Here is a 57,671-nt window from a genome sequence, read left to right as displayed (position 1 = left end):
GCCTGATTGACGTGGCTCGGCACACCCGGAATGTCCGGCTGGGCACCGGCACCGTGATCGCGCCGTTCTGGCATCCGATCCGTTTGGCCGGTGAGGCCGCGATGACGGACATCATCACCGACGGACGGATGGATCTGGGCATTGCCCGCGGTGCCTACAGTTACGAATACGAACGGATGATGCCTGGCATGGATGCGTGGGAAGCCGGGCAGCGCATGCGCGAACTCATCCCTGCCGTGAAACAGCTCTGGCAGGGAGATTACGCCCATGACGGCGAATTCCACCAATTTCCCAAGACCACCTCGTCGCCCCTGCCCTTGCAACCTGGTGGGCCGCCCATCTGGGTGGCCGCACGCGACCCCAACAGCCACGAATTCGCCGTACGCTCCGGGTGCAACGTACAGGTCACGCCATTGTGGAACGGCGACGACGAAGTCATCGACCTGATGGCCAAGTTCAATGCCGCCTGCGCAAAGTTTCCTGACATGCCGCGCCCCAAGATCATGTTGCTGCGCCACACTTACGTGGCCGAAGATCAGAACGACGTGAAACAGGCCGCCATCGAGTTGAACCGGTTCTACTGCTATTTCGGCGCATGGTTCATGAACAAGCGTGACGTTACCCAGGGGCTGATTGCCCCGCTGAGTGATGCCGAAATCGCCGAGCATCCGTTCTATTCGCCCCAGAACATGGAGCGGGACCTTGTCATCGGAACAGCCGATACCGTGATCGACCGGCTTCGGAGATGCGAGGAACTGGGGTATGACGAGTATTCATTCTGGATCGACTCCAGCATGCCGTTTGAACGCAAAAAGGCCTCGTTGGAGCGTTTCATCAAGGATGTGATGCCGGCCTTTCAATAGGGGAATTCTGGATGCAACGGTTTCAGAACTATATCGGCGGCACTTTCCGCGATGGCGACACCTGGTTCGAAAGTGTCGACCCATCCACAGGTGAGGCTTGGGCGCAGATGCCCGCCGCCAGCCCGGCCGATATGGACGAGGCCGTGAAGGCTGCGGACAAAGCCTTCAATTCCCTGGCATGGGCGTCATTGACCGCAACTGCGCGGGGCAAACTGCTATACCGGTTGGCAGATCTGATCGCCAAAAACGCGCCCAGACTGGCCGAACTGGAAACCCGCGATACGGGTAAAATCATCCGCGAAACCTCGGCGCAGATTGCCTATGTCGCGGACTACTATCGTTACTACGCGGGCCTCGCGGACAAGATCGAAGGCGCCCACCTGCCCATCGACAAACCAGATATGGAAGTTTGGCTGCGGCGAGAACCCGTGGGGGTTGTCGCTGCGATCGTGCCCTGGAATTCGCAACTGTTCCTGTCGGCGGTCAAAATCGGCCCGGCCCTGGCGGCCGGTTGCACAGTGGTGCTGAAGGCCTCGGAAGAGGCCCCTGCCCCAATGCTGGAATTCGCACGGATTTTTCACAAGGCCGGATTTCCGGAAGGCGTTCTGAATGTCCTGACGGGCGGGCCCGATGTCGGCGCTGCCTTGACTCGGCACGAAAGAATTGCCCATGTCGCCTTTACCGGCGGGCCGGAAACGGCTCGGCATATCGTGCGAAACTCGGCAGAGAACCTGGCGTCGACCTCTTTGGAGTTGGGTGGAAAGTCGCCCTTCATTGTGTTCGAGGATGCGGATCTGGACAGTGCGGTCAACGCTCAGGTCTCCGGGATTTTCGCAGCGTCGGGTCAAAGCTGCGTTGCCGGGTCGCGGCTTGTGGTTCAGGCATCGATCAAGGACGCGGTCCTGGACAGTCTGCGGCAAAAGGCCGAAGCGGTCGTGATCGGCGCACCGGATGACATGGCGACCGAAGTCGGGCCCCTGTGCACGAAGCGACAGCAGAAATGGGCCGCCGAACTTGTCACCCGGTCGCAGGCCCAAGGCGCACAATTGATTACTGGCGGCCAGCCACTTGATCGCGCGGGATTCTACTTTCCACCGACCATTCTGGATTGCAGTCGGGCGCGCGATGCTGATTGCATGACGCACGAATTCTTCGGCCCCGTCCTGTCGGTCGTTTCCTTCGAAACCGAGGATGAGGCCATCGCGATCGCAAACGATACCCGGTTTGGGCTGGCCTCGGGCGTGTTCACGCAAAACCTCACGCGGGCGCATCGGATGGTTCGGTCAATCCGAGCCGGCATTGTCTGGGTCAACACCTATCGCGCGGTCAGTCCGATCGCTCCGTTTGGGGGGCATGGATTGTCGGGGCATGGGCGCGAGGGCGGACTGCAGGCTGCATTGGACTACACCAAAATCAAGTCCGTTTGGCTGCGCACCAGCGACGACCCTATTCCTGATCCTTTTGTCATGCGCTGATCCGCCGGCCGCCTCCAAATGTGGAAAATTCGGCAGGAAACTCAGAGACCACGAAACATATCGGCTTGGCAGTAGCTTGCCCACCGCTAAACACTGCACATCCCGGTTGCAGCGTAAACGAGTTGCAAAACAAAGGTTCAGATTCCACAAGCCGATGTCGAATAGTGCGTGAGATTCACCGCGCCCGAATTCACTTCGCTCTGCCCGATGAAGGGCCAGGCTGACTTTGCTCATCTGGTGATCGATTGTATTCCGGGAGGCTGGCTTGTCAGGTCGAAGTCTTTGAAGCTCTCCGTGGGGTCTTTCCGAAACGACGGCGCCTTCCGAGAGGACTGCTCCGTTTCCATCGCCCGGCGCCGGGTCAGGTTCCTGACGCAACGATGGTTGTGGATTAGAGGGTACTGGTATCCACGTGGCGGCATCCCGATCGACCTGTCTTGGCAAACAGGCGCCATGCTCGAAAATGTCTCGATCTCCGATCAGGGTGTGCCCGCCTGATCGCGGAAGGAGGTAATCTTTGGGAAACCCCGCGCCTCGATCAATCGACAAATGTCGCGGGCGCAGGGTCTGCGGTTTGGTCAAACCTGAACAGAAGCAGCCTTACTTGGTGGCGCTCACATCTCCGGGGATGCACCCACGGGCGCAGAACCTCATGTCACTGGGCGCAACGGACCAAACGTCAACGTCATTCGGCGGCTTGTTCTTGAAGTCGATATCAAGGCAACTTGCGGCCTTCGGAGTGTAGTACTTGTTTCTGGGGTCGACATTGCCGAGTTGGTCAAACCCGGAAATTAGACGCATATTCGGTCCCCATCTTTCGCCATGCAGTGTCAGATTGGAGTAATAAGCCATCAGCTTGATCGATTTACCCTGCGCGAACATCTTGTAGGTCATCTGGACCCCACCGATTGTCTTGTCGATCGGCCCCTGTTCCAACCCGGACCCAATCGAGATGACCCACCGGCGCTTGAGCGGGATGGAAATATCAACTCCGTCTTCACTGCATTCCAGCAATTTGTACGAAAAAATGTTCAGCACGGCGTTTGTTCTAATCGGGTTCGTGTGAAGCCTCAGAACGCTGTAAACCGGCTTGATGGTGGCACTTTGGATCGGAGCGCCGTTGACGACACAATTTTTCTGCAGCACCGCAAGTTCCGTCAGAACCATGTCCGAAAAGGACGACGCAAAACCGCCTTCCAGGGACTGCGCCATAAGCGCCGACATTCCGGGGGCCTCCAAAACCCGCGTGGAATCTCCGTATTCACGGAAAAGTTCAACGGGATCCAAGGAAACCAACTGACGGTCAGCTGAAAATAGCAGGTTCTCAGGGTCATTTTCATCGACGATTTGATGATACTGAAAGGTAAACAACTCGGTGCCGCCGGAGTACTGCGGTATCCCATCTTCAAATTTCACGGTTCCGTCTTCAGACAAAATCTCCTGTGCGGTTGCTGGTCCGTGGGTTGCAAGCGCCATTGCTGCGCCAAGAATTGAAACGCCTAAAGCCTTAAGTCTGAACATGATTATCCCCAGTTTTTTGATCTAAAAATCGAAACAATGCCATCAAACACTATCAAATTTTCGTATATGTTTCAATAATCGCACCTTTCGGCAGTTCGGCTGAAGTTATGTCCAGACCAAAAACTTGGCACGAAAAGTGCGTCGACCGGGTGGCTCACTTCATTGCGACTTCGGACTGCGCATTGCGCAAGGCCGCCTCGACCCGGTCGGTGAACGGGAGCTGATACCGGACACTCCAGGATTTCTCACCCGCTCGCACAAGTTCGATCACCTTCAAGCCTTCAGCAATCTCTCCAGCCATCAAGTGCGCGTCTGCGAGCAAGGTCTGAGCGTAGAGAACGATCTGAGTTGAACCTGTATCAACATAGGCGTCGATACCGGCCGAGATCTCGGCGATCCCCTCGGCAGGGTGACCTTCTGATGCCCGCGCCCAGCCGTGCAGGATGCGGCCCCAGGCATCCCAGTAGTGGAACTCCCGCTGCCCACTGATCTCGAGCGCGCGGTTGACCATATCCAGCAATGACCCTGTGTCGCCCAATATCTGATAGATGGTCGCCAGGATGTTCAGCCCGTAGCACCGGGTGAAATCGTGTGGTTCACGACTGATCCGCTCAGCCAGTTCCGCTAGCTCGGCGCGAAACGTTTCGCCGTCTCCGCTTTGCAGCGCCACGGCCCAGCACCTCATCGCCAGATCAACCAAGTATATGTCTGCCTCGTGATAATTCAGCAGATCGTCCGGGCCGGTTGCCCCGCGCAACGCAATCGCACGATCGAAAGCAGAGATTGCGACTTCGAGACGCCCAAGCATGAAGTTGCTCATGCCGATATTGTGCGCCGCGAGCGCCTCCATCGTTGGGTTTTCCGCGCGCCGTGCGACCTCCTCCAGATAGTCACACAAAGCCAACGCGCCCATCGGATCGCCCAGGGTCAACTGAGCACCGAACTGCACATGCACGGCCAGAAACGCATCCGTCACACTGGCTGAAGAACGGTCAAGCAGGTGGCGGAACCGGTCCAGATTGGCCAAAACCTCTTTCGACCCGAACGCCCTGGTACTGAGGGCCACGTTCAGCATCTTGCGCAGCGAAATCTCTTCTCGATCCCGTTCGGGGCTTGGGGCGATTTTGTCGTTCTCCGTCAAGGCTTCATCAAGATGGTGGATGGTCTCTTCGTTGGCAAATCGCTCGCCCGAGATGACTGCCGCCCGGCGCCACGCGTCCCGAGCCTGTTTGGGCATGTCCGCGCGGGCATAATGCTGCGCCAGCAATTCCGGGTTCTGACCCACCAGATCACTGAACGAAGTGTCCAGCACCTCGGCGATCCGGCTGTGGACCGCCCGCGCCCGACTGGGCAACATCAGGTCATAGGCCGCGTCACGTATCAAAGCGTGGCGGAACGCATGGGTGCCTCCCATACTGACCCCGCGGCGCACCAATATTTGCGCCTCGACCAACTCGTCCAACATGCGCAGAGTTGCCTCGTACGAATGACCGCTGACCGAACTGACCATCGCAGGCAGGATGTTGCGATCAATCGCGGCGCAGACCGGCACTATATCGCGGGCCGTGCTCAGCCGGTCAAACATGGCCCAGAAGAGTTCCTTGAGCGTCGATGGCAGTGCCTGTTGCATCTGCATTGCGGACGCGTCGGTCTGGTCAAAGAACCCACCTTGGATCATTCGTGCCATCTCTTCCGCAAACAGAGGGACGCCATCCGTCCTGTTCGCGATCCGGTCCTTCATGGTCTGTGTCACTTGTTTGGACCGCAAAAGCGCATCCAGCATCTGGTGGACGTGGTCCCGGTCAAGGCGGGAAATAGTCAGTGGGACCACTCCATCCCGGCCTTCCCACGGTGGATGGTAGGACGGGCGGAACGTGCACATGATCATGACGGGCATGGACCTGAAGCGCTCGATCAACAAAGCGATGATTTCCTCTGTCGACGGATCGATCCAATGCAGGTCTTCAAACAGCAACAGAACCGGTCGATGCCGCGCCAGCGCAGCAACGGTCTGCACCATGGCATCCTGAAACTGTTGCTTGAGCCGGTCAAAGGGCAGTTTCAGCAGGTCTTCCTCGGCCTCCACCGGCAAGGACATGGCATAGGCAAACAGAGGAAGGTAGTCTTCCGGAACCTCCGACCACTCCTGAAACAGTTGCCTGAGTTTGCGTAGCTTCCGCTGGTCGGTGTCGGTTCTGCGGAAATCGGCCATGTGGCTGATCCAGCTGAGCACCGGGAAATGGGCACTTCGCTCGTGGTTGGGCGAGCATTGGAAGCCAAGCCGCAGATATTGTTTCTCTTCGAATCCGCGGGTCGCTTCTTCGACAAGACGCGATTTTCCGATGCCGGCCTCACCGGAAACCATAACCGCCTGCCCTGCCCCGTTCAGTGTGGCCTGCCAATGCTTCTTGATCGTCGCGATCTCATCGACCCGGTTGACGAAGGGCGAGCCTTGAACCCCGGGACGCGCCTGAAACCGCAGCATCGGCTCTTCCGCACTCAGAACTTTCCAGATGCCGATCGGGTTCTCAAACCCCTTGAGGCTTTGTTTTCCCTTCCACTCGCAGCGAAAGTTGCTGCCGATCAGCAGCTTGGTGTGCTCGCTGATGGCGACCGTCCCAGGGTCCGCCAGTTCCTGGATACGGGCCGCCAAATTCGGCACCTCACCGACCACCAGACCTCCCAAAGTCGAGTGATTGTCGACCACGGCTTCCCCGGAAGAAATCCCGACCCGAACCCCGATGACCTCACCCTTGCCGTGTTTGATACGACCAATGGAGCCACAGATTTCCAGTCCGGCGGCAACGGCCCTTTCCGCATCGTTCTCTTCGACTGTCGGGTAACCGAAATAAGCAACCACTCCATCTCCGATGAATTGGGCAATGTGCCCCTGGTGTCGGGTCACGACATCAAAACAAAGGGCTTGATAGTCGTGCAGAACGGAGCGGTACTCCTCAAGATCCAGATGACTGGACAATTCAGTCGATCCAACGAGATCGATAAAGACCAAAGTCAGATACCGGCGCTCGGGGACACCTTCCAATGCCGTGGGTTGAGGCGCGTGAGGCCCAATTTGCGATGACGTGAGAGCATTCTCGGCATGTGATACGCCACCTTGATCCGAGCGAAGCGCCTCGATCGCCCGCATCATACGTTTCCGATCCCCGAGGTTCAGTCCAAGCTCGACCAGGTCATTTTCAGTGAGGGTGGCAAGAACATCCAATTCGATCGCGTTCGAGGCGAACACATCATGGTACTTCTCAAGGGAAAACCTCTCCAACCACGCCCTGATGTCAGCCATCTTCAGTCCTCGGTCGAAATTACTTCAATGTGTTCTGCCTTTTGTTCAATCGGCGTCGGTCAGAGGGACCTGGTTTCTGACGAAGCTAAAATATGTCCGACCGTATGCCGGCCCTTATAGTCAGCGCGTTGCGTATTAATTGCCAATGCAAGGCGGAACGCCCGCATTGTTGCCCCAACACGAACCTATCCCAAGTCGGAATTTGCGTCTACTGGCTGGCAAAATGCACCTTCGGGCCAAGCGGGATTCAATCAAGAACGCATCCAGCCAGAATTGGCCCAGCCGACGTTCACACTACCCAAGTTTCAGTCTGTCTCTCCGCTACTCATAGCGGTGGCGATTCGGCGTCAAAATGGTCAAACGCCGGCGTATTGGAAACAAACCGAGCGTCCGTCATAATGATCATAATTATGCCTTTTTGCATACTACAGGGGAAGTGGCGGAAAGGTACCTGTTTACAGGAAGGTTTGGCCGGTGGAAGCACAGGCCAAACCAATGGTTAAAAATGGTCAGCCCAAATGCTCAACTAGCCGTTCCAACAACCGCGCGGCTTCGTCTACGCTCAGAGTCCGGCCGCGAAGATGTATCCGCAATTCGCCCGCTGATACCTCTGCTCGCAATTCTCCGCCTTTGGGCAGCGTCTGAATAGGCAGCCGTTGAATCTGTTTCGGGCGGCCCCCACGCGGCTTTTCCTGAGTCGGTGCGGGCGCGTCTTTCAACGCAGCCTCTATCACGGCCAGTTCCGATTTCGGGTCCGTGGCCTCACCCAGGGACAAGGCCTCCCTCAGCTTGGCCTGCGCGCCATCCCGGATAGCCGCGGCAATCCTGAGACCTGCCTTTTCCGACAACGCAACCGGGTACTGCAGTAAGTCGCCCAAGGCTTCGTGAACCACGGCAAAGCTGCGGACCTTGGACCTTTTGGCCTTGGAGGCTGCGGCGAACAGAACATCGACGGCGGCTTCGGTCGACGGGAACACACCCTGCCCAACAGCGAGGACAGCGATGCGCCCACGTTCATACGGGCTGAGGTTTGATCGAAGTTCGTTCTCCTCGACCATCGAAACATACGCTCCCTGCCCTGCACCAGCCTGGCGCACGAACGCAGGAATTTCGGCGAATTTTGGGTCACCACCGGCCAAGCGGCGGAAGGCGTCCAACCGGCGATAGCCCGAAATCAGACCATAGCCATCCCCGGTTTTGGTCACCTCGATCGGCGTCCGCAGCCCGTTGGAGCGCAGAGATTCCAGCAGTTCGGTCATTGCCTCTTCGTCATCGACCATGCGGTCGCGCCGCAAGAAATCGGCATCGATCTGATCTATGGGCACCATCTCTGCGACCAGACCGGCGTCCTGGGCATCCCGCCAACGCGCAGCGTCGCCTTGGTCTTTTGCAAGGGTTGCACGGTCGGTCACTGCTGCCATGCCATTCAGCGTCGCGGCCTCGGCCGCGACCTGCGCGATTGGCGGAGTTGACGGGTTGGCCTCGAACGGACTGATCGAGGGTTTCGCGGCGAAACCAGCCTCGAGTTGTTCAAGCTCCGCCGCATCCGGCGCCGTCAGTCTTCTGCGTTTAGCCATCTGCCTGTCCTCCCATCTGGGCGTCGCGCCACCAACACCCGATCAGCACTTCTTTGAATTCCGCGTAGGTCCGGTCGAAGGTCTCTCGCCCCCGGACATAGGTGTCGCGGTTAAAGTCACGGTAGTCCGCTTCGTAGATTCCGTTCACCTGTTCTCCGGCCTGCCCTACCAAAGCGGTGTAATCCTGCCGATAGGCGTTCATGAAATCACCGAAATACGCCTGTATCACGTTGGCCATGTCCGTCTGCTGACTGGCGTCGAACCGGGTGATGATCGCGCGCACGACATCCCATTCGAACTTGAGTTCGGGCAAGCCAGCTGCCCTTTGTGCCGCGTTCTCGCCATCCTCGATACTGGCGAACGTGGTGTAGAGCATGTCGAAGAAGCGCCCGGTGGAATCAAATTCCAGGAATGAAGCTCCGAGCGGCACCAGCAAAATATCCGCTGCGGCCAGCGCATTGATCGTTAGGTACCCAAGTGCAGGAGGAGTATCGAGGAACACGATGTCGTAATCATTCAATACGGCCTCGTCCTGCAAGAAGTTGGTGAGCCCGTCCCACAGCGGCCAACTGCGAAGGCCCATCCGCCAGACCGGGATCTGAAATTCAGCCCAATAGAGGTTCAGTTGAGCACCAATGAGATCAATGTTGGGCCAATGGGTCTTCTGGATGACATCTTGAGGTTGGGTTCTCAGTGCCTCTTGCAGAGTTTCATCCAATGGGATTTCGGGTTGACCGGCAGCGGCGCGGACCCTGTTCTCTTCCTGAACCGCGCGCGCATAGTCTTTTGCGATCAAGGGGAAGACTGTCTGCCATTCATCCGCGACGCGACCACCCAGGATCGACGTCATGGATCCCTGGCTATCAAGATCAATCACCAGCACTTTATAACCGTCCAACGCGGCCGACATTGCAAGATGAGCAGCGGTGGACGTCTTGCCCACGCCACCTTTGAAATTGGCAACGGCAACAACTTTTGCCGGCAGATTTTCCGGCCGGTAGGGCAGGTATTCCTTGGTGCTTACACCTTCGGCCGCGAAATGGCGCCTCAAGGTCAGAACTTCTTCGAGGGTGAACCATTTCGATCCTGCTTCGCCTTCGCCTTGCGGGAGGTCAGGATTTGCCTTGAGGACGCGGCGCAGGTGGGCCGGAGCCACCGGGATCAGGTATTTGGTAATCTCCCAAATCGAAAACCGGCGGAGGCGCTTTTCGCCATCGGGCGCATACCCGCGGCGGGCTAGATCTTCGCGCCCTTTGGCACAGAAGGTTGCAGCTTTTGCGAATCGTGATGTCCCGATAGGATCGGGTAACTTTGATGCAGCCTTGGCCGGATCCAGGTTGAAGTACGGCGGTAGAGCAGGTTGTTTAGATTTTGTCACTGTCGATGCCTCGAATAATGTTCGCCTTTCCGGCGTATATCAGGAAATGTACCGAACATTTTCCTTCTGCGCTATCCTCGAAAGAGCAGTTTTCCACAGAAGAATGCCGAAGAGTTCGGTTTCGCGACGAAACCGGCATTTATTCTCAGAAAAGGGCACACCAAAGAGTTTATTTTCTTTAAGGGTTTTAGATTCTTTGACGACATAAAACATAAATAAATCATATATTTGTGGTCGCATCGGCACCCGGATACAGGATCAAGGGTTCCTGGCTTCGGGTTAAAAGGGACCTGTATACAGGATCAAAGGGTCCCGAATCCGGGGAGAAGGGCACCGATTCGCGGTTCGGCTCTATCGTGGACTATTTAGGGTCTAATCCGAGTGCGTTGATCGCCGCCTACGCGGGTCACGACTCCAAGTTTGAACCAACTGGCGCCCGCTTCTGTGGATAACTGGGTCGCCGATTCGGATAGGTACCTGTCTACGGGATTCACTCCATCCTGCATATGGGGACCCAAATTTGGTTGATCCACGGGTACCTTTTGTGTCACAAACTTGGGAAACGAGCAGCCGGGCAGAATCATGCCGGATACACAACTGGACACGGATCACCTTTCAGGCGCTTTGCGTCGGGAAACGGTGAAAAAGAATGTGGCCGCGATCCATATCAGCGGCAAGCTGACGCTGTTGCAGCGCAAGCTGTCCAACGTGTTGCTTCTCAATGCCTACGACTCTCTGACCACGGCGCAGACCCATACGATTGATGCCCGCACCCTGGCGATGATGGTGGGCTACAACTCGAACGACTTCGACACTTTGCGCGCCAGCCTGAGAGCGCTTGCCGAGACAGTGGCCGAATGGGACATGCTCGATGAAAAAGGGCGGCAAGAGTGGGGCGTGTCGTCGTTGCTGAGTTTCGCCAAGCTCAAGGGCGGGATCTGCGAGTACGCCTATTCCCCGGCCTTGGCGCAGAAGCTGTACGATCCGAAGATCTATGCGTTGATCAATGTGCATATCCAGCGCAATTTCAGCTCGGGGCACGGGTTGGCCTTGTATGAAAACTGTTATCGATTCGTGCGCACCGGGTCGACCGGGTGGTGGGCGCTCGAGGTGTTCCGCAAATTGATGGGTGTGGACGGCAGTGACTATTACACGAGCTTCAAACACCTGAATGCCAAGATCATCAAACCCGCAGTGGCTGAGGTGAACAAAAGCTCCGATATTCTGATCGAACCCGAGTTCCGCAAGAAGGGCCGCAGCGTCACCGACATTCGGTTCCTGATCAAGGCGAACCCGCAGAAGGCAATGTTTGAGATCGACGACAGCGATGGGGTGCGCAACCTGGCGGTCTACAAGACCTTGCGCAAACAAGGGGTGTCCGATCGGCTGGCGCGTCAGTGGATCTCTGAGCATGGTGAGGATTATGTGCAGCAGAAGCTGGACTATGTAGCCGGGCAGGGGGACGTTAAATCAACGCTGGGGTATCTTTCGGCCGCCCTGCGCGATGACTACAAGGCCCCCGCGGCAGAGACCGTGAAACCGCCTAGTCCCGAGGCGCTGGCCGCAGCCAAGCAGCGGGAGGAAGAGAAGGCACGCGAAGATCAAGCCTATGCCGCGCGCGTGGCGGAGCGCGCCGAGCGTGCTCGCAAGCTGGCCATCGTCGAAGACCTGGTTTCGCGGCGAAACCCCACTCAACGGGATGCCGACAAACGCTTGTTCATGTCGACTTTGTCGGACGAGCTAGACCGAGAGAACTTCCGGCAACATGGGTGGCGATCAGGTTTGAACGCCAACGCCATTTTTGCCTTCTGGGAGGAGTTGGAGCCCGATGCGTTCCAGACGGAAACCCCCGCCTGAGGCACAGGCGGGGCAGGGTGGCTACTGATTTTTCAGTGCATTCCGAAGCGCGTCCCCAAACGCGCTGTGCTGCGCTTTTCCGGCTGATTTTGCGCGTTGCGATTTCGAGGTGCCTGTGTTCTTAACGCGCGCGTTCTGCCCACTATGGTCGCGATCTTGCCGGGCAGAGGCACCGCCATCCTTGCGCATGCTCAGCCCGATCCGCTTGCGCGACACGTCCACTTCAACGACCCGGACGCGCACGACCTGACCGGCTTTGACCACCTCATGCGGGTCTTTCACGAACCGGTCGGCCAACTGGCTGACATGCACCAGCCCGTCCTGATGCACGCCGATATCGACAAAGGCGCCAAAGGCAGCGACGTTGGTCACGGTGCCTTCCAGCACCATGCCGGGTTTGAGGTCGGTGATCCCTTCGACACCCTCCTTGAAGCTGGCGGTCACGAAGCTGGGGCGCGGGTCGCGGCCGGGCTTTTCCAATTCGGCAAAGATGTCGCGCACCGTGGGCAGGCCGAAGCGGTCATCGGCGAACTGTTCCGTGCGCAGACCACGCAGCGCACCGTCATTTCCCATGATCTGACGGATGTCGCTGCCGCAGGCCTGCACGATGCGGCGGGCCACGTCGTAGGCCTCAGGGTGGACGGCCGAGGCGTCCAACGGCTCGTCGCCATCGCGGATGCGGAGGAAGCCCGCGCATTGCTCGAAGGCGCGGGGGCCGAGGCGCGGGACCTTCAGAAGATCCTGCCGCGACCGGAAGGCGCCATTCTGGTCGCGATGCGCCACGATGGCTTCGGCCAGACCGGGGCCCAGGCCCGAGACATGGGCCAGCAGCGGCGCCGAAGCGGTGTTCAGATCGACGCCCACGGCGTTCACCACGTCCTCGATCACGGCTTCCAGAGACTGGCTCAGCCGGTGTTGATCAACGTCGTGTTGATACTGGCCGACGCCGATGCTCTTGGGTTCGATCTTGACCAGCTCGGCCAGCGGGTCCTGCAGGCGACGGGCGATCGACACCGCCCCACGCAACGAGACATCCAGATCGGGAAACTCGCGCGCAGCCAGTTCCGAGGCGGAATAGACCGAGGCCCCGGCCTCGGACACCACGACCTTGGTGGGCGCCTGCATCCCTGTGGGCAGCAGTTTCAGCGTGTCGGCCACCAGCCGCTCGGTCTCGCGGCTAGCGGTGCCGTTGCCGATGGCGATCAGTTCGACCTTGTGGGTGGCGATCAAGTTCAGGATGGTGGCCTGTGCGCCGCGCAGATCGTTCTTGGGTTGGAACGGATACAGCGTGTCGGTCGCCACCAGCTTGCCCGTGGCGTCCACCACCGCGGCCTTGACGCCGGTGCGGATACCCGGGTCCAACCCCAGGGTGGGGCGGGGGCCCGCCGGGGCGAAAAACAGCAAGTCCTTGAGATTGCGCGCAAAAACCTGAATGGCCTCCTCCTGCGCGCGGCTGCGCAGATCGGCCATCAGATCGACCATCATCGACAGCGACAGTTTCACCCGCCAGGTCCAGCCTGCGACCTTGCGCAGCCACACATCGCCCGGCCCGTCGCTGCGCGTCTGCAGATGGGCGGCCACGATCGCCTCGGCCCGGGCGGCGCCGGTTTCCGGGTCGGGGGCGATGTCCAGCGTCACGATCCCCTCTTTCGAGGCGCGCAGCATTGCCAGCGCCCGGTGCGAAGGCACCTTGGCCCAGGGCTCGGCATGGTCGAAATAGTCGCTGAACTTGGCGCCTTCCTGTTCCTTGCCCTCGATCACCTTCGAGGTCAGCAGCGCCTCGGCCTGCATGAAGCTGCGCAGCTCGCCCAGAAGGGCGGCGTTTTCGGTCAGACGCTCAGTGATGATGTCGCGCGCGCCATTCAGCGCGTCCTTGGTGGTGGGCACGGCCTCGGTCACATAGGCCTGGGCCAGACCCTCGGGGTCGGCGCTGCGGTCGGCCAGGATCGCGTCGGCCAGCGGCTCCAGCCCGTTTTCCCGCGCGATCATCGCCTTGGTGCGACGCTTGGGTTTGTAGGGCAAGTAGATGTCTTCCAGCTGCGCCTTGGTTTCGGCGCGGGCAATGGATCTGGCCAGATCGTCGGTCAGCTTCCCTTGATCCTTGATCGAGTTCAGGATCGTCTCGCGCCGTGCCTCAAGCTCGCGCAGATAGGCCAGCCGGTCGGACAGGGTGCGCAGCTGGCTGTCATCCAGCCCGCCCGTCACCTCTTTGCGGTAGCGCGCCACGAAGGGCACGGTGGCGCCTTCGTCCAGCAGCTTGACCGCCGCGTCCACCTGTTCGGGGCGGGCATTGATTTCCGTGGCGATGGTGCGGGCGATACGGTCCAACGGGGCCTCCTTGATCTCGGGTTGGAGAACCGTCTTAGCCAGCGCCCGCGCCAAGGGAAAGGCGTTGCGTATCGTCGGCGGGCTGAAAATACGGGCATATGCGCGGTTTTGCGCAAACTGGGTCAAAATGCGCATTCAGTTGCGATTGATCCCGGGCCCCGGGTGATTTAAGGGAAGCCCTGTCAAATCAGAGTCACCCCGGAGCGGAACAGCATTCACGCTCCTCGCACGCCGCGCCGCACGCGGCACAACTCTCGGATCGCACGCCCCTGAAAGGCTTAAAAAAGGTAAGGGAACATGGCAGAAAAATCGAACTTCGACATATTGTATACCATCGTAGACGAAGCGCCGGAGCTGGCCAGTGCCTCGTTCCTGCCCATCATCCGCAAATTCGCCTCGGCCGCGGGCGTCAGCGTTGGAACCAAGGATATTTCGCTGGCCGGGCGCATCATCGCGGCCTTCCCCGAAGACCTGACCGAAGAGCAGCGTCAGCCCGACGATCTGGCCGCCTTGGGTGAGCTGGTGAAAACCCCCGAGGCCAACGTGATCAAGCTGCCCAACATCTCGGCCTCGGTGCCGCAGCTGGTCGCTGCCATCAAGGAACTGCAGGGGCAGGGCTACGACATCCCCAACTATCCCGAGGACCCCAAGACCGACGCCGAAAAAGAGATCCGCGCCCGCTATGACGCGATCAAGGGCTCGGCCGTGAACCCGGTTCTGCGCGAGGGCAACAGCGACCGCCGCGCCGCCAAGGCGGTCAAGCGCTATGCCCAGCAGCACCCGCATTCGATGGGCGAATGGTCGGCCGACAGCAAGACCAAGGTGTCGTCGATGCCGGGCAACGATTTCTATGCCAACGAGAAATCGGCCACCATCACCGCAGACCAGACCGGTGATGCGCGGATCGAATTCGTGGGCAAGGATGGCAGTGTTACCGTCCTTAAAGACAGCTGGACACTGGAGGAAGGCACCGTTGCCGATGCCACTTTCATGTCGGTCAAGGCGCTGTCGGAGTTCCTGGATGCCGCGATCGAGGACACCAAGAAAGACGGCACCATATTCTCGCTGCACATGAAGGCAACGATGATGAAGGTCAGCGACCCGATCATCTTTGGATATGCCGTCAAGTCGTGGCTGGCGCCGGTGTTCGAAAAATTCGGCGACCGCATGGCACAGCTGGGCGTCAACCCGAATTCGGGCCTGGGCGATCTGCTGAACCGCGTCAAGGACGATGCCGAGATCATGGCCGCGATCGATGCGGTCAAGGTCGATCGACCCTCGATGTACATGGTGGACAGTGACAAGGGCATCACCAACCTGCACGTGCCGTCGGACGTGATTATTGACGCTTCGATGCCCGCCGTGATCCGCGCGGGCGGCAAGGGCTGGGACGAGAGCGGCAAGAAGGGCGACACCAACTGCGTGATCCCCGACCGCTGCTATGCGCCGGTCTATGACGAGACCATCAATTTCTTCAAAGCCAACGGTGCGCTGAATCCGGCGACCGCCGGTTCGGTGGCCAATGTGGGCCTGATGGCCCAGAAGGCCGAGGAATATGGCAGCCACCCGACCACATTTGAGGCGCCCGCCGACGGCACGATCCGCGTCGTTCTGTCCAATGGCGAAACCCTGCATTCGCATGAGGTCGAAAAGGGCGACATCTGGCGCGCCTGCACGGCCAAGAAAGCCCCGATTGAAAACTGGATCCAACTGGCGATGGACCGTCAGCGTCTGACCGGCTCCGAGGCGATCTTCTGGCTGGATGCAAACCGCGCCCATGACGCCGAGCTGATCAAATACGTCAAGCCGGCGCTGGAGGCTGTGGGCGTGGCTGACAAGTTCCTGATCATGGCGCCACGTGAGGCGACCCGCAAGTCGCTGGAAACCATCACCGCCGGCAAGGACAGCATCGCCATCACCGGCAACGTGCTGCGCGACTATCTGACCGACCTGTTCCCGATCCTCGAACTGGGCACTTCGGCCAAGATGCTGTCGATCGTCAAGCTGATGAATGGCGGCGGTCTGTTCGAGACCGGTGCAGGTGGCTCGGCGCCCAAGCACGTTCAGCAGCTGGTCGAGGAAAACCACCTGCGTTGGGACTCGATGGGCGAATTCTGCGCGCTGGGGGAATCGTTGAACTTCTTGGCCGACAGCAGCGGCAACGCCAAGGCCGCCGTTCTGGGCGCTGCGGCCGAGGCCGCAACGCAGGGCATCCTGGACCACGACCGCTCGCCCAGCCGCAAGGTTGGCGAGCCGGACAACCGCGACAGCCACTATTGGTTCGCCCGCTACTGGGCCGAGGCACTGGCCGCGCAGGCGGATGATGCTGAACTGGCCGCGCATTTTGCTCCGATCGCCAAAGAGCTGGCGGAGAAGGAAGAGCAGATCCTGTCCGAACTGCTGGCCGCTCAAGGCAAGCCTGCTGATCTGGGCGGCTATTACCACGGCGATCGCACCAAAACTGCGGCGGTGATGCGCCCCAGCGCGACACTGAACGCGATCATTGGCTGATCACAAAAGGCCGGGTTAGACCAAAGCTAAGGTCGGCATCGAACAATGCGTGTTGTGTCGATGCCGATTAGGCACAGAAGTTTGTGGCAACGTTCTTGCAAGTCGAGGGCGCTGGCAATGGCAGAGACGTCATTTGGCGGATACGCCCGGCCCAAAAAGGGGCAGAAGGGAGTACTGCAGGGCACCCGCACCAAGATCTCAAGTACCTTGAGAATTGGTATTGCAGTTACTCATACTTCCGACTTTCTCTCTTTGGCGCTGTGATTGCCGCTCTCTAAATGTGCTTATGTCCAAGGCAAGACTTCAACTGTGAAGTTGAAACAAGTCCGTCGTTTGGACACACAGCGCTGTCCCCATCGACTTTTGGCTTAGGCGGATTGCGCGGATGTAAGCCGAGTGCACAGCGTCAGGTGAATTGTTCTTCGATCCATTGGCCTTAGAAGTCGCTACCGATGACTTGAATTGATCAAAGACTAAGACGATCGAAGTGAAAAACCTGGGCTACGGCGTCGATCTGTTCCTGATCATAGATGGGCCACATCTGCATTTCGCACCTCCTGTCAAATCACCGATCGGACCAGAACAAAGCCTTCAGCCGCCGACCGGTGCACCGTCGCGCCGCGCAGGGTGGCCAGTGCGCGCAAGCTGTCGACCGATCGTTCGTGCGGTGCCTGTTTGACCTGGCTTTCGAACTTGCCGAACGCCTCCAGCTTCCGCTCGATCGTGTCCGAGATGTCGACAAACACGTTTGGCACGAAGGCCGGGGTCAGATAGGGGGCGTTCCAATTTGTTTCGGAAAGGGTTTCGTAGGCCAGAATATTGGCTGGATAGTCATGTTGATGCGGGCGGCTTGCCACCAGCGTGGACAGAAAACTCAGCTGGTGATCCATATGGATGTCGCCCGGATGTGGAGCCAGGATCAGGCTGGGGGCGATGTCGCGGACCAGCTTTCCCAGCGCACCGTTCAGGTCCGAATGGGCATGTTCTGACAACTCCGCCGCATTGAAGTCCATCCAATGTGTTTCGGTGACGCCCAGCAGATCATGCGCATTGCGTGCCTCGCGCCGTGTGGTTGCGACCTGTTCATCGGTAAACTTCGGGGGTTTGCCACGAGTGACGACAACCACATGCACTTCGCGCCCAGCATCGGCCATGCGGGCCATCGTGCCGCCGGCGCCCAGAACCTCATCATCGGGATGCGGAGCGACGATCAGCGCGGGGCCGGCGTGGCCAGTGGTCAGGTCGGAAGCGATCATGGATGTGTCCTCAGTTTCGCGTGAAGGGCAGGGGGTGTGTCGGCCCCTGACCATTCAGTTATGTCCAGACAGCGCCCGTCGCCGCAGGCCACCGTAAAGCCGCCGTTGCCGATGGCCTGAATCTGGCCGGGCAGGCCGATGAAGTAGCCCTCCGGTTCGGTATACCTGACCCCTGTCAGAACCAGTTTCGCGCCATCGGGGCCATAGGTGTAGGCGCCGGGGTAGGGCGGACCCGAAGCACGGATCAGGCGGTGGATGTCCGCAGCAGGATTGGTCCAGTCAATCAGACCGTCCTCGGGGCGGCGGCGGGCGCACAGGCTGATCCCGTCGGTGCGTTGCGGTTCGGCCGGGATATCGCCGTTGGAAATCTGGTTCAACAAAGGCGGTAGCAGTCCTGAGACGGCACGCAAAGCTCGATTGTACAACTCGCGGGCGGTGACGGTTTCGGGATCGACCGCATAGATGGCCTGAGCGGCGATAGGGCCGTCATCGGCGCCTTCGCCCAACCAGAAAAGCGAGGATCCGACGTTTCGTTCCTGCAACAGGATCGTCCAGGGGATCACACCGCGACCCCGCAGGCGGGGCAGGGCCGACGGATGAAATCCGATGCAGCCAATCCGCGCCAACGCCCGGAACTCGGGGCCGCAGATCTGTGACCAACCGAGCACCAGGATCAGGTCGGGTTTGACCTTGGCAATCTGTTCGAGAGTCGCGGGATCGTTGGTTTTCTCGATATGCAGAACCGGGACACCATACTTCTCGGCCGCCGGTGACAGGTCGACGAAATCCGAATGCCGCGCGGACAGGCGTGGCGACAAGGTTACCAGAAGGGCCGGCACATGCCCGGCGCCGCACATCGACATCAAGGCTGCAAGCGTGGTCTCGACGGCGCCGACAAGTACGATATTCACGCGTTCATCTCCTGCATGTCCTGGGCCAGCGGGCCATTCGAGTCCATCCATTTCCGGGCCGCCTCGATCCGGTCGTCGCGGCGGGGTTCGTTGTGCAGGGCCGCTCCGACCGTTTCGCCCAGAATCTGCAGGTCCAGCGCCAGTGACCGATGCGCCACATACCATAGATCAAGGCTCAGCTTTTCACTGTTGCTGAGGTTGGTGTTGCCGCTGACCTGCGCCCACCCGGTCAGCCCCGGCCGAACGGAACATCGGTATTGTCCGGCGGGTCCGAAGTTTTCGATCGTTTCAGGCAGCAAGGGGCGAGGCCCAACCAGGGCCATTTTGTTTTGCAGGATCAAAACGAGTTGCGGGATCTCGTCGAGCCTCAGGCGTCTGATCATTGCCGTTGCGCGCGTCTGGCGATCCGCATCGGGGTGCAACGATCCATCTGCCGCGCGTGTCTCTTTCATGCTGCGCAGTTTGTAGAGCCGGAAATTGCGACCCTGTCGTCCGGCTCGGATTTGCGAAAACATCAATGGACGGCCGATGGACAAAAGCACCACGACGCACGCAATGACAAAGAAGGGAAGCGCGAGCAGGCCCAGAAGCAGGCAGATCAGGATTTCAAGCAACCGGTTCACAAATCAAATCCAACTCGCAACACGCGGGGTCCCGCGACACACAAAAAATCAACCAATACAAAGGGACGCGACACGCCACCCGAGCAACCGCGACTGAAATACCGACAACCCGGGTCGACAAGCGGCGATGCAGCAAGATTGGTCGAAACGGATTCTGTTTGCAAGCCGTCGATGCCTCCGCGGGATGCAGGGGCTGAGAATGCAAGGCTGACTAGACGATGACGCTGATTTGCCCTTCGTGTTGCGTAAACGATTCGAGTCAAAGTCTGAAACTGTTTCTGACTAGGAGGCTCCGGTTCTAGCACGGAACTTTTTTCTGACTGCTGTTGAGAACTTCAGTGTTGATGTTTGAACATGGTGGATTCGAGCTGTGGATTGCCATGGGGCTGCCGTTGAAGAGAGTAAACAGTTGGGCGAGCGGTTCGCATTTGCCGAACGAAGAGCGGCTGTGGAACTGTGCTTGTGGTGCAGTGATTTTGTTCAACTCTCCGAAAAAAAAACACTGCACGAGCATACCCACTTAAATAGTAATGTGAGACCCGCTTTCGCACTCCAAGCACCTAAATTGATGGCGCAGTGGCACAGGTCTCCTTTTTCGCGGACGCAAAGAGATACAACGGCCCACGATATCCGGAATTCTAGGTCGCCGCTGGCTGTGTGTCGTTTTTGTGTGAGTGCCGGCTATTTACCGGGTGTCCTTCTGCTAGGTGGCTGTTGTGTTTTGCGGGGCGATTTCGTTTGCAGCTTCGGCGACAACGGAAGAGGCTTGCAGGTTTTTCAAGCGGTCTTTTATGGTGCGTGACTCGTTTTCGTGGTTCGCCGCCATTTTGTCGATTTGTTCGATGATGCGATCGACGCCTGGGTTTCTTATGTCAAACACGTAGTCTTGCTGTTGGAAGTGCTCGGCCAGGTCTATGTATTTATTGGCCCACCCGAGAATGATTGCGGGCACGCCGCTTCTGTATGCGAACACGACCGAATGGTAGCGTGACGCCACAACGTATTTGAACCTGCTGATGATGTTTATGAGTTCCGGGCTCGAATACTCACCGGCAATCACGCCCACGTTGTCTTTGTTTCTGGTCTTTCCAAGAACTGTTTCAACAAGGTGCGTATCGGCAGTGGAGGTGGTTAGAATGTAGACTTTTTCTCCATTGTCCACCAGTTTGTCGAGCAGCTTTGCGTACAGATTGAAGACTGCTTCGGGGTCACCAATTCTGAAGATGTTCTCATTTATTATGAACCCGACAGAGCCTTTGGTTGGGTAGTTCGTCTCGTCCTCCTGGTAGGATGGGTAGATATCGCTTGCTTTTGGAAAGAATTTTTCTCGAACAACCATGTCCGTTGATAATTCAACGTTGTCCAGACCCAGGGATTTCAGGCAGCCAAACCCCTCTTTCTCGCGGGCATATATTTTCGTGGCATAGGTCAGTTCGTCTTTCATCTCTTTGAGGAAGGCCCCGTTGTCGTCATCGTCCCAATCAAAGGGGCCGAAACTCTGAGGCATCAGGACGATTTTCGTGTTGTACCGTTTGGCGTATCTTATCGTGTCCAGCAGCAACCCGCCGCCTTTCTTTGACCAGCCTGAGCCAAGGGTATACCCGCTCGCATCGAACACAGCATCCGCTTCCCGCAGCGCTTTTTCCATTTCCGGGATCTTGCCCTTCCACTTGTCGGTTTTCTTCATCATGCCGACGAAAGAGGTCAAAAGCGGTTCCAGCAGCGGAACCTTGTTCAGCCGGTATTTGAAAACCAGCCGAGTGTAGTCGTCGTAGGGTAGCAACTTGAAAGTGTATTCTTCGGAGGGGTCGTATTTGTTGGAAAAGCCGACCACCTCGCAATCCTTGTAAATCGACTTCAACCCATAATAAAGCGTGAGAAACATCGCCTGAGAGCCTTTGTTTCTCATCTGAATACCAGTTATTACAAACTTCTTCATATCAATCAGCGGATGACAGCATGTATCCGCCTTTCTCCTTTCTTTTTATTTGGCAAAAAATGCCGATTTTTCCCGATCCCGGTTGGTATGTTTCGAAAATCTGCACCCATTTGAGCGAAAGCGATGATTGTTTGAACCATTCAGGCCACTGCCGCGGTTCAGGTGCCGCGGAAACGGAAAAGCTCCTCAATCGATCATGATGTTCCCGCGCGCTGGTTTGGTCTCCTCTCAGTCAATGTGTGCTTTATGTGGGTACGCGTTCCGCTTCAGTCTCCGAGCGACATCAGGCTGTCATTCCCCCCGGCTCGTCCATCGACCCATACCAATGGCTGAGTGACTGACCGCTAATCTGCTCCAAGGCCTCGATAGACGGGCCGTAATAGTCGTTAAGCCGTTTTCTTAGATCGTCCGTGAGCGGCGGGTACTGGGTTTCGCTTGCAATCCACCCGCGTGCCGTTTCAAAGGTTGCGGTCCCTCTTAGGGGGCGGACTATCGGCTTCATCCACCCAAGGCGCTTTTTCCAATGCGCTGGCACATTGGGAGCGGATTTGTCCTTTGTCTTGCTCCATCCTTCCGGCGCCAAGGGGTGCGGTGGCAAATCAAGATGGGTGCGAACCTGCGACATCTGCCCCTCTGGATCGTCCAACACGCCTTCGAAGAACAGGATGAGAAGCTTCTCGCGTCCGAACAGGTCGATGTAGGTTTGCAGATGTGACGCAAAATGACCGGAGATCAGCAATTTGTTGCCGCCGCCCTGCGAAGGGTCGAGATAGGACTCGATGTCTGGTCCGACCTCACCGCGCTGGAACAACATACAGTAGTTGGAGTAGGCCCGCTCGACGGGGTTGCGCAATTGCGCAATCAGCTTCACATGAGGCATGCGGTCGTGAATATGGGCTGCTGCATCGGGCGCATACAGGTAGGAATTGGACTTTTCGCCAACGGTCTGGCCCACCCCCGCATCTTTGAACTGAGAAAGGTACCATTCGTCACCTCGGCTGTAATTCCGAGAGAAGTAGTGAAGTTCCGGGTCTGGCATGTAGACTTCCGGATCAGATTGCAGCTGTTTTTGAAGCCAGGTGCTCGCCGACTTCCCTGCACCTATGATGATGAAATTTATGTCTTTGAAATGCATTGGCTAAGGGCGTCTCCGGTTGATGCGCTTGAAAATGGACAGTAAACGCCGATTGTAGCGCATAATTGGGATACGGATTTGCGAGTTGTAAGAACTGCTAATCCGCAATCATGGCGGCTATATTCATGAGTCAAGTATAGCGCCGGAATTGAGGCAAACTTAAGCCGCTGGGCAAACAGTGTCGAAGCCTCCAGCGCACTGTTCGTGATGTGGAAACGTGGTCTTTTGGACGTACTGCGGGACCGTGTTCTCGCGCGGCACGCCCCAGAGCAAGAAAGGCCTCGGTCACGATACAGAAAATGATTGTCCTTGCGGATGGCTTGGAGTGTTCCTCGATGGAATTGGCGGTCACGTCGACGATTGCGCGCTTCAATGGTGAATTCCATTTGCATTGCATCCATCACCGGCCCAGGACCCTCCCGCTTGATTGAACCAAATTCAGTGCTTTCCAGAGGCCTCGAGAATTGGGAGGGCGGCTTGAACGAGCGCTCTGATCTCATTTTCAGACCAGGTCGGGTCGACCAGGAAGGCCAGGCTCGTTTCGCCGAGATCGCGGGCGACAGGCAGCCGAGCTTTCGGTCTGATCGACTCGGGAAACACGGCCTCAAGGTAGATCTCCGGGCAGCTTCCAGAAAAAACCGGGAAACCTGCCGCCTGGATCTCAGTCATGATCCGATCGCGGCTCCAGCCTTCAGCCAGTTTTTCTGGTCGAACGTAGGTATAGAAGCGGTACCAGGCATGGGTTAGATTTGGGGCTGGCATCGGCGTACGAAGGACCGGGCAGTCTGAGAATGCTTGCGCGAGAATATGCGCGTTGCGTGCCCGGACCGACTGCCACTCAGGCAGACGACGAAGCTGAATCCGGCCAAGCGCGGCAGATATTCCGGTCATCCGCAGGTTGGTGCCGAGATGCGTGTGCAGCCAGCGGAACCCCGGTGGATGATCCGTGGCGAAGACTCTGTCATAGTCTTTTCCATGGTCCTTGTAGCTCCAGGCGTATTTCCAAAGCTCGGTATTGTTGGTTACGAGGAGACCGCCCTCTCCACCCGTGGTAAGGATCTTGTCCTGGCAAAACGAGAAGGAGCCAAAATCGCCGTATGTGCCTACGGGGTGGCCGTTGATCAAAGCGCCGTGGGCTTGGGCGCAATCTTCGATGACCCACAACTTGTGCTCTGCAGCCAGTTCCATGATTCCAGGCATGTCGCATGGCCATCCGCCCAAATGGACGGGAATGATGCCTTTTGTCCTCGGGGTTATGCAGGCCCGAATTGTTTCGGGGGTGAGGTTTCCGCTGTCAGGGTCGATATCAGCAAAGACGGGTATCGCGCCAAACAGCAGAACGCAGGACGCCGAAGCTACAAAGCTGCGTGGCGTTACGATGACCTCATCGCCAGGGGCCAGTTTGAGCGCGGCAAGAGCCGTGTTGATTGAGACGCTGCCATTCGCGAATGCTACGGCGTGCTTCACATTCAAAGCTTCGGCGTATTCATCTTCGAAAGATCTTACATCTGCCCCGGTCCATGCATTGACCTTTCCGGATCGGAGCAGTTCTGCGACGGCTTCAATTTGAATTTCATCGAAATGCGGCCAGCTTTGTGAGGATGGGGTAGACAATGTGCACTCCGTCAAATGGCGTGGCGATGAGAGCGAAAGCCTCACGGGCGGTTTTGCGAACTGCGGCGCCCCATACCCGTCACCCGTGCGTCAGGGATTATGGACTGAATGCTGCGTGAACTAAAAGAGGGTCTGGCGCGTCCGGTTGGCTTGATTATGCGGCGGATTTTCGATGAAGCAAGCGCTGTGTGTCGATTCATCCGTGCCGCGCGATGGATTTTATCAACGGGCGCGGGCCGGCGAAGGGTTTGTCGCCTTTGCGGATTGGAAAAGGCTGCGAGGTTTTGGCCAGCCACTCACATTTTCGCCTTCGACAACCGGCAAAAGGCGGGGTGTCGAACGCCCATGCGTTCATGAGCCGTGCAGAGGTCCATGAAAAGCTGGAGGATTGACGTTGGCCCGGCAACGAGAAGCGACGCCGTGGCGCAATCGGAAACACCATGTCGATTGCTGTGCATTGTCCTGATGGCGTCACCAGCTTCTCACCGGGACAGGGTAGCAAAAAACCAACTTCCAGTGGTCCAGGTTTGGGCGCCGCACACAACCTGAAGCCTCTCTTCGTGAACGAGTGGCCCGTCGGGCGGCGGTCTGCCAACTCACTCTTTCTGAAATGCACGGCGGTATGCTAGATGTCCTGCAGATGTTTCTGCAGTCAAGGTGGGCGGTCATTTTTTGCTGAGATCTATTTCTTGGCCGGAAAACACTTCATCATCCGCTCTTACATACACGAGTATCCACGCGATCAGGGTATCCAGATTTCGAAGAGGTGTTTTTTGAACGTATCCCCCCAGAGCGACATATCGAAGTCGGAACCCACTTCGCGTGTGGGTCTGCAGGATCTGTGGCATCTTTTTAAACACAATTTTGTCCTGATCTTTTGCTTTGTTGCGGTAGGCATGGCGCTCACTGCAGCCGTCGTTTTTTCCATCAGTGAGCGTTACGTGGCGACCTCGGTCATCGTGTTGGAGACAGGCAATACCGCCTTTGACACGGTCAGCTCCCGCCTGCGCGTCATCGATCCAAGTGTGGCCCAAACCGAGGTCGAGGTGCTGCGGTCGCGCCAGTTCGCCGAATCAATTGCGGAACGCATGGAGCTTTTTGACGATCCTGACTTTGCACCCAGCTTGGGGGATAATGATTTCTTTTTGTCGCGACTGTTTCGCTTTCTTCAACCCGGGGGAAGCGGCAGCACCATCAATGCCGCAACCTCTGGTGAGGCGGTGGTAACGACCGAGGCAAGCGACCCGGCAGAACCGCTCGACGAAAGTGATCTGGAAGCCCTGAGTGAGGCAGACCGCATTGCGCAGTACGAAGCCCTGCAGCGCGAAGCCGTTATCGACAAGCTCCTTGGTATCTATTCGATCAATTACCCAGGCCATGGCTTGGCGATTCGAATAGAGTCCACATACGAAGACCCTGTATTTGCTGCGCGGGTCAGCAATGTTGTCGCAAGGACTTATATCGAGGAAGGGCTCCGCCGACAGCGGTTGGGTATCGACAGCGCTATCAACTTTCTGCGCAAGCGGTCTGTGACTGCCATCGAAAACCTTACAACACGGCAAGCTGAACTTGCGGCTTTGATTCGGTTGAATGCGCTCGATGACAGCAACCGCACCGAAGCGATGCTGGCTGAACTCGAAAGCCTGCGCGCAATCGCCGATCTAGAAGAACAGGGCGAGGGTTCGGATCTTGCGCGGCAGATACAGCAGCGGACTGATGCGCTTCGCCAACGCACCCGGGCTGAATTGGAGCGCGCGCAATTAGAACTCGCATTGCAGATCGATCAGCAGCGCTATCAATCGATCTTCGAGCGCTTGAACGATTATGAGGCGCAACGAGACTCGCTCACGCCCACGGCACGCCAGATCACCGTGGCGCAGCCTCCTCGAAAGCCCTCCGAGCCGCAACGTGTCGCAACACTGGCCGTCGCGTTTGTGGTCTTAAGCTTCTTTGCCTTTATTTATGTTCTGTTCCGCGAACAGATGAACGCGCAAATCTGGACGGTGGGCAGCGCCGAGGAGGCAAGTGGTTTGCCCGTCTTGGCGCAGATACCCCGGTTGCCGCGTTCGGGGGCTGGCGCGCGTGGTCACTTGATCGAGCACCTTTCTGCGGCTCCCTACTCGGCGTTCGGGCAGGCAGCGCGGTCACTTGCTACGTCAGCACTGGCCAGGACGGATACGGATAAAGGCGCTGCCCTGATGGTTCTCAGCGCCCTGCCCAACGAGGGCAAGTCCACCGTTTCCGTTGCCCTTAGCGCCTGTGCTGCCCACGACGGTCTGCGGGTAATTCTGATTGATCTGGATGTCCAGCAACAGAGCGCCAGCGCACTGCTTGGTGTGCCGAATTCCGATCTTGCCCTGCAGGATGCTTTCGACAGTTTCGAAACGTTCAGGAGAGGCATAAGCACCTGCAGTCAATACCCTCAGCTTGACGTGATCAACTTTGGACCAACCTCGCATTTCGGTCTCAAGTTGCGGGCTGATCGAAGCGAGGAAACCCGAATTGAGAACTACCTGCGCAAAACCTATGATCTCATAGTGATCGACACACCGTCGTATCTGGCTACAGAGAACGCCAATCGATTTGCAGAGTTTGCCGATGTTGCCGTTGTTGTTGCTCGTGCGGGGCAAACAAGAGAGCGGGCACTGCGTGCAGCAACTCATGCCATGCGCAGTAAAATGATTCCGCTGGTTGGTGTCGCACTCAACGCCGTAGGCAAGCGATGAGCGATGGGATCACGCCGCGGCTCGGCACCCACGTCACAGTCGCAAACAGTATAAGGGTGAGCGTCGCGATGTACCTAAGACTCCTAACCTGCCTCTTGGCAGTCGGGTTTGCCGGAATTGCCTCTTCCGAACCGATTGCCTTCCCCGGTGCCATTGGCTTTGGTGCCGGGGCAATCGGTTGGCGTGGGGGTGAAATTATTGCCGTTACCACGCTTGAGGATAGAGGAGAGGGCAGTTTACGTGCGTGCGTAGAGCTTGATGTACCTCGCGTTTGTGTCTTTCAAGTCAGTGGCACAATCGAGCTCGACAGTGAACTTAGGGTGGGGTCGAATGTTTATGTTGCCGGGCAGACAGCGCCCGGGGATGGAATTCAGCTGAAGTTGCGCGACAGCATCCGATCACCGCTCGTGATCAAGGGCGCGCATGACGTAGTCATCCGTTTTCTCAAAGTGCGCCCGGGTCCGAGCATTGAGGATAGCCCGGCGGTTGATGGGATCACCATCGAGAACGCAGAGCGGATCTACATTGATCATGTCTCGGTAATGTTTGCGACGGATGAGAACATTAATGTTCATGTGAGCAGCAGCACTGCGGCTGACATCACCATTGCAAACAGCATCTTCGCTTATGGGCTGGAAAAAGCGACCCATCCCAAGGGGGCGCACTCGAAAGGCGCATTGATCTGCTCACACGAAGGTTCGGATAATGCCTGTGGGCGGATTACGTTGACGCGGAACCTATTTGCCCACAATCGGGATCGAAATCCTGATCTCAAGGCGACGGATATTGGTCCGATCGAGGTTATCAACAACGTCTTCTACAATGCTGGGAGCCAGTTCGGCGAGTTTTACAACAACCTCGGAACTACACGCGTGAACTATGTCGGCAACGTTGTTCTGGCAGGCCCGAGTACGCGCAAGGATCGACGCTTTGCTGTTGAGGCGTTCCTGATGGACCCCCAAAACCTGATTGAGATCTTTGCCAAGGACAATATCGCAATGGATTGCAAAACCGCGATACCGTTTGAGGTTCTAGATCCAGTTGCCAAGGATCATCAGGTTGCCACACCAGCCGACCCAATCGCTTCACCTGTCTTCTCCGTAAGTGAAACCATGACCTATGTTCTGGACAGAGCAGGAGATCAGATACCCGGCACGCGCGAAGCCGATGATCTCGACGCGCGGGTGCTCAATCATGTGCGCAATTGTGACGGGCGAATTGTAGACGATCCATTGGCCGACTTGGGCGGATGGCCGGAGATTTCAGCCGACCGGGAGCCTGCAGGCAGCGATGGCAGTGGCCTGGCTGATGCGCGGGACGGGCTCCGCCCTTCGTTTGATCTTTATGATCCTCAAGATGCCTGGGCAAAGCTTCCGGGAGCCGAAACATCCAATCTCGAACACTACCTCGCCAAGCTCGCTGGCGACGCCTAGCTGCAGCAAATGGCTCGATCATAATTTCGCCGTAGTTTTGTGGCCGAATCGGGCGTCCGGCATACCGTCCCCAATCCGTCGTTTTTTCATGGATTCTCCACGGTGGCTCAACAGTTCGGCTATGGCTGCTGTCCGCATTTGCCTAATTTTTAAGCAAGTGTGGGGGCGAAGTGAAAACTGGGTACCGGAAAAGTAGAAGCGCCACATAACATGCGGCCTTAAGTTGTGCTTTTGGAAGGTTAAGGGATTTGGTGTGCTCACGCGCATGAAATCGATTTGAGAAAAATCTACTTAACGTTAAGCTACCTACAAGTTTTTTAGTATGCGCCAAAACTGGCTCCATTTTGGCGTTCTGTTGTTTGTTGTTTTGGGGGTAATTTGTTGTGAAGTTCATTATTGGGCATAGAAATACACCTGCCTCTCAATTCCGCACTTTTGGTTCAGGGGTCCGGGAATTCCTTTTGAGTGTCGCCGGTGAGTTGAAGTCTCACAAGCGTCTGTTTTTCAGCGATATTTTTCTGGTCGCCGCTGCGCTTTCCGCGTCCTACATTCTGCGTAGCGGGCTCCCACTTGATGCGACCCACAGCGAAAGCATCACGGGTCTCGTGCTGACAGGTGTTCTGACGGCAGCCGTCATTTTTCCCCTTTTGGGAATGTATCGGCGCCATCCGGAGACAACGTCTATCCGTGACGCAGTGATCGTGACAACGGCAACGACATTGGTGCTGTTGGCAATAGGCATCCTCCGGTCGCTTGGGTTGGCAGCAGTGAACGTCCCGCCCGAAGTTATGGTCATTGCTCTATTTGTGGCGCTTCCGTTTCTGTGCGGGACGCGCTTGGTCCGGAGGATCAACCAAAACCTGTTGGGAACGCTTCTTGGCGGAGGCAATCATTTGCAGGCGGCAACAGCGGAGCCTGTATTGCTTGTTGGGACCGGGACCGCCTGCGATCTGTTTTTGCGGGCCGTACGTAATATGCCCAATCCGCCTTACCAGCCGATCGGCATCGTTGACGGTGTCGAGAACACAAGAGGTTTGGTTTTTCACGATGTCCCGATCGTTGGTTCGGTTCTGGACGTCGAAGCGGTCAAAGACTGGTTCGCGACGCGCGCGCTGCCCCGCCACATCGTGCTGACAGAAGCCCCCGCACAGTTCAACGAGGACGAAGTGAGGAAGCTTGTGTCATGGGCCGAAAGCCAGGGCATCGGTGTACGTCGCTTGCCGGGGATCTGCGACTTGCACGGGCTCAACGAATCTCGCCCGCTGAGTATTGAAGAAGTCCAGCCGAACGATCTGCTTCAGCGCCCGGCCCACGTCGTTGATCGCAAGCGCCTGGCCCGGCTGGTCACTGGCCGCCGGATCGTCGTGACCGGCGCCGGCGGCAGTATCGGCGGAGAACTTGTGCGTCAGATTGCAGCCAACCATCCCGAGAGCTTGTTGCTCATCGATAACTGCGAGTTCAATCTATATTCGATTGGCCAGGATCTAGACCGTCATTTCTCGTCGGTGGTCAAGAACTGTGAAATTTGCGACGTACGCGACCGTACGCGGGTTGAGAATCTGTTCATGACCTATCGTCCGGATATCGTCTTCCACGCTGCGGCGCTCAAGCATGTGCCCATTGTCGAGGCCAATCCCGGCGAAGGTGTGCTGACCAATGCGATCGGAACGCGCAATGTCGCGGATGCAGCCCGCCACGCAGGAGCTGCCGCAATGGTGCAGATCTCGACCGACAAGGCAGTCAATGCAACGTCGGTTATGGGAGCAACCAAGAGGGTTGCAGAGTTCTATTGTGGCGCGTTGGATCGGGAGGCGGAGCGCGAGGGAAAAGGCACACGATTTATGACTGTGCGCTTTGGCAATGTGCTCGGTTCCTCAGGATCGCTTATACCCCTTCTGAAAGAGCAGATCGCCAGCGGCGGACCTCTCACCGTAACCGACCCCAGAATGGAGCGGTTCTTCATGACGATCCGCGAAGCGGTGGAGCTTACTCTTATGGCGTCCGCTCATGGGATCGAGCAAAAAACATCGCGTGGTGCGATCTTTGTTCTCGATATGGGTGAGCCGGTCCGGATCATCGACATAGCAGAGCGGATGATCCGCCTGTCGGGCTTGGAGCCAGGCAAGGATATCGGGATCAAGATCATTGGTATGCGACCAGGCGAGAAGTTGTTCGAAGAACTCTTTGACAAGCTCGAAACCCGCGCACCAAGTGGTCTGGAGGGTGTGATGGTTGCAACCTCGGCAGAGGTTTCGCTGGCCGACGCCAAGGTGTGGATGAGCCGGCTAGAGGCCTTTGCGCGTCTGGGTGACTCGTCAATGATCATTGATACACTCCGCCAGATTGTTCCCCGTTACCGCGCCAATGAGGGTAAAGACGCTGAGCGGATTGCTGCATCGGTGGTGTTCGGGGCAGGAGAAGCAGAGCCAGGCGCAGTCAATACACCCGGAGAACCGACCGAAGGCGCGCGCGTCAATCTCACCAGCATGCTGAAGCCACAGAGTGGCAGATTGCTGGCATTCCCAAGCGCCCTGGAAAAACAGTGACGCACAGATTGGTCCCGGACTTTGGAAGCACTTAAAACCAGCGGATGGGGTTCCAACGATACAAGCAGTCCAAAGGAAGCGACATGAAGGTTCTCCATTGCATCACGAGCACCGGTTTTGGGGGCGCCCAGATCATGCTTCTGAGGTATCTCCGCGCCCTTGGGCAGCGCGCATATGACCACTCTGTTTTGTCGCTGATGCCCCAGGGCGCAATTGGCCAGGAAATCGCGTCCCTTGGTGTACCGGTGCATGACTTGGGGCTGCAACAGGGCAGGTATTCCGTAAGGGCGTTGAAGACTCTCAGGCAGCATGTCCGGCACACCCGACCGGACCTGATTCATGGGTGGATGTATCACGGAAATCTTGCGGCACGTCTGGCAACCATCGCGTCCACGGCCGCGCCACCTGTACTTTGGGCTGTCCACCACTCGCTGCAGGATATCCACAATGAACGCCGTTCAAGCCGTTTCTTCATACGTAGCGGTGCGGCGCTATCCGGTGGCGTTTCCGGAATATCGTATTGTGCGCAAGTCTCAGCAGCACAGCACGAGGCGATAGGCTTTGCTTCCGATCGATCGATTGTCATCCCAAATGCGATCGACACCGACGAATTCCGCCCCGATGCGGAGGCGCGGGCGCGGTTGGGGGCCATTGCAGGTATTCCTGACGGCCGGATCATCATCGGCAATGTGGGTCGCGACCACCCAATGAAAGACCAGGCCCGGATGGTCGCTGCCATCGCTCGATTGCTTGAGCTGGGTTATGACGTTCAGGGTGTTCTGATCGGGACTGGACAAGACGTGGGCAGCGCGCGTCGCGCCTCTCACGAGCTCGGAATCTCGGATCGCATCAGCACGCTGAGTGAACGGAGCGACATTGCAAAGCTTGTCAGCGGGTTTGATATTTTTCTTCTGCCATCCGCATGGGGTGAGGCTTTTCCACTTGCGGTGTGCGAAGCCATGGCTTGTGGTGTGCCATCCGTCGTCACGGATGTGGGTGATACCGGTTTGATCGTCGGTGAAACGGGTGCGGTCATCCCCCCCTCAGACACCGAGGCCCAAGCCAATGCGTTGGCCAAAATGGTGGACCTCGGCCCATCTGGCCGCCAGGCTATGGGAGCCGCTGCGCGAGACCGGATTTGCCAAAACTTTTCGATGTCTCGTTACATTGATGCCCATGATCAATGGTATCATGAGGCGATCTCTCAAGGGCAGAGAGGCGCATGGAGCCTGAACATGGCATCGAAAACAGGAATTTCGAAATGACGGGCAAGGTAGCGCCAAAGCGGATCGCCCTGGTCAGCAGTTACGCACCAAGCCTGACACGGTTCCGTTTCGATCTGATCCGCGCCCTGATTGCCGAAGGGCACCATGTTACCGCTTTTGCACCCGAAAACGACCGCGCTGTGGCCGACACGCTTGCCGATATTGGATGCGACTTTGAGGTGTTGCCAATGGCGCGGACGGGGACCAATCCTCTGGCGGATGCTGTGCTTTTGATGCGTATGGTACGTGCATTCCAGCGTCTGCGCCCCGACGTCGTGATCTCTTACACCATGAAGCCTGTCATCTATGGCGGTATCGCTGCGCGACTCGCAGGGGTGCCGGAACGCCATGCCCTGATGACCGGCCTCGGCTATGTCTTTGCCGATCCGGATCCACGTGGCAAACGGCGTATACTGCGGGACGTTTCCGTGCGGCTCTATCGCGCCGGATTGCGCGGTGTGGGGCGCGCTTTTGTCTATAACGGCGCGGATGAGGACGACATACGCCGGTTTGCCATGCTGGATGACAATTCCAAACTCATCAGGGTTGCAGGCACGGGCGTCAACCTTGAGCGTTTTGCACACAGGGCATTCTCCGAAGGTGCTCCGAAGTTTCTTGTCATTGCACGCCTTCTTGCTGACAAGGGTGTTCGCGAATTCGTTGCCGCTGCAAAACGCCTCAAACCTGAATATCCGGACGCGGAGTTTCGAATTCTTGGCCCGCTCGATCCCAATCCCAAAGGAATAAAACCGGATGAAATCGAGAAATGGACTGAAGACGGCATCGTGACATACTTGGGTGAGACGGATGACGTCCGCCCCTATCTGTCAGATGCATCGGTCTTTGTGCTGCCGTCCTACTATCGAGAGGGCATCCCTCGCTCGATACTCGAGGCGATGGCAACAGGGCGCCCGGTTATTACCACTACGCTACCGGGTTGCGGAGATACCGTGGAGGACGGTGTGTCTGGTTTTCTGGTTGCTCCTCGCGACGCCAATGCCTTGGCGGATGTGATGAGAAAGTTTCTTGATGACACGGATCTTGCACTGCAGATGGGGAAAGAGGCGCGCGCCCGCGCGGAGGCGGTATTTGATATTCACAAAGTCAATTCTCACCTGTTGACTGAAATGAATCTTGGCGCTGCCCGCCATCCGTCCTCGACACGGGCGGCTTGAGTGAGGGCTCCATGTCGAATGCTTTCCGGCGCCTTATCCATTTCGACGAACTCGTACCCCGGATTCTAAGAAACGTCGGGTATTTGGTATCCGGAACCACGGCGGTCTCACTTATTGGAATCGTGACGCTGGTGCTGACGGCCCGTGCGCTTGGTCCAGCCGGTCTTGGAATTCTGGCCCTCGTCGAAGCTTATGTGCGAACGATCGACATGCTCTTTCGCCTTCAGCCGACGCAGGTTCTGATAAAATACGGCTCCGAGGCCTTGGAAAAGGACGACAAGGGCCGGTTTGAGCGCTTGATCAAACTATCCATACTCATCGACCTTGCTGGCGGCGTGCTGGCAGGCCTCATCGCAATCTCAGTAGGGTGGCTGGCTGCGCCTGTGTTTGGGCTCGGCCCCGACGGTTTCGACTATATTCTGGTTGTTGCACTTGCTCTCTTTGTCTCGTTCCGTCCCACTGGGGTTGCGCTGTTACGGTTATTCGATCGGTTCGGATTGCTTGCCGTTTCGGAATGCTGCTTGGCCGTCATGCGGCTTGCGATTGCGGCGGTGGCACTGGCGTTCGACTTGGGGATATGGGCTTTCATAGTCATGCTGCTGCTACACAGCTTGGCCGATGGTATTGTGGCCTTTGCCTTGGCGATACGGGAGCTTTTGCGGCGCGGATATGATGGCGTTTGGAGGGCCTCGGCACGCACGGCATGTACGGAGAACACCCGTATCTTCCGTTTCCTTTGGAACTCGAACATCTACCAAATCCTTCGCAACGCAACCCAGCGCTTCGATGTGCTGGCGCTCGGTGTTATGGTCAGCCCCGCTATTGTCGGTCAGTATCAGGTTGCAAAGCGATCAGGGCGCGCCGTGTTGCGTCTGGCCCGGACATTGACGCAGGTGCTGTTTCCCGAACTGGCGAAGCTCTGGATACAAGGTGAACGCTCGCGTTTCCGCAGGATGGTCCGCTATGTTACCCTTATGATCTTTGTTTCCAGTTCGGCGGTTGCGATCCCGTTGGCCTTTGCCGTGCCAAGCCTTGTGGATGCATTTTTCGGTGAGGACTTCACCGGCGCGGTTCCAATGATCTGGGTTCTGGGAGGGGCAATTGTGTTGAATGTGACTGGATTGGCGTTCAATGCCGCGCTGCTGAGCATGGGTCGGGACCGAGAGCTGTTGCATGTCACAATCCTCAGCACCGCCCTCTTTGCTGTCGCCTTTGTGCCTGCAGTCAGTCTTTGGGGTGGGGTCGGTGCGATGTTGTGCCAGGTGCTGTTCAGCGCTGTATGGTTCTTGGGATGCTTGTGGCATCTGGAGATGCGCCCCTTGCCAGAAAAGTCCGCGGTGTGACCGTCACAGATTTGATACCCGCCAGCAGTCATGCCCCCGACCGGCAGACGCAGGCCAGACGGCTGGAACTGTATCTGGCGGGCGCTACGGTCGCGCTGTCACCGATGAATTATTTCCGTCTTGAAATGGCCTATTTTACAGCCAGTGATTTTTTTGGCTTTCTGACGGTGATAGTTATGCTGCTCAACCGCAGCGTGCCGTTGCGATTTTTTGGGCCGGCAACATCGCTTTGGCTCTTCTCGCTCATGCTGTTTCTCGGAGGGTTGCTGCTCGGTTCGATCGTGCAGGGCGATCCAGTCGACGGGCTCATTGCCTTTGTTCAATATTTCTACTCGCTGGTTCTCATTCCCATAATCATTTCATGCCGACGTCTGGAAGAGACATTTCTGCTGATGCGAGTTCTGATCTACTCCGTCTCAGCAATCATGTTGTTTGGTATCTACTTGATTGTTTTCGTGCCCGACGCCAATCCAATGCTGGTTTCGGGCAGCGGGCGTCTCCGCTCGCTTCTGGAGCGTGAAAACGCAGCGGGCGCCATGGCGGCAATCGCGATCACGTTTAGCGTCTATCTGCGAATAGTGGGAATATTCGGTCTCGTGCATTTTGTGGCCATTATGGCCATTTTGGTCTACGGGCTGATGCTTACCGGATCAAATACCGGGTTTGGCGCGGCAACTTTGGGGACAGGCATGATACTTTTGCTTGCGGGAGGCGTTCGAACCATCGTCGCGGCTGCACTCCTTGCGGCGATTTTTTCCGCGACCGTCCTGCAGTTTGGCGATTTGTTCCTGCCCGAGGTTTTTCAGAGGCGTGTATTCGGTGCCTTGTCGTCGGTAGATATCGAGCAGGCGGGAACCTTTATGGACCGTTTCGCACTGATGCAGGAGGCGTTTCAGCTTTCAAATGAAACCGTGTGGCTCGGTCTTGGCGCCGACCAGTACCGGACTTTCAGTTCCTACGGCGCTCCGGTGCACAACACCTATTTGCTGGTTCTGTCGGAAGGCGGGGTCTTGTCGCTACTTGGCCTCTCCGGTTTTTTCCTTTCAGCTTTGGCCTTGGGGATAGTTGCGTACAGGTCCCCCGAAAGCCGCATGTTGGGCGCTTTGACACTGGTCACAGTTATTTTGTTCGCTCTTTTGCTGAACGCTTTCGCCCACTTTTATGCCCGGTTCTGGCATGTTCCCCTGGCGCTGGCGATGAGTCTCAGCCTGCCACGCGTTGCCTATTCGATGTACCGGTAGCGCCGGAGCAAAGCCCCGGCAGCCATTTCCGCCTGTTTTCTCGCCGCGTTCGACATTTCGACTTCCCAGGCGTCGTCATATCGCAGCGCAACAGGGCCTTTCATCCGCAACCGGCTGCCCGCCATCTGGTGCGCAGGCACGACTTTTGCACCCTCGGCGATCGGTTCTGCGATTGCAGATAGATCTACTCCGATCGCTGTAGAAATTCGCATCATCTCGGTCAGCGGGTCGCGCATAAGGTCTTCATATCGAACACGCACCGAGTGTTCCGCTGGAAGGCGGGTGCGCAACTTCTCTGCGACGCTGTTATACATCCGCCATCTCAGCGCAGTTCGAAGGGCAGAACGCGGCACAATCTTTTTCTGAACGCCTTTCGCGACATCGAGAGGAATTGCGCGGCCCATTGCATGCGCCACCGCGCGGGCGTCGCGCACCAAATGGATCACGCGCAGATCGACGTCCGGGTCCCGGCTCAAGGCAAGCGCACGCCCCGGTGCCTTGGACGAGTCCAGAACAACCGGCCGCCCGGTCTCGGCGCGAATGGCGGAAAACAGCGCACGTGATTGGGCAAGAAATGCGTTGAGCCTTCGGCCGCCGATCGTACGCGCAGGCGCATAAAGCGGCTCGAAAACGCGCTGCAGTGAAAGATGGTCGTTCGGATCGCAGGCTTCGGCCCATCGAGCCATAACCGGTGCCCACACATCACAATCCTTAAGCCGGCTGCCGCAGGCGCAAAACTCGTTCTCGTGCCAAACATGGCGACACATGGCTGAAATCTCGCCGGACCCGAATATCTCGGGATGCATACCCAGCATCATATCGAGCATAGTCGATCCACTGCGTCCGTAGCCGGCGATGTAGATAATCCTAGATTGCATGAAGGTCTCCAGCGGACGGCAAACGGTGTCTGTAAATTAACCCTGTTTCGCGGTCGACGCAGACCCCTTTTTGGGATAGCCTCTTCAATTATAACCTTTTTGTTTGGTTTGATAGTAAAATAGTAGCAGGGTGGTTATGCTGTTTCGTCTGATGATCCTCGCTTTGATTTTTCTCATGCCCGCTTCTGCGATGGCAGAACCTTATTCTTTTGTTTCGGGGGATACTTTGCTGGTGCGGGCGGGGCGTTGGGACCACTCCACCCAGAACTTCAGTTTTTGGGACGGGGTCAGCGGCGAATACCGCATTTCATCCAGCGGTGAGATACAGATACCACTGGCCGGAACCATTATGGCCAGCGGCAAGACGGCAGACGACCTGTCCACGGCGATTTCGCTTCAGATTCAGCGCCGGATTGGTTTGACGTCGCCGCCGGAAGTTGCAATCGAGATCGCGGGACACCCTCCGATCTATGTTGGTGGTTTTGTCACAAACCCGGGGGCTTATCCATTTCGTCTTGGGATGACTGTTCAGCAAGCGGTGGCGCAGTCGGGGGGAGTTGGCTCGAGTGATGGTACTGAAGAAAACACCGAAAGAGAGCTGATCCGCCTGAGCGGCCAGATGCGCATTCTGACGAACGAGATCGCCGCCCTGGAAGCCGAGGAGGCGCGGTTGGTGGCAGAGGTTGCTGCAATCGAGATACGGGCGGCAGACGGTACTCCAACTGTCAACGGCGAAGGTATTGATGGGATTGAGCGGGAGCTTTTCATCGCCCGACAAAGGTCTTTCGACACTCGAGAAGCCAATATCCAGGAACTGCAGGAAGTTGTGGCCGAGCAAGTGCTCCGTCTTGACGCCCAGCTTGCACTGCGCCAGCAACAAGTCGCACTTGCCCGTGAAGAAGCCGAAGTGATGGGCGAACTGAAAGATCGCGGTCTCGCCGCGCGCACGCGAGAAACGGCGGTTCTCTCTGACTTGGCCGGTATGGAAGTGCAATTGAGTGCTTTGGAGGTCGCACGGCTAAATGCCCAACAGCAGCTCAACTTGGCGCGCCGCGATGAGATCACGCTCTTCGACGAGGCGCGCCTCAGCCGTCTCGCTGCACTGCGAGATGTTAGAAACGACCTGACCAATCGTCGGGCGGAATTGGAGACCGCCAAAAAACTCTATGCCGAAGCGACTGTGCGGGGCACCGCTGGTGTCGAGTCAGACGAGGCAGTCAAAGTCGTCTACGTTATCTCACGAGAGGTAAACGGCGCGTTTGAACGTATCCAAGCTGACCCCACGACCCGTCTGGCACCGCGCGACACACTTGAAATCACCGTCGAGGTCTTGCCACCTTCCGCAGGCAACTGAATGTTCCCCCAAGAGTATTTCGTGAGGTCGTTTCCTTGAGCCGTTTGCGCATTCTGCTCCCCTTTGTAGGGGGCAAAACTATCGGCGGCAGCCATATTTCAGCCCTCAAGCTGGTGGCTGGGCTGGACCGAAACCGTTTCAAGCCAACTGTTTTGTTGCACGACCTCGATGGGTCAGGGCCGGGACCACTGGGAGACTATATCCATTCACAGGGCCTTGAATACCGGACACTGGCGGATGTTGCGATCATTGCACCGTCGCACAGCAAGACCGAAAGGTCTATATCGGTAGGAACCTATCTTACCCGAACGTTGCCCGCGTTGCGCCGCTTTCTCAAGGAGGGAGCCTATGACATCGTCCACACAAACGACGGGCGGATGCATGTTAATTGGGCTGCCCCAGCACGCCTCGCCGGGTGCCGCTTGCTCTGGCATCATCGCGAGGATCCGAAAGGCTTTGGGGTCAACACAATTGCACCCTTTCTTGCAAACCGGATCGTGACCGTCTCAAATTTTGCACGCCCGGCACACCCTCTCTTGCCAGTCAGACGCCGCACCCATGTCGTCTACAGCCCGTTTGAATTCGAAGAACAGCCTGACCGTGTGGCGGCCCGTGCCGCGCTGCTTAAAGAAATCAAAGCAGGAGAGAACGCGTTGCTCCTGGGCTTTTTTGGATCTCTGGTCCCGCGCAAGCAACCAATTGCTTTCGTGGAAGCAGTGGCAGAAACGATAAAGGCTCTGCCTGGCCGCGAAGTTCATGGTCTATTTTTTGGTGAGGCGATTTTGCCCCACGCGCCGCTGGACCGCGAAGCTCTGGCATTGGCCGAGCGTCTCGGGATCGGCAAACATATTCACCTGATGGGTTTCAGACGACCGATCAACGGACCGATGGCGGCAATGGATGCCACAGTTGTGACGGCTCTAAACGAACCTTTTGGTCGAACATTGATCGAAGCAATGCATTTGGGCGTTCCGGTGATTGCCACCCGGCACGGCGGCAACATCGAAGCCATTCAGGACGGCAAGACAGGCCGGCTTGTTCCGGTAGGGGACCCAAGAGCCATTGCAGATGCAATCATGCATCTTGAAAGCGACCCGGAAAACCGCGCAGCCATTGTCGCGGAAGCCCGCGCGAACCTCATCAGTCGCTACGGCACAGAACGCCACATTGAACAGCTCAGCCAAATATATGAGGACCTCGCGCCAGCAAGCCGAGCACGATTTCCTGCCGTCACCTGAACCTATACGGAATGCATGACGCTCATGCCGGAACATATCGCTTATCACATAACAGCCCCGACCATGTTACAGTTGCGGGCATTTGTTGAGATGTGTCTTCCCGGCAAAGACTTTGGCAAACTGCGGCCGCCGAGCGCCGACGTATTTGAGAGCCCTCCTGTTTTCGGTGAAATCACAACGGAGCGCGTGAGCCTGGATCACCATCGGGATGCAAGCGGATTGCACCGTCCAGCAGTATGTACCAGCGACCATTGTGTTGACGGAAACACGAGCGCAGACGAATGGAACAGGCTTCCGGCAGCGAACCTCGGCGATTTTGTCGTGGCTGCTGAATGATGAGGAAGCGTCTAGCAATTCTGCTCACGGGGCTCGGTGCCGGAGGGGCCGAACGGGTAGTGATGTTGCTTGCAAATCACTGGGTGGCACAAGGTCACGAGGTGCACATAATCAGCTTTGATGCGCCCGATGCCCCTATCTACTTTGACGTGCCGCCGACTGTCGCGCTTCACCGCCTCGACCTTTCCCATCCTGGGCTGGGGCCGCTGCGAGTCCTCCGCCGGCTCATGGCTCTCCGACGGGTTCTCGTGAAAATCGAGCCAGATACGTTGATTTCATTTCTGACCAAGAACAATGTCCTGGCTTTGCTTTCGACGTGGGGGCGCTCGATACACACAGTCGTTTGCGAGCGCAACAACCCTATGCGCCAAGAGGCAAATAGCCTCTGGGGCAGGCTGCTGGCCCGACTCTATCCTTTGGCAGACGCCATCGTGATGCAGACACGGGCGAGCCTCGTTTGTTTGCCGAAAGGTGTCGAAAGTGCCGCCTTTGTCATTCCCAATCCTATCGAGACGCCAACTGCGCTCCCGCCCGAAGAGAGCGAGCCCAAAATCCTTGTGGCCGTAGGCCGCCTGGTGTCGCAGAAAGGGTTTGACCTATTGATCGATGCCTTTGCCCCAATTCAGGATGAATTCTCCGACTGGCAGCTCAAGATTTTTGGTGATGGACCACTGCGTGACAGCCTGGCATCCAGAATTTCCGCATGCGGCGGCAGCGAGCGTATCTTCCTTGCTGGCCAGACCGATACGCCGGGTGCATGGATCAGGGAAGGTCATGCTTTTGTGCTCTCGTCGCGCTTTGAGGGATTTCCCAACGTTCTAGGCGAGGCCATGGCGGCAGGGATGCCCGTAGTGAGTTTCGACTGCCCTTTCGGACCGGCCGAGATGGTAACCGATGGTGTAGACGGCCTGCTCGTTCCCGACGGTGATGTTGAGGAGTTGGCAAACGCGCTGCGCCGTTTGCTGTCCAACCGGGACTTCCGCGCAAAACTGGCAAATGAAGCGCGAAAGAGTAGCGCCAGATTCACAGTGCCCCGCGTCGCCGCTCAATGGGATGCGCTTCTCGACACCCTTGGAGAAACGAAGCGGGACCGGTGATCCGTTATTCAACAGGAAGCCGCCAAGCACCCCATACTCACAGCCATGAAGCGCGACGATATCCACAAGTTCATGGGCAGAAAGCCGTGACGTATCATTGGTTTTTGGAGCCAGACAATCTCACAAAGCTCGTGACGGAGGCGGCCTAGCGTGCCGTCGGGATAGCTCTCCCAAGCTTTTCCAACGTTGCTTCCAATTCATCCAGGCTCTCTATCTGGGCATGGGGCGCGTAGGCCTTATCAGGCGGTGGTGCCGTATGGACGCGGCCTTCGCGGCAAATCTGGATCGTGTGCCACCCTCGCGCTCGCGGTGTGACAAAATCCTTGAGGGCGTTGTCAGCAACATAGACAAGAGAAGCCCCACCAGCCGCCGCCTCCATTTCCAGAAATGCCCGTGGATGCGGTTTCGAGAATTCAGGCCCCCACGCAGCGGTTGGCCGCAACACCTTAAATTGCGGGGCAATCCCAAGCGCCGAAATCTTGGCCCGTTGCATCCGCTCAGGGCCATCGGTGATCAGCCCTAGGTCTGTGCACGGAGAAAGCCGGTCAAGACATCGCCTTGCATCGTCGCAAAGTGCAATCTGCGGGGTATGGTTGCGATACCTTGTAACAAGATCATCGATCATCCCGGCATCCTCAGGCAGGCCAAGCGCTGCCAGCGCCTCGTCGAAAATCCGTTGGCGCCGACCCGCAAGGAACGCGGCCCAGCACCAAGCACCAAAGCCAATACATCCCGTTGTTTCTTCAATGTAACTATCGAGAGAAGCATAGCCGGAGAACGCAAAATCCCGCTCGAGATACAGCGTGTCGTCCAAATCGAATACGATCAAGATAGCCCCCGGAAAACGGCGGCGTCATAACGCAGCATTTCAACCCCGTCGGTCCAGTTGTCATGCGCAGCTGAAGTACCGATCGTGACTTCTTCCAAGAGCCAGCGGGCAAAGGTTGCCCCTGCTGCATCGGCAAGTGGATAGCCGCCGCCGAACCGAGCATTGATTTCAAGGACCTTTGGACCATGCTCGGGATCGTCGATCACCTGAAAACATGATACACCGCGCAGACCAGGAAGGGCGGCAGCAATGCCCTCTGCAATCGCCTTCAGGTCAGCACGCCGTTCAGTGCGACCCTTCTCGACTTCCCCGGCGCGTATCGACAACCGGATATGCGGGATCACTGTTCTGAGTTCACCACGGGAGTCGACAAACATGTTGATTGTGTATTCCGGTCCTCCGAGACAATCCTGCGCGATCATGGGTTCATCAGTATGATCTGGTAAGTCCCCCGGATGGTTGATCACAGCCAGCCCACGACTTGCGCTGCCCCCCGACGGCTTGAGAAAAACCGGCCAGGACAGGAGGTCCGGCTTGGCGCGCAAAGCCTCCAATGCGTGCGTGCAGGGCACTGGGACACCCGCGGCACTCAGCACCTCGGCGGTTCGGGCCTTATCGCGGACCACCGAGATTGTTTCGGGGTCTGAGACATGAACCCGAGCGCCGATTTGAGCAAAGTCCTCGGCCGCCTCGGCCAGCGGCGCCAGCTCCGGGTCGATTGTCGGAACGACCAGTCTTGCACCTGTCTCAGCCGCAATTGCCAAAACAACATCAACATACGAAGGATCATCGCATCGTGGTACCGCGTATGCTCCGTCGGCTCGCGCACAGGCCGCCGAAAGATCAGGTGCAAGATCGCAGGCAAACACACGCAAGTCGATCCCGAGCCCACGTGCGGCAGTCCGAAAGCACTCCAACAATTCAACCCGTCGTCCTGCCGATGTGAGCAACACGCCGACTTGATCCTTGATTGTTTCTTTCATCGAAGCCTCATGCGTGCTCGCCCTTAGGAGGACCGTATACTGTCATACCTCGAAATTGCAGCGATACTGGAGCGCGGCCAAAATATTTCACGGGAACTTAAACAGTTACCATTGGTATCGCCCCGTGCGAGCCTTAGGCCAATGGATGTGGCAGCAAGGCAGAACTTCGGCTTCCTTAAAGGAGACGCTAAGGTCACCCAAACGCTCTTTGATGAACCAAAGAGCGCATGCCTGACCCGCACTGACCGCCAAGGTCAAACGCAGGCCGAATGCCGCAAACTACGATCGATTGATGGGCGGATTGTACTCGCGCATAACCTCAAGCGGCCGTTTCTGGGAATAGGCGACCATAGCCTCGGGATCCGGGTAACCCACCGCCATGAAGAACACCGGCCGTTCGTACCCCTTCAGACCCAGAACTTCCTGCGCGCGCTTTTCATGGGCCTCAATATCCGGCCAATTGCAGATGCAAGAGCTCAATCCGAGGGTTTCCAGCGCGTATGAGAAAGACATCGCAGCAAGGGAGCCATCAATGTAAATCACGTGCCGGTCCTTTTCGCTGTAGAACGCATCAAGCGACCCCAGAACGACCACCATCACGGGTATATTGTGCTTCCACCCAATGGTTCCCCCGGGCAACGATGCGACCTGTTCGACAGTTTCAGGATCATCAAACACGAGAAAGCGGAAAGGTTGCCGGTTACAGGCACTGGGCGACAAACCGGCCACCGTAAACGCCTTGTCCAGCAATTCACGCGGTACTGGCTTTTGCTCGAACCACCGCACCGATCGACGCTTAAGAGCCAATTGCTCCAGCTGCTCGTACGAGACCGGATGATCATCAAGAAGGCGCTTGTAAGGGATCCGTTTTGCCTCGGCACTATTGCCGGCCGGTGCAGGGCATTTCTCAAATACCTCACGCGCATGATCAAGGACCGGGTCAGGGGCCACAGCACCAAAATAAGCACGCAAAACGTCGTGAGCCCAAAGCAGAGACTCGGCCGTACTTTCGTCAGCGTGCGAAGGTTCGGAAACGATCTTGCGGTAAACGTTAACCGTTTCGAGAATGTAGTCCTTGGCAAACACCGGACGCCGAGGCCGCATCAACAGACCTTTCTCCAGACGGTGCACATTCCGGCGCATCAAAAAGACGTTGGCATCATCCTCTTGAAGTTCCGCATGATATTTCGCGAGCCCAAGCAGAACCGCTCGTTCCTCGCGCCTAAATTGCCGTGACAACAAGGAATAATACGCCGTGGCAAGGGGTTTGGCGGACGAGGCAAATTTCAGACCGCTTGTCTGAACCGACGTGGCCAATCGGGCCGCTCCGGACTCCTTCAAAAGGAGACGGGCATTGCGCAGCCGGTCGACCTGGCTTTCCGGCAAAAAATTCTTCACCAACGTTTTCATCTCAAATCGATCTCCGTAAACAAATCTTGTTCAGCCCTCATACACGCACCATGCGCGCACAATGCCTTCTCATATTGTGCTTTGTTTCCCATTCGGATTCGTTCTGCCTCGAATCATAGGATCCGCGGGCGACAGGACAGGTCGGTGCAAACGGCCCTCACGGACCACTCCGGAACCGGCACAGGTCAGTCCATATCGCGAAAGACACCGGTCCAGACCAATGGCCGACACCGGACCACCTTCAGAAAATAAACCGTTTCGAACCGGACTTAGGCGTCCCGACACAGCCTTCCCCTCTCCACAAGCGCGAAACGCGATCATTTCGCAGGGCAAAACCTGTCCAAGACTGGGAACTGCAACACCGTTCATCACCACAACCATCCGAGCTCGCCATACGCGACCACCTCGGCAACACTAAAAACCTCAAGAAGCTTCCAGCAAAAAAAACCAAAACGCAACTTGTATCGATGGCAAATCAACGCCCCGTGAAATCCAAAATAACAACTAAAGGAGCTCAGCACTCACCATCCCGGGTGGTTTGTACAATCAAACCCAAAATACCCTGATACTCGCCCGCGGATTGTCCTGCGCTTTCGGGAATTATAGCGACAAAGGCACAGGCTAGATGTCTCGCTGCTAACAAAGATCAGACGCGTCGCGAACCAGAGTCCAGAATTAGATCTAACGCTTTAAGACCAACTTTGCCTCGGTCCTTGTTGCCTTTCACGCCTTGATTGGTGTCAGCGGACAGCGGTTTACAGGAGTTCAGTAACATGGCAGGTTAACCCGAGAAAATTCATACAGTTAAATCGAAAAGGCGGCATTTTGGTTGCTGGCAGTGCTTTTTGTAACCTGCGAACGCGGGCCAAGAACTTTCAGGTGCATGAAGTGTCTATGTCAACGCGCGAGCCGCGCGGGTACCGCCTCGAAAGCTTGGCGTCAGAGGTGATCGCGAGGATCAATAAAGCAGTGCGCTGACGACTTCCCATTTTATCATTGGACTGAGCGCCTGCTCGGTCGCGGTTTGGTTAGTCCCAGCACCATGTCAAAACATCAGGAGGCCATCACTTTGAAAACAGTCTTTATCGGTGCGGTCGAGGGTTCGGCAAAGGCGCTGAATGCACTATGTGCGGCGGGCCATGTGCCAAATCTGGTCATTACGCTCCCGCTCGACTTGTCGCATCGGCATTCCGATTTTTTTGACCTGGAGCCTATCTGCACAGAGTATGAGGTGCCCCTGCATCGAACGCCAAAGTCCGAAGCACCTGAAACTCTGGCCCTCATCTCCAGCATCGATCCTGACCTCGTCCTTGTGATCGGGTGGTCGCAACTCTGCAGCCCAGCCCTTCTGGGTATTCCACGGATAGGCTGCCTAGGCTTCCATCCTTCGGCTCTACCCCGTCTTCGCGGGCGTGGCGTAATTCCATGGACGATCCTTTTGGGCGAGAGGGAAACGGGTGCGACATTGTTCTGGCTGGGCGACGGTGCAGATACCGGGCCAATTGCAGATCAACGCCTGATCAAAATTGATCCATACCAAGAAACGGCTGCAAGCCTGTATGCAAAACAGATAAGCGCACTGGCCGAGATGTTGCCGCCGTTGGTTACGCGAATTGCGGAAGGCGAGATTCCTTCAGAACCCCAGGACGAAAGCAAAGCCAGTGTCTGCGCACGGCGGCGCCCTGAGGATGGGTATGTCGACTGGTCAAAGCCCGCAGCAGAGATAGAGCGATTGATCCGCGCTGCAGGCCCACCCTATCCAGGAGCTTTTACTTACACCGCAGACGGAACGCGTCTGACCCTGAACTTGGCTGCTCCGCACCCACAAGACGGTTATTTCATTGGGCTGCCAGGGCAGGTCCAAGCTGTCAACGGGTCCGGGTTCACTGTTGCATGTGGGGATTTCCGCTGCATCGATATCACCGACTGGACGGGTGCCGATGCGCCACCTAGGCTGCATACTATTCTCGGAGGACAGAAGCGAAAAGCTTCGACATAGCCAACTGCTTGCAATGGCTGGTCGCGATCCCACCCGGCTGAAGTCTTCTTGGGGCCGGAGCACCGTGGCATTTTGGATTTCACGGGGCGTTGATTTGCCATCGATACAAGTTGCGTTTTGGTTTTTTTTGCTGGAAGCTTCTTGAGGTTTTTAGTGTTGCCGAGGTGGTCGCGTATGGCGAGCTCGGATGGTTGTGGTGATGAACGGTGTTGCAGTTCCCAGTCTTGGACAGGTTTTGCCCTGCGAAATGATCGCGTTTCGCGCTTGTGGAGAGGGGAAGGCTGTGTCGGGACGCCTAAGTCCGGTTCGAAACGGTTTATTTTCTGAAGGTGGTCCGGTGTCGGCCATTGGTCTGGACCGGTGTCTTTCGCGATATGGACTGACCTGTGCCGGTTCCGGAGTGGTCCGTGAGGGCCGTTTGCACCGACCTGTCCTGTCGCCCGCGGATCCTATGATTCGAGGCAGAACGAATCCGAATGGGAAACAAAGCACAATATGAGAAGGCATTGTGCGCGCATGGTGCGTGTATGAGGGCTGAACAAGATTTGTTTACGGAGATCGATTTGAGATGAAAACGTTGGTGAAGAATTTTTTGCCGGAAAGCCAGGTCGACCGGCTGCGCAATGCCCGTCTCCTTTTGAAGGAGTCCGGAGCGGCCCGATTGGCCACGTCGGTTCAGACAAGCGGTCTGAAATTTGCCTCGTCCGCCAAACCCCTTGCCACGGCGTATTATTCCTTGTTGTCACGGCAATTTAGGCGCGAGGAACGAGCGGTTCTGCTTGGGCTCGCGAAATATCATGCGGAACTTCAAGAGGATGATGCCAACGTCTTTTTGATGCGCCGGAATGTGCACCGTCTGGAGAAAGGTCTGTTGATGCGGCCTCGGCGTCCGGTGTTTGCCAAGGACTACATTCTCGAAACGGTTAACGTTTACCGCAAGATCGTTTCCGAACCTTCGCACGCTGACGAAAGTACGGCCGAGTCTCTGCTTTGGGCTCACGACGTTTTGCGTGCTTATTTTGGTGCTGTGGCCCCTGACCCGGTCCTTGATCATGCGCGTGAGGTATTTGAGAAATGCCCTGCACCGGCCGGCAATAGTGCCGAGGCAAAACGGATCCCTTACAAGCGCCTTCTTGATGATCATCCGGTCTCGTACGAGCAGCTGGAGCAATTGGCTCTTAAGCGTCGATCGGTGCGGTGGTTCGAGCAAAAGCCAGTACCGCGTGAATTGCTGGACAAGGCGTTTACGGTGGCCGGTTTGTCGCCCAGTGCCTGTAACCGGCAACCTTTCCGCTTTCTCGTGTTTGATGATCCTGAAACTGTCGAACAGGTCGCATCGTTGCCCGGGGGAACCATTGGGTGGAAGCACAATATACCCGTGATGGTGGTCGTTCTGGGGTCGCTTGATGCGTTCTACAGCGAAAAGGACCGGCACGTGATTTACATTGATGGCTCCCTTGCTGCGATGTCTTTCTCATACGCGCTGGAAACCCTCGGATTGAGCTCTTGCATCTGCAATTGGCCGGATATTGAGGCCCATGAAAAGCGCGCGCAGGAAGTTCTGGGTCTGAAGGGGTACGAACGGCCGGTGTTCTTCATGGCGGTGGGTTACCCGGATCCCGAGGCTATGGTCGCCTATTCCCAGAAACGGCCGCTTGAGGTTATGCGCGAGTACAATCCGCCCATCAATCGATCGTAGTTTGCGGCATTCGGCCTGCGTTTGACCTTGGCGGTCAGTGCGGGTCAGGCATGCGCTCTTTGGTTCATCAAAGAGCGTTTGGGTGACCTTAGCGTCTCCTTTAAGGAAGCCGAAGTTCTGCCTTGCTGCCACATCCATTGGCCTAAGGCTCGCACGGGGCGATACCAATGGTAACTGTTTAAGTTCCCGTGAAATATTTTGGCCGCGCTCCAGTATCGCTGCAATTTCGAGGTATGACAGTATACGGTCCTCCTAAGGGCGAGCACGCATGAGGCTTCGATGAAAGAAACAATCAAGGATCAAGTCGGCGTGTTGCTCACATCGGCAGGACGACGGGTTGAATTGTTGGAGTGCTTTCGGACTGCCGCACGTGGGCTCGGGATCGACTTGCGTGTGTTTGCCTGCGATCTTGCACCTGATCTTTCGGCGGCCTGTGCGCGAGCCGACGGAGCATACGCGGTACCACGATGCGATGATCCTTCGTATGTTGATGTTGTTTTGGCAATTGCGGCTGAGACAGGTGCAAGACTGGTCGTTCCGACAATCGACCCGGAGCTGGCGCCGCTGGCCGAGGCGGCCGAGGACTTTGCTCAAATCGGCGCTCGGGTTCATGTCTCAGACCCCGAAACAATCTCGGTGGTCCGCGATAAGGCCCGAACCGCCGAGGTGCTGAGTGCCGCGGGTGTCCCAGTGCCCTGCACGCACGCATTGGAGGCTTTGCGCGCCAAGCCGGACCTCCTGTCCTGGCCGGTTTTTCTCAAGCCGTCGGGGGGCAGCGCAAGTCGTGGGCTGGCTGTGATCAACCATCCGGGGGACTTACCAGATCATACTGATGAACCCATGATCGCGCAGGATTGTCTCGGAGGACCGGAATACACAATCAACATGTTTGTCGACTCCCGTGGTGAACTCAGAACAGTGATCCCGCATATCCGGTTGTCGATACGCGCCGGGGAAGTCGAGAAGGGTCGCACTGAACGGCGTGCTGACCTGAAGGCGATTGCAGAGGGCATTGCTGCCGCCCTTCCTGGTCTGCGCGGTGTATCATGTTTTCAGGTGATCGACGATCCCGAGCATGGTCCAAAGGTCCTTGAAATCAATGCTCGGTTCGGCGGCGGCTATCCACTTGCCGATGCAGCAGGGGCAACCTTTGCCCGCTGGCTCTTGGAAGAAGTCACGATCGGTACTTCAGCTGCGCATGACAACTGGACCGACGGGGTTGAAATGCTGCGTTATGACGCCGCCGTTTTCCGGGGGCTATCTTGATCGTATTCGATTTGGACGACACGCTGTATCTCGAGCGGGATTTTGCGTTCTCCGGCTATGCTTCTCTCGATAGTTACATTGAAGAAACAACGGGATGTATTGGCTTTGGTGCTTGGTGCTGGGCCGCGTTCCTTGCGGGTCGGCGCCAACGGATTTTCGACGAGGCGCTGGCAGCGCTTGGCCTGCCTGAGGATGCCGGGATGATCGATGATCTTGTTACAAGGTATCGCAACCATACCCCGCAGATTGCACTTTGCGACGATGCAAGGCGATGTCTTGACCGGCTTTCTCCGTGCACAGACCTAGGGCTGATCACCGATGGCCCTGAGCGGATGCAACGGGCCAAGATTTCGGCGCTTGGGATTGCCCCGCAATTTAAGGTGTTGCGGCCAACCGCTGCGTGGGGGCCTGAATTCTCGAAACCGCATCCACGGGCATTTCTGGAAATGGAGGCGGCGGCTGGTGGGGCTTCTCTTGTCTATGTTGCTGACAACGCCCTCAAGGATTTTGTCACACCGCGAGCGCGAGGGTGGCACACGATCCAGATTTGCCGCGAAGGCCGCGTCCATACGGCACCACCGCCTGATAAGGCCTACGCGCCCCATGCCCAGATAGAGAGCCTGGATGAATTGGAAGCAACGTTGGAAAAGCTTGGGAGAGCTATCCCGACGGCACGCTAGGCCGCCTCCGTCACGAGCTTTGTGAGATTGTCTGGCTCCAAAAACCAATGATACGTCACGGCTTTCTGCCCATGAACTTGTGGATATCGTCGCGCTTCATGGCTGTGAGTATGGGGTGCTTGGCGGCTTCCTGTTGAATAACGGATCACCGGTCCCGCTTCGTTTCTCCAAGGGTGTCGAGAAGCGCATCCCATTGAGCGGCGACGCGGGGCACTGTGAATCTGGCGCTACTCTTTCGCGCTTCATTTGCCAGTTTTGCGCGGAAGTCCCGGTTGGACAGCAAACGGCGCAGCGCGTTTGCCAACTCCTCAACATCACCGTCGGGAACGAGCAGGCCGTCTACACCATCGGTTACCATCTCGGCCGGTCCGAAAGGGCAGTCGAAACTCACTACGGGCATCCCTGCCGCCATGGCCTCGCCTAGAACGTTGGGAAATCCCTCAAAGCGCGACGAGAGCACAAAAGCATGACCTTCCCTGATCCATGCACCCGGCGTATCGGTCTGGCCAGCAAGGAAGATACGCTCGCTGCCGCCGCATGCGGAAATTCTGGATGCCAGGCTGTCACGCAGTGGTCCATCACCAAAAATCTTGAGCTGCCAGTCGGAGAATTCATCCTGAATTGGGGCAAAGGCATCGATCAATAGGTCAAACCCTTTCTGCGACACCAGGCGGCCTACGGCCACAAGGATTTTGGGCTCGCTCTCTTCGGGCGGGAGCGCAGTTGGCGTCTCGATAGGATTGGGAATGACAAAGGCGGCACTTTCGACACCTTTCGGCAAACAAACGAGGCTCGCCCGTGTCTGCATCACGATGGCGTCTGCCAAAGGATAGAGTCGGGCCAGCAGCCTGCCCCAGAGGCTATTTGCCTCTTGGCGCATAGGGTTGTTGCGCTCGCAAACGACTGTGTGTATCGAGCGCCCCCACGTCGAAAGCAAAGCCAGGACATTGTTCTTGGTCAGAAATGAAATCAACGTATCTGGCTCGATTTTCACGAGAACCCGTCGGAGAGCCATGAGCCGGCGGAGGACTCGCAGCGGCCCCAGCCCAGGATGGGAAAGGTCGAGGCGGTGAAGCGCGACAGTCGGCGGCACGTCAAAGTAGATAGGGGCATCGGGCGCATCAAAGCTGATTATGTGCACCTCGTGACCTTGTGCCACCCAGTGATTTGCAAGCAACATCACTACCCGTTCGGCCCCTCCGGCACCGAGCCCCGTGAGCAGAATTGCTAGACGCTTCCTCATCATTCAGCAGCCACGACAAAATCGCCGAGGTTCGCTGCCGGAAGCCTGTTCCATTCGTCTGCGCTCGTGTTTCCGTCAACACAATGGTCGCTGGTACATACTGCTGGACGGTGCAATCCGCTTGCATCCCGATGGTGATCCAGGCTCACGCGCTCCGTTGTGATTTCACCGAAAACAGGAGGGCTCTCAAATACGTCGGCGCTCGGCGGCCGCAGTTTGCCAAAGTCTTTGCCGGGAAGACACATCTCAACAAATGCCCGCAACTGTAACATGGTCGGGGCTGTTATGTGATAAGCGATATGTTCCGGCATGAGCGTCATGCATTCCGTATAGGTTCAGGTGACGGCAGGAAATCGTGCTCGGCTTGCTGGCGCGAGGTCCTCATATATTTGGCTGAGCTGTTCAATGTGGCGTTCTGTGCCGTAGCGACTGATGAGGTTCGCGCGGGCTTCCGCGACAATGGCTGCGCGGTTTTCCGGGTCGCTTTCAAGATGCATGATTGCATCTGCAATGGCTCTTGGGTCCCCTACCGGAACAAGCCGGCCTGTCTTGCCGTCCTGAATGGCTTCGATGTTGCCGCCGTGCCGGGTGGCAATCACCGGAACGCCCAAATGCATTGCTTCGATCAATGTTCGACCAAAAGGTTCGTTTAGAGCCGTCACAACTGTGGCATCCATTGCCGCCATCGGTCCGTTGATCGGTCGTCTGAAACCCATCAGGTGAATATGTTTGCCGATCCCGAGACGCTCGGCCAATGCCAGAGCTTCGCGGTCCAGCGGCGCGTGGGGCAAAATCGCCTCACCAAAAAATAGACCATGAACTTCGCGGCCAGGCAGAGCCTTTATCGTTTCTGCCACTGCTTCCACGAAAGCAATTGGTTGCTTGCGCGGGACCAGAGATCCAAAAAAGCCCAGGAGCAACGCGTTCTCTCCTGCTTTGATTTCTTTAAGCAGCGCGGCACGGGCCGCCACACGGTCAGGCTGTTCTTCGAATTCAAACGGGCTGTAGACGACATGGGTGCGGCGTCTGACTGGCAAGAGAGGGTGTGCCGGGCGTGCAAAATTTGAGACGGTCACGATCCGGTTTGCAAGAAAGGGTGCAATTGTGTTGACCCCAAAGCCTTTCGGATCCTCGCGATGATGCCAGAGCAAGCGGCACCCGGCGAGGCGTGCTGGGGCAGCCCAATTAACATGCATCCGCCCGTCGTTTGTGTGGACGATGTCATAGGCTCCCTCCTTGAGAAAGCGGCGCAACGCGGGCAACGTTCGGGTAAGATAGGTTCCTACCGATATAGACCTTTCGGTCTTGCTGTGCGACGGTGCAATGATCGCAACATCCGCCAGTGTCCGGTATTCAAGGCCCTGTGAATGGATATAGTCTCCCAGTGGTCCCGGCCCTGACCCATCGAGGTCGTGCAACAAAACAGTTGGCTTGAAACGGTTTCGGTCCAGCCCAGCCACCAGCTTGAGGGCTGAAATATGGCTGCCGCCGATAGTTTTGCCCCCTACAAAGGGGAGCAGAATGCGCAAACGGCTCAAGGAAACGACCTCACGAAATACTCTTGGGGGAACATTCAGTTGCCTGCGGAAGGTGGCAAGACCTCGACGGTGATTTCAAGTGTGTCGCGCGGTGCCAGACGGGTCGTGGGGTCAGCTTGGATACGTTCAAACGCGCCGTTTACCTCTCGTGAGATAACGTAGACGACTTTGACTGCCTCGTCTGACTCGACACCAGCGGTGCCCCGCACAGTCGCTTCGGCATAGAGTTTTTTGGCGGTCTCCAATTCCGCCCGACGATTGGTCAGGTCGTTTCTAACATCTCGCAGTGCAGCGAGACGGCTGAGGCGCGCCTCGTCGAAGAGCGTGATCTCATCGCGGCGCGCCAAGTTGAGCTGCTGTTGGGCATTTAGCCGTGCGACCTCCAAAGCACTCAATTGCACTTCCATACCGGCCAAGTCAGAGAGAACCGCCGTTTCTCGCGTGCGCGCGGCGAGACCGCGATCTTTCAGTTCGCCCATCACTTCGGCTTCTTCACGGGCAAGTGCGACTTGTTGCTGGCGCAGTGCAAGCTGGGCGTCAAGACGGAGCACTTGCTCGGCCACAACTTCCTGCAGTTCCTGGATATTGGCTTCTCGAGTGTCGAAAGACCTTTGTCGGGCGATGAAAAGCTCCCGCTCAATCCCATCAATACCTTCGCCGTTGACAGTTGGAGTACCGTCTGCCGCCCGTATCTCGATTGCAGCAACCTCTGCCACCAACCGCGCCTCCTCGGCTTCCAGGGCGGCGATCTCGTTCGTCAGAATGCGCATCTGGCCGCTCAGGCGGATCAGCTCTCTTTCGGTGTTTTCTTCAGTACCATCACTCGAGCCAACTCCCCCCGACTGCGCCACCGCTTGCTGAACAGTCATCCCAAGACGAAATGGATAAGCCCCCGGGTTTGTGACAAAACCACCAACATAGATCGGAGGGTGTCCCGCGATCTCGATTGCAACTTCCGGCGGCGACGTCAAACCAATCCGGCGCTGAATCTGAAGCGAAATCGCCGTGGACAGGTCGTCTGCCGTCTTGCCGCTGGCCATAATGGTTCCGGCCAGTGGTATCTGTATCTCACCGCTGGATGAAATGCGGTATTCGCCGCTGACCCCGTCCCAAAAACTGAAGTTCTGGGTGGAGTGGTCCCAACGCCCCGCCCGCACCAGCAAAGTATCCCCCGAAACAAAAGAATAAGGTTCTGCCATCGCAGAAGCGGGCATGAGAAAAATCAAAGCGAGGATCATCAGACGAAACAGCATAACCACCCTGCTACTATTTTACTATCAAACCAAACAAAAAGGTTATAATTGAAGAGGCTATCCCAAAAAGGGGTCTGCGTCGACCGCGAAACAGGGTTAATTTACAGACACCGTTTGCCGTCCGCTGGAGACCTTCATGCAATCTAGGATTATCTACATCGCCGGCTACGGACGCAGTGGATCGACTATGCTCGATATGATGCTGGGTATGCATCCCGAGATATTCGGGTCCGGCGAGATTTCAGCCATGTGTCGCCATGTTTGGCACGAGAACGAGTTTTGCGCCTGCGGCAGCCGGCTTAAGGATTGTGATGTGTGGGCACCGGTTATGGCTCGATGGGCCGAAGCCTGCGATCCGAACGACCATCTTTCACTGCAGCGCGTTTTCGAGCCGCTTTATGCGCCTGCGCGTACGATCGGCGGCCGAAGGCTCAACGCATTTCTTGCCCAATCACGTGCGCTGTTTTCCGCCATTCGCGCCGAGACCGGGCGGCCGGTTGTTCTGGACTCGTCCAAGGCACCGGGGCGTGCGCTTGCCTTGAGCCGGGACCCGGACGTCGATCTGCGCGTGATCCATTTGGTGCGCGACGCCCGCGCGGTGGCGCATGCAATGGGCCGCGCAATTCCTCTCGATGTCGCGAAAGGCGTTCAGAAAAAGATTGTGCCGCGTTCTGCCCTTCGAACTGCGCTGAGATGGCGGATGTATAACAGCGTCGCAGAGAAGTTGCGCACCCGCCTTCCAGCGGAACACTCGGTGCGTGTTCGATATGAAGACCTTATGCGCGACCCGCTGACCGAGATGATGCGAATTTCTACAGCGATCGGAGTAGATCTATCTGCAATCGCAGAACCGATCGCCGAGGGTGCAAAAGTCGTGCCTGCGCACCAGATGGCGGGCAGCCGGTTGCGGATGAAAGGCCCTGTTGCGCTGCGATATGACGACGCCTGGGAAGTCGAAATGTCGAACGCGGCGAGAAAACAGGCGGAAATGGCTGCCGGGGCTTTGCTCCGGCGCTACCGGTACATCGAATAGGCAACGCGTGGCAGGCTGAGACTCATCGCCAGCGCCAGGGGAACATGCCAGAACCGGGCATAAAAGTGGGCGAAAGCGTTCAGCAAAAGAGCGAACAAAATAACTGTGACCAGTGTCAAAGCGCCCAACATGCGGCTTTCGGGGGACCTGTACGCAACTATCCCCAAGGCCAAAGCTGAAAGGAAAAAACCGGAGAGGCCAAGTAGCGACAAGACCCCGCCTTCCGACAGAACCAGCAAATAGGTGTTGTGCACCGGAGCGCCGTAGGAACTGAAAGTCCGGTACTGGTCGGCGCCAAGACCGAGCCACACGGTTTCATTTGAAAGCTGAAACGCCTCCTGCATCAGTGCGAAACGGTCCATAAAGGTTCCCGCCTGCTCGATATCTACCGACGACAAGGCACCGAATACACGCCTCTGAAAAACCTCGGGCAGGAACAAATCGCCAAACTGCAGGACGGTCGCGGAAAAAATCGCCGCAAGGAGTGCAGCCGCGACGATGGTTCGAACGCCTCCCGCAAGCAAAAGTATCATGCCTGTCCCCAAAGTTGCCGCGCCAAACCCGGTATTTGATCCGGTAAGCATCAGCCCGTAGACCAAAATGGCCATAATGGCCACAAAATGCACGAGACCGAATATTCCCACTATTCGCAGATAGACGCTAAACGTGATCGCGATTGCCGCCATGGCGCCCGCTGCGTTTTCACGCTCCAGAAGCGAGCGGAGACGCCCGCTGCCCGAAACCAGCATTGGATTGGCGTCGGGCACGAAAACAATCAAGTAGATACCAAACAACATGATTGCTGAGACGGAGTAGATCAGAACTCGCATCAGCAGAAATGTCTCTTCCAGACGTCGGCATGAAATGATTATGGGAATGAGAACCAGCGAGTAGAAATATTGAACAAAGGCAATGAGCCCGTCGACTGGATCGCCCTGCACGATCGAACCGAGCAGCAACCCTCCGAGAAACAGCATGAGCGAGAAGAGCCAAAGCGATGTTGCCGGCCCAAAAAATCGCAACGGCACGCTGCGGTTGAGCAGCATAACTATCACCGTCAGAAAGCCAAAAAAATCACTGGCTGTAAAATAGGCCATTTCAAGACGGAAATAATTCATCGGTGACAGCGCGACCGTAGCGCCCGCCAGATACAGTTCCAGCCGTCTGGCCTGCGTCTGCCGGTCGGGGGCATGACTGCTGGCGGGTATCAAATCTGTGACGGTCACACCGCGGACTTTTCTGGCAAGGGGCGCATCTCCAGATGCCACAAGCATCCCAAGAACCATACAGCGCTGAACAGCACCTGGCACAACATCGCACCGACCCCACCCCAAAGACTGACTGCAGGCACAAAGGCGACAGCAAAGAGGGCGGTGCTGAGGATTGTGACATGCAACAGCTCTCGGTCCCGACCCATGCTCAGCAGCGCGGCATTGAACGCCAATCCAGTCACATTCAACACAATTGCCCCTCCCAGAACCCAGATCATTGGAACCGCGCCGGTGAAGTCCTCACCGAAAAATGCATCCACAAGGCTTGGCACGGCAAAGGCCAACGGGATCGCAACCGCCGAACTGGAAACAAAGATCATAAGGGTAACATAGCGGACCATCCTGCGGAAACGCGAGCGTTCACCTTGTATCCAGAGCTTCGCCAGTTCGGGAAACAGCACCTGCGTCAATGTCCGGGCCAGACGCAACACGGCGCGCCCTGATCGCTTTGCAACCTGATACTGACCGACAATAGCGGGGCTGACCATAACACCGAGCGCCAGCACATCGAAGCGCTGGGTTGCGTTGCGAAGGATTTGGTAGATGTTCGAGTTCCAAAGGAAACGGAAGATACGGGTGTTCTCCGTACATGCCGTGCGTGCCGAGGCCCTCCAAACGCCATCATATCCGCGCCGCAAAAGCTCCCGTATCGCCAAGGCAAAGGCCACAATACCATCGGCCAAGCTGTGTAGCAGCAGCATGACTATGAAAGCCCATATCCCCAAGTCGAACGCCAGTGCCACCGCCGCAATCGCAAGCCGCATGACGGCCAAGCAGCATTCCGAAACGGCAAGCAATCCGAACCGATCGAATAACCGTAACAGCGCAACCCCAGTGGGACGGAACGAGACAAAGAGAGCAAGTGCAACAACCAGAATATAGTCGAAACCGTCGGGGCCGAGCCCAAACACAGGCGCAGCCAGCCACCCTACTGAGATTGCGATGAGGCCTGCCAGCACGCCGCCAGCAAGGTCGATGAGTATGGATAGTTTGATCAAGCGCTCAAACCGGCCCTTGTCGTCCTTTTCCAAGGCCTCGGAGCCGTATTTTATCAGAACCTGCGTCGGCTGAAGGCGAAAGAGCATGTCGATCGTTCGCACATAAGCTTCGACGAGGGCCAGAATTCCAAGACCGGCTGGACCAAGCGCACGGGCCGTCAGCACCAGCGTCACGATTCCAATAAGTGAGACCGCCGTGGTTCCGGATACCAAATACCCGACGTTTCTTAGAATCCGGGGTACGAGTTCGTCGAAAATGGATAAGGCGCCGGAAAGCATTCGACATGGAGCCCTCACTCAAGCCGCCCGTGTCGAGGACGGATGGCGGGCAGCGCCAAGATTCATTTCAGTCAACAGGTGAGAATTGACTTTGTGAATATCAAATACCGCCTCCGCGCGGGCGCGCGCCTCTTTCCCCATCTGCAGTGCAAGATCCGTGTCATCAAGAAACTTTCTCATCACATCCGCCAAGGCATTGGCGTCGCGAGGAGCAACCAGAAAACCAGACACACCGTCCTCCACGGTATCTCCGCAACCCGGTAGCGTAG

41 protein-coding genes and 2 pseudogenes (1 of these 43 running past the window's edge) are annotated in these 57,671 nt (G+C 57.2%); 21 read left to right on the top strand and 22 right to left on the bottom strand.

Translation table 11 applies throughout. The features are described 5' to 3' along the window. The 3 genes and pseudogenes from K3752_RS17775 to queF all read left to right on the top strand — a co-directional run. Nucleotides 1-863: the 3' portion of an LLM class flavin-dependent oxidoreductase gene (locus tag K3752_RS17775; RefSeq protein WP_260066612.1), read on the top strand. The gene continues 175 nt to the left of window position 1, outside the view; 863 of the gene's 1,038 nt are visible here — the last part of the coding sequence; the start codon falls outside the window, past its left edge; it ends in the stop codon at nt 861-863. Nucleotides 864-874: 11 nt separating this feature from the next. Further along, nucleotides 875-2,338 carry an aldehyde dehydrogenase gene (locus K3752_RS17770; RefSeq protein ID WP_260066610.1) on the top strand — a complete coding sequence of 488 codons (1,464 nt, stop codon included), beginning with the start codon at nt 875-877 and terminating at the stop codon, nt 2,336-2,338. A gap of 132 nt (nt 2,339-2,470) precedes the next feature. Next, a pseudogene (gene queF / locus K3752_RS17765) lies at nt 2,471-2,836 on the top strand (preQ(1) synthase); the annotation flags it as partial. A gap of 102 nt (nt 2,837-2,938) precedes the next feature. Here the strand turns inward: queF and K3752_RS17760 are convergent. The 4 genes from K3752_RS17760 to K3752_RS17745 form a co-directional block, all read right to left on the bottom strand. Continuing rightward, entirely contained in the window at nt 2,939-3,859 is a 921-nt protein-coding gene (locus K3752_RS17760; protein WP_260066608.1) for a hypothetical protein, read from the bottom strand. Between the two features lie 154 nt (nt 3,860-4,013). Then, nucleotides 4,014-7,160 carry an adenylate/guanylate cyclase domain-containing protein gene (locus tag K3752_RS17755; protein WP_260066607.1) on the bottom strand — a complete coding sequence of 1,049 codons (3,147 nt, stop codon included), beginning with the start codon at nt 7,158-7,160 and terminating at the stop codon, nt 4,014-4,016. Between the two features lie 509 nt (nt 7,161-7,669). Beyond that, nucleotides 7,670-8,737 (bottom strand): ParB/RepB/Spo0J family partition protein, encoded by a 1,068-nt coding sequence (locus K3752_RS17750; RefSeq protein ID WP_260066606.1) that lies wholly within the window; start codon nt 8,735-8,737, stop codon nt 7,670-7,672. Next, nucleotides 8,730-10,115, bottom strand: a complete 1,386-nt coding sequence (locus K3752_RS17745; RefSeq protein ID WP_170341760.1) for an AAA family ATPase — start codon at nt 10,113-10,115, stop codon at nt 8,730-8,732. Before K3752_RS17745 ends, K3752_RS17750 begins: the two co-directional genes overlap by 8 nt. A gap of 582 nt (nt 10,116-10,697) precedes the next feature. Here K3752_RS17745 and K3752_RS17740 point away from each other — a divergent pair. Continuing rightward, nucleotides 10,698-11,972 (top strand): replication initiation protein, encoded by a 1,275-nt coding sequence (locus K3752_RS17740; RefSeq protein ID WP_170359639.1) that lies wholly within the window; start codon nt 10,698-10,700, stop codon nt 11,970-11,972. 21 nt (nt 11,973-11,993) lie between these two features. Here K3752_RS17740 and K3752_RS17735 read toward each other — a convergent pair whose 3' ends face one another. After that, entirely contained in the window at nt 11,994-14,435 is a 2,442-nt protein-coding gene (locus K3752_RS17735) for a Tex family protein (protein WP_260066605.1), read from the bottom strand. 162 nt (nt 14,436-14,597) lie between these two features. On the opposite strand from K3752_RS17735, the gene K3752_RS17730 reads away from it, so the two are divergent. Next, entirely contained in the window at nt 14,598-16,811 is a 2,214-nt protein-coding gene (locus tag K3752_RS17730; protein ID WP_260066604.1) for an NADP-dependent isocitrate dehydrogenase, read from the top strand. Nucleotides 16,812-17,371: 560 nt separating this feature from the next. Here the strand turns inward: K3752_RS17730 and K3752_RS17725 are convergent. The 6 genes from K3752_RS17725 to K3752_RS17700 all read right to left on the bottom strand — a co-directional run bounded on the left by K3752_RS17725 (nt 17,372) and on the right by K3752_RS17700 (nt 24,289). After that, nucleotides 17,372-18,067, bottom strand: coding sequence for a PIG-L deacetylase family protein (locus K3752_RS17725; protein WP_170367216.1), 696 nt, complete (start codon nt 18,065-18,067; stop codon nt 17,372-17,374). Beyond that, nucleotides 18,064-18,978: a methionyl-tRNA formyltransferase gene (locus tag K3752_RS17720; RefSeq protein WP_260066603.1), complete on the bottom strand. Its 915-nt coding sequence runs from the start codon at nt 18,976-18,978 to the stop codon at nt 18,064-18,066. The genes K3752_RS17725 and K3752_RS17720 overlap by 4 nt, the downstream gene beginning before the upstream one ends. Beyond that, the gene (locus tag K3752_RS17715) at nt 18,975-19,601 is read right to left on the bottom strand and encodes a sugar transferase (protein WP_260066602.1); all 627 of its coding nucleotides are present in this window, start codon (nt 19,599-19,601) and stop codon (nt 18,975-18,977) included. The genes K3752_RS17720 and K3752_RS17715 overlap by 4 nt, the downstream gene beginning before the upstream one ends. Nucleotides 19,602-20,304: 703 nt before the next feature. Further along, nucleotides 20,305-21,510, bottom strand: a complete 1,206-nt coding sequence (locus tag K3752_RS17710; protein ID WP_170530480.1) for a polysaccharide pyruvyl transferase family protein — start codon at nt 21,508-21,510, stop codon at nt 20,305-20,307. 313 nt (nt 21,511-21,823) lie between these two features. Beyond that, the gene (locus K3752_RS17705; RefSeq protein WP_170422123.1) at nt 21,824-22,675 is read right to left on the bottom strand and encodes a sulfotransferase; all 852 of its coding nucleotides are present in this window, start codon (nt 22,673-22,675) and stop codon (nt 21,824-21,826) included. A 438-nt stretch (nt 22,676-23,113) separates the two neighbouring features. After that, nucleotides 23,114-24,289 (bottom strand): DegT/DnrJ/EryC1/StrS aminotransferase family protein, encoded by a 1,176-nt coding sequence (locus K3752_RS17700; RefSeq protein ID WP_170440005.1) that lies wholly within the window; start codon nt 24,287-24,289, stop codon nt 23,114-23,116. A 689-nt stretch (nt 24,290-24,978) separates the two neighbouring features. On the opposite strand from K3752_RS17700, the gene K3752_RS17695 reads away from it, so the two are divergent. From K3752_RS17695 to K3752_RS17665, 7 genes are all read left to right on the top strand, one after another. Next, nucleotides 24,979-27,015, top strand: a complete 2,037-nt coding sequence (locus K3752_RS17695; protein WP_170442410.1) for an AAA family ATPase — start codon at nt 24,979-24,981, stop codon at nt 27,013-27,015. Then, complete coding sequence (locus K3752_RS17690) at nt 27,012-28,448, top strand: polysaccharide lyase family 1 protein (protein ID WP_260066581.1); 1,437 nt, start codon at nt 27,012-27,014, stop codon at nt 28,446-28,448. The genes K3752_RS17695 and K3752_RS17690 overlap by 4 nt, the downstream gene beginning before the upstream one ends. Before the next feature lie 383 nt (nt 28,449-28,831). Then, on the top strand, nt 28,832-30,994 hold the full coding sequence (locus K3752_RS17685) for a nucleoside-diphosphate sugar epimerase/dehydratase (protein ID WP_260066601.1): 2,163 nt from the start codon (nt 28,832-28,834) through the stop codon (nt 30,992-30,994). 83 nt (nt 30,995-31,077) lie between these two features. Next, entirely contained in the window at nt 31,078-32,259 is a 1,182-nt protein-coding gene (locus tag K3752_RS17680) for a glycosyltransferase (RefSeq protein ID WP_260066599.1), read from the top strand. After that, nucleotides 32,217-33,434, top strand: coding sequence for a glycosyltransferase family 4 protein (locus K3752_RS17675; protein WP_217355749.1), 1,218 nt, complete (start codon nt 32,217-32,219; stop codon nt 33,432-33,434). The genes K3752_RS17680 and K3752_RS17675 overlap by 43 nt, the downstream gene beginning before the upstream one ends. A gap of 11 nt (nt 33,435-33,445) precedes the next feature. Next, entirely contained in the window at nt 33,446-34,777 is a 1,332-nt protein-coding gene (locus tag K3752_RS17670; protein WP_260066598.1) for a lipopolysaccharide biosynthesis protein, read from the top strand. Further along, complete coding sequence (locus tag K3752_RS17665; RefSeq protein WP_260066587.1) at nt 34,774-36,018, top strand: O-antigen ligase; 1,245 nt, start codon at nt 34,774-34,776, stop codon at nt 36,016-36,018. Before K3752_RS17670 ends, K3752_RS17665 begins: the two co-directional genes overlap by 4 nt. On the opposite strand, the gene K3752_RS17660 is transcribed toward K3752_RS17665, so the two are convergent. Next, nucleotides 36,000-36,896 (bottom strand): sulfotransferase, encoded by an 897-nt coding sequence (locus tag K3752_RS17660; RefSeq protein WP_260066589.1) that lies wholly within the window; start codon nt 36,894-36,896, stop codon nt 36,000-36,002. The genes K3752_RS17665 and K3752_RS17660 overlap by 19 nt on opposite strands. A 136-nt stretch (nt 36,897-37,032) precedes the next feature. On the opposite strand from K3752_RS17660, the gene K3752_RS17655 reads away from it, so the two are divergent. The 4 genes from K3752_RS17655 to K3752_RS17640 are packed head-to-tail and all read left to right on the top strand — an operon-like array spanning nt 37,033 to nt 40,921. Continuing rightward, nucleotides 37,033-38,250: a polysaccharide biosynthesis/export family protein gene (locus tag K3752_RS17655; RefSeq protein ID WP_170366469.1), complete on the top strand. Its 1,218-nt coding sequence runs from the start codon at nt 37,033-37,035 to the stop codon at nt 38,248-38,250. Nucleotides 38,251-38,285: 35 nt separating this feature from the next. After that, nucleotides 38,286-39,488, top strand: a complete 1,203-nt coding sequence (locus tag K3752_RS17650; protein WP_260066591.1) for a glycosyltransferase family 4 protein — start codon at nt 38,286-38,288, stop codon at nt 39,486-39,488. A gap of 15 nt (nt 39,489-39,503) precedes the next feature. Then, complete coding sequence (locus tag K3752_RS17645) at nt 39,504-39,824, top strand: hypothetical protein (protein ID WP_260066593.1); 321 nt, start codon at nt 39,504-39,506, stop codon at nt 39,822-39,824. Continuing rightward, a complete protein-coding gene (locus tag K3752_RS17640; RefSeq protein WP_260066594.1) occupies nt 39,824-40,921 on the top strand; it encodes a glycosyltransferase family 4 protein in 1,098 nt (365 codons plus the stop codon). Before K3752_RS17645 ends, K3752_RS17640 begins: the two co-directional genes overlap by 1 nt. Nucleotides 40,922-41,066: 145 nt before the next feature. On the opposite strand, the gene K3752_RS17635 is transcribed toward K3752_RS17640, so the two are convergent. The 3 genes from K3752_RS17635 to K3752_RS17625 all read right to left on the bottom strand — a co-directional run bounded on the left by K3752_RS17635 (nt 41,067) and on the right by K3752_RS17625 (nt 44,050). Next, entirely contained in the window at nt 41,067-41,750 is a 684-nt protein-coding gene (locus K3752_RS17635) for an HAD family hydrolase (protein WP_260066595.1), read from the bottom strand. Continuing rightward, a complete protein-coding gene (locus tag K3752_RS17630; RefSeq protein ID WP_170442377.1) occupies nt 41,747-42,733 on the bottom strand; it encodes an ATP-grasp domain-containing protein in 987 nt (328 codons plus the stop codon). The genes K3752_RS17635 and K3752_RS17630 overlap by 4 nt, the downstream gene beginning before the upstream one ends. A 279-nt stretch (nt 42,734-43,012) precedes the next feature. After that, entirely contained in the window at nt 43,013-44,050 is a 1,038-nt protein-coding gene (locus K3752_RS17625) for a nitroreductase family protein (protein ID WP_260066596.1), read from the bottom strand. Nucleotides 44,051-45,185: 1,135 nt separating this feature from the next. Here K3752_RS17625 and K3752_RS17620 point away from each other — a divergent pair. From K3752_RS17620 to K3752_RS17605, 4 genes are all read left to right on the top strand, one after another. Continuing rightward, nucleotides 45,186-46,142, top strand: a complete 957-nt coding sequence (locus tag K3752_RS17620) for a methionyl-tRNA formyltransferase (protein WP_260066597.1) — start codon at nt 45,186-45,188, stop codon at nt 46,140-46,142. A gap of 661 nt (nt 46,143-46,803) precedes the next feature. Beyond that, entirely contained in the window at nt 46,804-47,841 is a 1,038-nt protein-coding gene (locus tag K3752_RS17615) for a nitroreductase family protein (protein WP_260066596.1), read from the top strand. Between the two features lie 279 nt (nt 47,842-48,120). Continuing rightward, nucleotides 48,121-49,107, top strand: a complete 987-nt coding sequence (locus K3752_RS17610) for an ATP-grasp domain-containing protein (RefSeq protein WP_170442377.1) — start codon at nt 48,121-48,123, stop codon at nt 49,105-49,107. Then, nucleotides 49,104-49,787 carry an HAD family hydrolase gene (locus K3752_RS17605; RefSeq protein WP_260066595.1) on the top strand — a complete coding sequence of 228 codons (684 nt, stop codon included), beginning with the start codon at nt 49,104-49,106 and terminating at the stop codon, nt 49,785-49,787. Before K3752_RS17610 ends, K3752_RS17605 begins: the two co-directional genes overlap by 4 nt. 145 nt (nt 49,788-49,932) lie before the next feature. On the opposite strand, the gene K3752_RS17600 is transcribed toward K3752_RS17605, so the two are convergent. The 4 genes from K3752_RS17600 to K3752_RS17585 are packed head-to-tail and all read right to left on the bottom strand — an operon-like array spanning nt 49,933 to nt 53,821. Continuing rightward, the gene (locus tag K3752_RS17600; RefSeq protein ID WP_260066594.1) at nt 49,933-51,030 is read right to left on the bottom strand and encodes a glycosyltransferase family 4 protein; all 1,098 of its coding nucleotides are present in this window, start codon (nt 51,028-51,030) and stop codon (nt 49,933-49,935) included. Further along, nucleotides 51,030-51,350 carry a hypothetical protein gene (locus K3752_RS17595; protein WP_260066593.1) on the bottom strand — a complete coding sequence of 107 codons (321 nt, stop codon included), beginning with the start codon at nt 51,348-51,350 and terminating at the stop codon, nt 51,030-51,032. The genes K3752_RS17600 and K3752_RS17595 overlap by 1 nt, the downstream gene beginning before the upstream one ends. A 15-nt stretch (nt 51,351-51,365) precedes the next feature. Then, nucleotides 51,366-52,568, bottom strand: a complete 1,203-nt coding sequence (locus tag K3752_RS17590) for a glycosyltransferase family 4 protein (RefSeq protein WP_260066591.1) — start codon at nt 52,566-52,568, stop codon at nt 51,366-51,368. A gap of 35 nt (nt 52,569-52,603) precedes the next feature. Next, nucleotides 52,604-53,821, bottom strand: a complete 1,218-nt coding sequence (locus tag K3752_RS17585; RefSeq protein WP_170366469.1) for a polysaccharide biosynthesis/export family protein — start codon at nt 53,819-53,821, stop codon at nt 52,604-52,606. 136 nt (nt 53,822-53,957) lie between these two features. Here K3752_RS17585 and K3752_RS17580 point away from each other — a divergent pair, with 136 nt between their 5' ends. Then, nucleotides 53,958-54,854, top strand: coding sequence for a sulfotransferase (locus K3752_RS17580; protein WP_260066589.1), 897 nt, complete (start codon nt 53,958-53,960; stop codon nt 54,852-54,854). Here the strand turns inward: K3752_RS17580 and K3752_RS17575 are convergent. The 3 genes and pseudogenes from K3752_RS17575 to K3752_RS17565 form a co-directional block, all read right to left on the bottom strand. Continuing rightward, nucleotides 54,836-56,080 carry an O-antigen ligase gene (locus tag K3752_RS17575; protein ID WP_260066587.1) on the bottom strand — a complete coding sequence of 415 codons (1,245 nt, stop codon included), beginning with the start codon at nt 56,078-56,080 and terminating at the stop codon, nt 54,836-54,838. The two genes, K3752_RS17580 and K3752_RS17575, sit on opposite strands and share 19 nt — an antisense overlap. After that, nucleotides 56,077-57,402, bottom strand: coding sequence for a lipopolysaccharide biosynthesis protein (locus K3752_RS17570; RefSeq protein ID WP_260066585.1), 1,326 nt, complete (start codon nt 57,400-57,402; stop codon nt 56,077-56,079). Before K3752_RS17570 ends, K3752_RS17575 begins: the two co-directional genes overlap by 4 nt. An 18-nt stretch (nt 57,403-57,420) precedes the next feature. Next, nucleotides 57,421-57,651 (bottom strand): annotated as a pseudogene (locus K3752_RS17565) (glycosyltransferase); the annotation flags it as partial. Nucleotides 57,652-57,671: the final 20 nt, after the last annotated feature.

This window comes from Ruegeria sp. B32, assembly GCF_025141855.1.
Classification (GTDB): Bacteria; Pseudomonadota; Alphaproteobacteria; order Rhodobacterales; family Rhodobacteraceae; genus Ruegeria; species Ruegeria arenilitoris.
The sequence above is the reverse complement of the archived record's forward strand: the minus strand, read 5'-3'. Positions and strand labels throughout refer to the sequence as shown.

Bases quoted from the DNA above. Each gene is read 5' to 3' on its own strand.
- K3752_RS17770 (WP_260066610.1), top strand. From the start codon at position 875: ATGCAACGGTTTCAGAACTATATCGGCGGCACTTTCCGCGATGGCGAC.
- K3752_RS17760 (WP_260066608.1), bottom strand. From the start codon at position 3,859: ATGTTCAGACTTAAGGCTTTAGGCGTTTCAATTCTTGGCGCAGCAATG.
- K3752_RS17755 (WP_260066607.1), bottom strand. From the start codon at position 7,160: ATGGCTGACATCAGGGCGTGGTTGGAGAGGTTTTCCCTTGAGAAGTAC.
- K3752_RS17750 (WP_260066606.1), bottom strand. From the start codon at position 8,737: ATGGCTAAACGCAGAAGACTGACGGCGCCGGATGCGGCGGAGCTTGAA.
- K3752_RS17740 (WP_170359639.1), top strand. From the start codon at position 10,698: ATGCCGGATACACAACTGGACACGGATCACCTTTCAGGCGCTTTGCGT.
- K3752_RS17735 (WP_260066605.1), bottom strand. From the start codon at position 14,435: ATGCGCATTTTGACCCAGTTTGCGCAAAACCGCGCATATGCCCGTATT.
- K3752_RS17730 (WP_260066604.1), top strand. From the start codon at position 14,598: ATGGCAGAAAAATCGAACTTCGACATATTGTATACCATCGTAGACGAA.
- K3752_RS17725 (WP_170367216.1), bottom strand. From the start codon at position 18,067: ATGATCGCTTCCGACCTGACCACTGGCCACGCCGGCCCCGCGCTGATC.
- K3752_RS17710 (WP_170530480.1), bottom strand. From the start codon at position 21,510: ATGAGAAACAAAGGCTCTCAGGCGATGTTTCTCACGCTTTATTATGGG.
- K3752_RS17705 (WP_170422123.1), bottom strand. From the start codon at position 22,675: ATGCATTTCAAAGACATAAATTTCATCATCATAGGTGCAGGGAAGTCG.
- K3752_RS17690 (WP_260066581.1), top strand. From the start codon at position 27,012: ATGAGCGATGGGATCACGCCGCGGCTCGGCACCCACGTCACAGTCGCA.
- K3752_RS17680 (WP_260066599.1), top strand. From the start codon at position 31,078: ATGAAGGTTCTCCATTGCATCACGAGCACCGGTTTTGGGGGCGCCCAG.
- K3752_RS17675 (WP_217355749.1), top strand. From the start codon at position 32,217: ATGGAGCCTGAACATGGCATCGAAAACAGGAATTTCGAAATGACGGGC.
- K3752_RS17670 (WP_260066598.1), top strand. From the start codon at position 33,446: ATGTCGAATGCTTTCCGGCGCCTTATCCATTTCGACGAACTCGTACCC.
- K3752_RS17660 (WP_260066589.1), bottom strand. From the start codon at position 36,896: ATGCAATCTAGGATTATCTACATCGCCGGCTACGGACGCAGTGGATCG.
- K3752_RS17655 (WP_170366469.1), top strand. From the start codon at position 37,033: ATGCTGTTTCGTCTGATGATCCTCGCTTTGATTTTTCTCATGCCCGCT.
- K3752_RS17645 (WP_260066593.1), top strand. From the start codon at position 39,504: ATGACGCTCATGCCGGAACATATCGCTTATCACATAACAGCCCCGACC.
- K3752_RS17640 (WP_260066594.1), top strand. From the start codon at position 39,824: ATGAGGAAGCGTCTAGCAATTCTGCTCACGGGGCTCGGTGCCGGAGGG.
- K3752_RS17630 (WP_170442377.1), bottom strand. From the start codon at position 42,733: ATGAAAGAAACAATCAAGGATCAAGTCGGCGTGTTGCTCACATCGGCA.
- K3752_RS17620 (WP_260066597.1), top strand. From the start codon at position 45,186: ATGTCAAAACATCAGGAGGCCATCACTTTGAAAACAGTCTTTATCGGT.
- K3752_RS17610 (WP_170442377.1), top strand. From the start codon at position 48,121: ATGAAAGAAACAATCAAGGATCAAGTCGGCGTGTTGCTCACATCGGCA.
- K3752_RS17600 (WP_260066594.1), bottom strand. From the start codon at position 51,030: ATGAGGAAGCGTCTAGCAATTCTGCTCACGGGGCTCGGTGCCGGAGGG.
- K3752_RS17595 (WP_260066593.1), bottom strand. From the start codon at position 51,350: ATGACGCTCATGCCGGAACATATCGCTTATCACATAACAGCCCCGACC.
- K3752_RS17585 (WP_170366469.1), bottom strand. From the start codon at position 53,821: ATGCTGTTTCGTCTGATGATCCTCGCTTTGATTTTTCTCATGCCCGCT.
- K3752_RS17580 (WP_260066589.1), top strand. From the start codon at position 53,958: ATGCAATCTAGGATTATCTACATCGCCGGCTACGGACGCAGTGGATCG.
- K3752_RS17570 (WP_260066585.1), bottom strand. From the start codon at position 57,402: ATGCTTTCCGGCGCCTTATCCATTTTCGACGAACTCGTACCCCGGATT.